This is a genomic window from Streptomyces sp. NPDC000594 (genome assembly GCF_040299965.1).
GTDB lineage: Bacteria > Actinomycetota > Actinomycetes > Streptomycetales > Streptomycetaceae > Streptomyces.
Window position 1 is genome coordinate 220,289 of the sequence record NZ_JBEPCY010000008.1, and the last position, 57,671, is coordinate 277,959.

General features: G+C 72.0%; 50 protein-coding genes and 1 riboswitch (1 of these 51 cut by a window edge). Of the genes, 19 read left to right on the forward strand and 31 right to left on the reverse strand.

All coding sequences use genetic code 11. From position 1 onward, the window contains the following. Positions 1-148: 148 nt before the first annotated feature. The 5 genes from ABT354_RS15055 to ABT354_RS15075 form a co-directional block, all read right to left on the reverse strand. A complete protein-coding gene (locus ABT354_RS15055) occupies positions 149-1,090 on the reverse strand; it encodes an ROK family glucokinase (RefSeq protein WP_351493533.1) in 942 nt (313 codons plus the stop codon). Positions 1,091-1,181: 91 nt separating this feature from the next. Further along, positions 1,182-1,682: a DUF5304 domain-containing protein gene (locus ABT354_RS15060; RefSeq protein WP_351493535.1), complete on the reverse strand. Its 501-nt coding sequence runs from the start codon at positions 1,680-1,682 to the stop codon at positions 1,182-1,184. Between the two features lie 61 nt (positions 1,683-1,743). Beyond that, entirely contained in the window at positions 1,744-2,967 is a 1,224-nt protein-coding gene (locus ABT354_RS15065) for an ArsA family ATPase (RefSeq protein WP_351493537.1), read from the reverse strand. Then, positions 2,967-3,419, reverse strand: a complete 453-nt coding sequence (locus tag ABT354_RS15070; protein ID WP_351493540.1) for an SRPBCC family protein — start codon at positions 3,417-3,419, stop codon at positions 2,967-2,969. Before ABT354_RS15070 ends, ABT354_RS15065 begins: the two co-directional genes overlap by 1 nt. A gap of 119 nt (positions 3,420-3,538) precedes the next feature. Then, positions 3,539-4,315, reverse strand: coding sequence for a metallophosphoesterase family protein (locus ABT354_RS15075; RefSeq protein ID WP_351493542.1), 777 nt, complete (start codon positions 4,313-4,315; stop codon positions 3,539-3,541). Positions 4,316-4,742: 427 nt separating this feature from the next. Between ABT354_RS15075 and ABT354_RS15080 the strand changes: the two genes are divergently transcribed. Further along, complete coding sequence (locus ABT354_RS15080) at positions 4,743-6,539, forward strand: AMP-dependent synthetase/ligase (RefSeq protein ID WP_351493544.1); 1,797 nt, start codon at positions 4,743-4,745, stop codon at positions 6,537-6,539. Between the two features lie 94 nt (positions 6,540-6,633). On the opposite strand, the gene ABT354_RS15085 is transcribed toward ABT354_RS15080, so the two are convergent. Together ABT354_RS15085 and ABT354_RS15090 are read right to left on the reverse strand one after the other, a co-directional pair. Then, a complete protein-coding gene (locus tag ABT354_RS15085) occupies positions 6,634-8,253 on the reverse strand; it encodes a GMC oxidoreductase (protein WP_351493546.1) in 1,620 nt (539 codons plus the stop codon). Between the two features lie 141 nt (positions 8,254-8,394). After that, on the reverse strand, positions 8,395-9,537 hold the full coding sequence (locus ABT354_RS15090; RefSeq protein ID WP_351493549.1) for a glycosyltransferase family 4 protein: 1,143 nt from the start codon (positions 9,535-9,537) through the stop codon (positions 8,395-8,397). A gap of 265 nt (positions 9,538-9,802) precedes the next feature. Here ABT354_RS15090 and ABT354_RS15095 point away from each other — a divergent pair, with 265 nt between their 5' ends. Beyond that, a complete protein-coding gene (locus tag ABT354_RS15095; protein ID WP_351493551.1) occupies positions 9,803-11,065 on the forward strand; it encodes a glycosyltransferase 87 family protein in 1,263 nt (420 codons plus the stop codon). Here the strand turns inward: ABT354_RS15095 and ABT354_RS15100 are convergent. The 5 genes from ABT354_RS15100 to ABT354_RS15120 form a co-directional block, all read right to left on the reverse strand. Next, entirely contained in the window at positions 11,038-12,279 is a 1,242-nt protein-coding gene (locus ABT354_RS15100; RefSeq protein ID WP_351493554.1) for a hypothetical protein, read from the reverse strand. The genes ABT354_RS15095 and ABT354_RS15100 overlap by 28 nt on opposite strands. Before the next feature lie 161 nt (positions 12,280-12,440). Continuing rightward, positions 12,441-13,466: a C40 family peptidase gene (locus ABT354_RS15105; RefSeq protein ID WP_351493556.1), complete on the reverse strand. Its 1,026-nt coding sequence runs from the start codon at positions 13,464-13,466 to the stop codon at positions 12,441-12,443. Between the two features lie 287 nt (positions 13,467-13,753). After that, positions 13,754-14,797 (reverse strand): C40 family peptidase, encoded by a 1,044-nt coding sequence (locus tag ABT354_RS15110; protein ID WP_351493558.1) that lies wholly within the window; start codon positions 14,795-14,797, stop codon positions 13,754-13,756. Between the two features lie 464 nt (positions 14,798-15,261). Beyond that, a complete protein-coding gene (locus tag ABT354_RS15115) occupies positions 15,262-16,623 on the reverse strand; it encodes an NYN domain-containing protein (RefSeq protein ID WP_351493560.1) in 1,362 nt (453 codons plus the stop codon). A 34-nt stretch (positions 16,624-16,657) separates the two neighbouring features. Then, positions 16,658-16,900 carry a hypothetical protein gene (locus tag ABT354_RS15120; protein WP_351493562.1) on the reverse strand — a complete coding sequence of 81 codons (243 nt, stop codon included), beginning with the start codon at positions 16,898-16,900 and terminating at the stop codon, positions 16,658-16,660. Between the two features lie 253 nt (positions 16,901-17,153). Between ABT354_RS15120 and ABT354_RS15125 the strand changes: the two genes are divergently transcribed. The 7 genes from ABT354_RS15125 to ABT354_RS15155 all read left to right on the forward strand — a co-directional run bounded on the left by ABT354_RS15125 (position 17,154) and on the right by ABT354_RS15155 (position 23,820). Beyond that, a complete protein-coding gene (locus ABT354_RS15125) occupies positions 17,154-17,918 on the forward strand; it encodes a rhomboid family intramembrane serine protease (protein WP_502983416.1) in 765 nt (254 codons plus the stop codon). A gap of 37 nt (positions 17,919-17,955) precedes the next feature. After that, complete coding sequence (locus tag ABT354_RS15130; RefSeq protein WP_351493564.1) at positions 17,956-18,237, forward strand: Lrp/AsnC family transcriptional regulator; 282 nt, start codon at positions 17,956-17,958, stop codon at positions 18,235-18,237. Positions 18,238-18,414: 177 nt separating this feature from the next. Beyond that, positions 18,415-18,798, forward strand: coding sequence for a hypothetical protein (locus tag ABT354_RS15135; RefSeq protein WP_351493566.1), 384 nt, complete (start codon positions 18,415-18,417; stop codon positions 18,796-18,798). Then, complete coding sequence (locus tag ABT354_RS15140) at positions 18,785-20,227, forward strand: sensor histidine kinase (protein ID WP_351493688.1); 1,443 nt, start codon at positions 18,785-18,787, stop codon at positions 20,225-20,227. Before ABT354_RS15135 ends, ABT354_RS15140 begins: the two co-directional genes overlap by 14 nt. Beyond that, positions 20,224-20,886, forward strand: a complete 663-nt coding sequence (locus ABT354_RS15145; RefSeq protein WP_351493568.1) for a response regulator transcription factor — start codon at positions 20,224-20,226, stop codon at positions 20,884-20,886. Before ABT354_RS15140 ends, ABT354_RS15145 begins: the two co-directional genes overlap by 4 nt. A 214-nt stretch (positions 20,887-21,100) precedes the next feature. Further along, positions 21,101-22,513 (forward strand): SLC13 family permease, encoded by a 1,413-nt coding sequence (locus ABT354_RS15150; RefSeq protein WP_351493571.1) that lies wholly within the window; start codon positions 21,101-21,103, stop codon positions 22,511-22,513. A gap of 95 nt (positions 22,514-22,608) precedes the next feature. After that, positions 22,609-23,820: a glycerate kinase family protein gene (locus ABT354_RS15155; RefSeq protein ID WP_351493573.1), complete on the forward strand. Its 1,212-nt coding sequence runs from the start codon at positions 22,609-22,611 to the stop codon at positions 23,818-23,820. Here ABT354_RS15155 and ABT354_RS15160 read toward each other — a convergent pair. The 6 genes from ABT354_RS15160 to ctaE all read right to left on the reverse strand — a co-directional run bounded on the left by ABT354_RS15160 (position 23,775) and on the right by ctaE (position 31,585). Then, a complete protein-coding gene (locus ABT354_RS15160; RefSeq protein ID WP_351493575.1) occupies positions 23,775-25,160 on the reverse strand; it encodes an aminotransferase class V-fold PLP-dependent enzyme in 1,386 nt (461 codons plus the stop codon). The genes ABT354_RS15155 and ABT354_RS15160 overlap by 46 nt on opposite strands. Positions 25,161-25,388: 228 nt before the next feature. Further along, positions 25,389-25,506: riboswitch (SAM riboswitch) on the reverse strand. A 657-nt stretch (positions 25,507-26,163) separates the two neighbouring features. Further along, positions 26,164-27,228 carry an anthranilate phosphoribosyltransferase gene (gene trpD, locus ABT354_RS15165; RefSeq protein WP_351493577.1) on the reverse strand — a complete coding sequence of 355 codons (1,065 nt, stop codon included), beginning with the start codon at positions 27,226-27,228 and terminating at the stop codon, positions 26,164-26,166. Between the two features lie 135 nt (positions 27,229-27,363). After that, entirely contained in the window at positions 27,364-29,007 is a 1,644-nt protein-coding gene (gene qcrB / locus ABT354_RS15170) for a cytochrome bc1 complex cytochrome b subunit (RefSeq protein WP_351493580.1), read from the reverse strand. Further along, on the reverse strand, positions 29,004-30,080 hold the full coding sequence (gene qcrA, locus ABT354_RS15175) for a cytochrome bc1 complex Rieske iron-sulfur subunit (protein ID WP_351493582.1): 1,077 nt from the start codon (positions 30,078-30,080) through the stop codon (positions 29,004-29,006). Before qcrA ends, qcrB begins: the two co-directional genes overlap by 4 nt. Further along, positions 30,077-30,889 (reverse strand): cytochrome bc1 complex diheme cytochrome c subunit, encoded by an 813-nt coding sequence (qcrC, locus tag ABT354_RS15180; protein ID WP_351493584.1) that lies wholly within the window; start codon positions 30,887-30,889, stop codon positions 30,077-30,079. The genes qcrA and qcrC overlap by 4 nt, the downstream gene beginning before the upstream one ends. Positions 30,890-30,967: 78 nt before the next feature. After that, complete coding sequence (gene ctaE, locus ABT354_RS15185; RefSeq protein ID WP_351493586.1) at positions 30,968-31,585, reverse strand: aa3-type cytochrome oxidase subunit III; 618 nt, start codon at positions 31,583-31,585, stop codon at positions 30,968-30,970. Positions 31,586-31,777: 192 nt separating this feature from the next. Here ctaE and ABT354_RS15190 point away from each other — a divergent pair, with 192 nt between their 5' ends. Further along, positions 31,778-32,179 carry a DNA-binding transcriptional response regulator gene (locus tag ABT354_RS15190; RefSeq protein ID WP_351493588.1) on the forward strand — a complete coding sequence of 134 codons (402 nt, stop codon included), beginning with the start codon at positions 31,778-31,780 and terminating at the stop codon, positions 32,177-32,179. Positions 32,180-32,304: 125 nt separating this feature from the next. Here ABT354_RS15190 and ABT354_RS15195 read toward each other — a convergent pair whose 3' ends face one another. From ABT354_RS15195 to ctaC, 4 genes are all read right to left on the reverse strand, one after another. Beyond that, positions 32,305-33,558 (reverse strand): L,D-transpeptidase, encoded by a 1,254-nt coding sequence (locus tag ABT354_RS15195; protein WP_351493590.1) that lies wholly within the window; start codon positions 33,556-33,558, stop codon positions 32,305-32,307. A gap of 166 nt (positions 33,559-33,724) precedes the next feature. Then, the gene (locus ABT354_RS15200) at positions 33,725-34,123 is read right to left on the reverse strand and encodes a cytochrome c oxidase subunit 4 (protein ID WP_351493592.1); all 399 of its coding nucleotides are present in this window, start codon (positions 34,121-34,123) and stop codon (positions 33,725-33,727) included. Beyond that, positions 34,120-35,859 carry an aa3-type cytochrome oxidase subunit I gene (ctaD, locus tag ABT354_RS15205; RefSeq protein ID WP_351493594.1) on the reverse strand — a complete coding sequence of 580 codons (1,740 nt, stop codon included), beginning with the start codon at positions 35,857-35,859 and terminating at the stop codon, positions 34,120-34,122. The genes ABT354_RS15200 and ctaD overlap by 4 nt, the downstream gene beginning before the upstream one ends. Beyond that, positions 35,856-36,821 (reverse strand): aa3-type cytochrome oxidase subunit II, encoded by a 966-nt coding sequence (gene ctaC, locus ABT354_RS15210; RefSeq protein WP_351493596.1) that lies wholly within the window; start codon positions 36,819-36,821, stop codon positions 35,856-35,858. Before ctaC ends, ctaD begins: the two co-directional genes overlap by 4 nt. Positions 36,822-37,153: 332 nt before the next feature. Here ctaC and ABT354_RS15215 point away from each other — a divergent pair, with 332 nt between their 5' ends. After that, positions 37,154-38,557 (forward strand): cysteine desulfurase/sulfurtransferase TusA family protein, encoded by a 1,404-nt coding sequence (locus ABT354_RS15215; protein ID WP_351493598.1) that lies wholly within the window; start codon positions 37,154-37,156, stop codon positions 38,555-38,557. 156 nt (positions 38,558-38,713) lie between these two features. Here the strand turns inward: ABT354_RS15215 and ABT354_RS15220 are convergent, their stop codons facing one another. Further along, complete coding sequence (locus tag ABT354_RS15220; protein WP_351493600.1) at positions 38,714-39,688, reverse strand: carbohydrate kinase family protein; 975 nt, start codon at positions 39,686-39,688, stop codon at positions 38,714-38,716. Positions 39,689-39,819: 131 nt separating this feature from the next. Here ABT354_RS15220 and ABT354_RS15225 point away from each other — a divergent pair, with 131 nt between their 5' ends. Both ABT354_RS15225 and ABT354_RS15230 read left to right on the forward strand, forming a co-directional pair. After that, positions 39,820-40,074, forward strand: coding sequence for a hypothetical protein (locus ABT354_RS15225; RefSeq protein WP_351493602.1), 255 nt, complete (start codon positions 39,820-39,822; stop codon positions 40,072-40,074). Between the two features lie 90 nt (positions 40,075-40,164). Next, positions 40,165-41,856, forward strand: coding sequence for a hypothetical protein (locus ABT354_RS15230; protein ID WP_351493605.1), 1,692 nt, complete (start codon positions 40,165-40,167; stop codon positions 41,854-41,856). 91 nt (positions 41,857-41,947) lie between these two features. Here ABT354_RS15230 and ABT354_RS15235 read toward each other — a convergent pair whose 3' ends face one another. Beyond that, positions 41,948-42,304 carry an iron-sulfur cluster assembly accessory protein gene (locus ABT354_RS15235; protein ID WP_351493607.1) on the reverse strand — a complete coding sequence of 119 codons (357 nt, stop codon included), beginning with the start codon at positions 42,302-42,304 and terminating at the stop codon, positions 41,948-41,950. Between the two features lie 266 nt (positions 42,305-42,570). On the opposite strand from ABT354_RS15235, the gene nadA reads away from it, so the two are divergent. After that, positions 42,571-43,764, forward strand: a complete 1,194-nt coding sequence (gene nadA / locus ABT354_RS15240) for a quinolinate synthase NadA (protein ID WP_351493608.1) — start codon at positions 42,571-42,573, stop codon at positions 43,762-43,764. A 117-nt stretch (positions 43,765-43,881) separates the two neighbouring features. Continuing rightward, positions 43,882-45,099, forward strand: a complete 1,218-nt coding sequence (locus ABT354_RS15245; protein WP_351493610.1) for a multidrug effflux MFS transporter — start codon at positions 43,882-43,884, stop codon at positions 45,097-45,099. A 7-nt stretch (positions 45,100-45,106) separates the two neighbouring features. Here ABT354_RS15245 and ABT354_RS15250 read toward each other — a convergent pair whose 3' ends face one another. The 7 genes from ABT354_RS15250 to ABT354_RS15280 all read right to left on the reverse strand — a co-directional run bounded on the left by ABT354_RS15250 (position 45,107) and on the right by ABT354_RS15280 (position 53,820). Next, entirely contained in the window at positions 45,107-46,054 is a 948-nt protein-coding gene (locus ABT354_RS15250) for a terpene synthase family protein (RefSeq protein WP_351493612.1), read from the reverse strand. A gap of 471 nt (positions 46,055-46,525) precedes the next feature. Continuing rightward, complete coding sequence (locus ABT354_RS15255; RefSeq protein WP_351493614.1) at positions 46,526-47,206, reverse strand: alpha/beta fold hydrolase; 681 nt, start codon at positions 47,204-47,206, stop codon at positions 46,526-46,528. A 63-nt stretch (positions 47,207-47,269) separates the two neighbouring features. Then, complete coding sequence (locus ABT354_RS15260) at positions 47,270-50,425, reverse strand: efflux RND transporter permease subunit (protein ID WP_351493616.1); 3,156 nt, start codon at positions 50,423-50,425, stop codon at positions 47,270-47,272. 162 nt (positions 50,426-50,587) lie between these two features. After that, a complete protein-coding gene (locus tag ABT354_RS15265) occupies positions 50,588-51,274 on the reverse strand; it encodes a response regulator (RefSeq protein ID WP_351493618.1) in 687 nt (228 codons plus the stop codon). Next, entirely contained in the window at positions 51,271-52,560 is a 1,290-nt protein-coding gene (locus tag ABT354_RS15270; RefSeq protein WP_351493620.1) for a sensor histidine kinase, read from the reverse strand. The genes ABT354_RS15265 and ABT354_RS15270 overlap by 4 nt, the downstream gene beginning before the upstream one ends. 130 nt (positions 52,561-52,690) lie before the next feature. Continuing rightward, entirely contained in the window at positions 52,691-52,978 is a 288-nt protein-coding gene (gene pspAA / locus ABT354_RS15275) for a PspA-associated protein PspAA (RefSeq protein WP_351493622.1), read from the reverse strand. Positions 52,979-53,022: 44 nt separating this feature from the next. After that, positions 53,023-53,820, reverse strand: a complete 798-nt coding sequence (locus ABT354_RS15280) for a PspA/IM30 family protein (protein WP_351493625.1) — start codon at positions 53,818-53,820, stop codon at positions 53,023-53,025. Positions 53,821-54,185: 365 nt separating this feature from the next. On the opposite strand from ABT354_RS15280, the gene ABT354_RS15285 reads away from it, so the two are divergent. From ABT354_RS15285 to ABT354_RS15300, 4 genes are all read left to right on the forward strand, one after another. Beyond that, entirely contained in the window at positions 54,186-54,782 is a 597-nt protein-coding gene (locus tag ABT354_RS15285) for a DUF3043 domain-containing protein (RefSeq protein WP_351493627.1), read from the forward strand. Between the two features lie 83 nt (positions 54,783-54,865). Then, complete coding sequence (locus tag ABT354_RS15290) at positions 54,866-55,576, forward strand: class I SAM-dependent methyltransferase (RefSeq protein ID WP_351493690.1); 711 nt, start codon at positions 54,866-54,868, stop codon at positions 55,574-55,576. Positions 55,577-55,674: 98 nt separating this feature from the next. Beyond that, the gene (locus ABT354_RS15295) at positions 55,675-57,510 is read left to right on the forward strand and encodes an ABC transporter ATP-binding protein (RefSeq protein WP_502983417.1); all 1,836 of its coding nucleotides are present in this window, start codon (positions 55,675-55,677) and stop codon (positions 57,508-57,510) included. Between the two features lie 112 nt (positions 57,511-57,622). After that, on the forward strand, positions 57,623-57,671 hold the beginning of the coding sequence (locus ABT354_RS15300; protein ID WP_351493629.1) for a S1C family serine protease. The gene runs 1,022 nt beyond the window's last position; only the first 49 of its 1,071 coding nucleotides appear in the window; the start codon lies at positions 57,623-57,625; its stop codon lies off the right edge, out of view.

Here is a 57,671-nt window from a genome sequence, read left to right on the forward strand (position 1 = left end):
GCCCCTCCGGCGTTTGAGGAGCAGAGGTTCGGGGACTGGTCCCCGACCCTGGCCCGAGGCCGCCCGGAACCGAGCCCCGAGTCACCTCGGCCGGATGTCGGGGCCAGCCCCGAACCCCGCGCCTCAAACGCCGGCGAGGCTGATCCGGTCAGCTCTCGCGGGCGAGGTCCGCCGCGCCCACCAGGCCCGCGCGGTTGCCGAGGCGGGCGGCGAGGACCTGCGCGTGCGGGCGCCACTGCGCGCCGATCAGCCAGCGGCGGAAGGACTTCCGGATGGGGTCGAGGACCAGCTCGCCCTCGTCGGAGACGCCCCCGCCGACGATGAACGCGGAGGGGTCGAAGAGCGAGGCCAGATCCGCCAGCCCCGCCCCCGCCCAGCGGGCCAGCTCGCGGAAGGAGTCGATGGCCACCGGATCGCCCTGCCGCGCCGCCGCGCTGACATGGCGGCCCTCGATGCCCTCGGGCGTCCCGTCCCCCAGCTCCAGCAGGAGCCGCGCGTTCTCGGGTGTCGCGGCGGCCCGCTGGCGGGCGTAGCGGACCAGGGCGCGCCCGGAGGCGTACTGCTCCCAGCAGCCCTGGCTGCCGCAGCCGCAGAGCAGCCCGTCCGGCACCACCCGGATATGGCCGAACTCCGCGGCGACGCCGAAGCGCCCGCGCCGCAGCTTGTTGCCGATGATGATGCCGCCGCCGAGCCCGGTGCCCAGCGTGATGCAGATGACGTCTTCGTGCCCCTGCCCCGCGCCGAAGCGGTACTCGCCCCAGGCCGCCGCGTTGGCGTCGTTCTCCACCACGACGGGCAGGCCGACCCGCTGCTCGACCTTGTCCTTGAGGGGTTCGTGGCGCCAGTCGATGTTGGGGGCGAAGATCACGGTGGCGCGCTTGTCGTCGACATAGCCCGCCGCGCCGATGCCGACGGCGTCGATCCGGTGGCCCTCGCCCGCTCCGTCGACGGCGGCGCAGATCGCGTCGACGATGCCGTCGGGGGTGGCCGGCGTGGCCACCGTGTGGGTTTCGAGGATGGTGCCCTCCTCGTCGACCACGCCCGCCGCGATCTTGGTACCGCCGATGTCAACGCCGATGGTGAGTCCCATGTGCCCCTCGGTTCCGGTCGTGCCCCGCCGAGGGCCACCGTACCCGAGGGGCACGGCGGGGACCGGCCGTCGTCGAGGGGTCCGACCGGGGTCAGTCCAGGTCGATGCGTTCGCCGGGGCCCGGGTCGCCGTCGTCGGGGCGCTTTCCGGGCCGGTCGGAGGGGTCGCCGGAGGGGTCGGCGGAGGCTTCGGGGGCTTCCGGGGCGCTGTCGCCGGCGGCCCGCTCCGGCCCCTGGGTCCAGCGGCTCTCCTGGCCCGCGACGGCGGAACGATAGGCGGCGAGCAGCTCCCCGCCCGCGGCGGCGAGGTGGTCGAAGACCTGGGGGTTGCGCTCGATGACGGGTTCCACGGCGGATTTGGCCTGCTTCACCAGCTGCTGGACGGCGGTCTGCGCGGCCATCCCGGGCAGGGAGCTCTGGAACTCGGTGACCTTGTCGGCGACCGCGCCGACCAGCTTGCGCAGCTCCTCGGCGGCCGAGCCGGCCGGCGGGCCGTGCCGCTCGCGGTGGCGGGCCCGCTCCTCGGCGAGGTCCTCGGCGCACGCCTCGGCCCAGGGGTCGTCGTCTGCTGCGGGACGCGTGGCGTCGCTCATGGCGTACTCCTGCACTGAAGGGCTCTCGTACGTCGACGGTACCCGAACGGGCGCGGGCCGTTCAGCGCTCCGGGGTGCCGGCCCCGGGGGTGTGCGGCCAGAGACCGGGGTCGGGGGTGAAGCGGACGGTCAGCGTCCCGTCGGTGAGGGCCGCCCCGGAGACGGTGCAGCGGCGCAGCACGGAGGGCAGCGGAACGATCCTGCGGAACCGTCCGGTACGCAGCAGCAGTTCATCGCCCCGGCGTACCAGGCCGAGGTCCTTCTTCTCCGCGCCGGGCAGCCGGAAGGACCACACCAGGGTGCCGTCCTCGGCACGGCGGTCCTCGACCGGGCCGGGCCCCGGCGGCACCCCGGCGGGCCCCTCGGCGGACTCCGCGACCGGAGGTACGGGAGTGCTCAGCGCGGTGGCGAGCAGCCCCAGGTCATCGGCGTCCCGGGGGTCGCGGCCCAGATGCGGAAGCTCCCGTACCGCCGTATCGGGCGCCCACTCCCCGTACCACTCCTGCACGGTCTTCTCCTGCTGCGCGGCGAGGCCGGCGAGCCAGGTGTCGGCGGAGTGGCGGGGCAGGATCCGGTTGGCGACGAGGGTGTCGGCGCGCAGCCCGTGGAGGGCGAGCCCGGTGCGGGCGGTGCGCAGGGCGTCGGCCGTGGTGGGGCCGGGTTCGGCGACGATCCGCAGCACGGTGTCCGGGGATTCGATCACCCGCTGGACGGCGGCGAGGTCGCGGTCCCAGCGGGTGGCGGTCTCGTACAGCCACTGGGCGGGCATGGGGACCCCGGCGAGCTGGGCGAGGACGGGCCGCAGCGCGCGGGCGGCCTGGCGCTCGGGCGGCAGCATCCGGCGGAGATAGCGGCGGAGCCGTTCGGGGAGGGCCAGCAGATCGAGGGTGTCGCCGAGGGGCGGCAGATCGAGGACGGCCAGCTCCCGGTCGCCCCGCGCGGCCTCGGTGACCGCCCGGAGGAGGGCGAGGTGTCCGGCGCCGGGGAGGTCGGTCAGCTCCTCGTCGGCGAGGGGCACGGCGCCGAGCAGGTCGAGCAGGGCCCCGGCGCGCTCCTGGAGGGCGAGGAACTCGGTCCGGAAGGCGGTCCCGGGGTCGACGCGAGCCGCCAGGAGGCCCTCGGCGACCGGTGTCGGGGTACCGGTGAGGGGGGTGCCGAGGAGGGTGTCCCGGTCGGCGGTGAGCAGCAGCACCCGCCGGCCTTCGCGCGCCGCGGCGAGTGCGGTCGCCGCGGCGACGGTGGTACGGCCCGCGCCGCCGAGGCCGGTGACGAGGACCGTACGCATCAGGCGGCGGGTCCGCTCTCGACGCGCTTCTTCAGTCCGTCGAGGGCCCGGTCGATGATGACCTTCTCGGCCTTGCGCTTGATCATGCCGAGCATGGGGATCCGTACGTCGACGGTCAGCCGGTAGGTGACCTCGGTGCGGTTGCCGCCGCCGCCGACGGCGCTGAGGGTGTACGAGCCGTCGAGGGTGCGCAGCATCTGGGACTTGACCAGGGTCCAGCTGACCTCGGTGGGGCCGTGCCAGGTGTAGGCGAGGGTGTGGTCGTCCTTGATGGCCCCGGCGTCGAGCACCAGCCGGACCTGTTCGGCGCGGCCCTGGACGTCGTGGGAGAGGACCTCGGCCTGCTTGACCTCGCCGGTCCACTCGGGGTAGCGGCCGAAGTCGGCGATCACTGCCATGACCTCGGCCGGTGCCGCTTCGATGGTGATGCTTGAGCTGGTGTGTTCCGCCATCGCTGCGGCTCCTCGAACAGTGCGGTACGGACTGCGGGGTGCGGACCGGTCGGGTGTGTGGTGTGCAGGCTATCGCGACCGGGCGGGGGCTCCGTTCCAGGGTCGCGCCCGCCGGGGGTTCACCACTGGAGGGTCCAGGGACGGCCGGTGGAGGCGAAGTGGCCGACATTGACGCATTCGGTCGACCCGACGCGCATCCGGGGGACGAGCGGCTGGTGCACATGGCCGAAGAGGGCGTAGCGGGGGCGGGTGCGGCGGATGGCCTCCAGGAGGGCCCGGCTGCCGCGCTCGAACCGGCGGGCGACGGTGTCGTAGAGGAGTTCGGGCACGTCCGGGGGGATGTGCGAGCAGAGGACATCGACCTCGCCGAGGGCCTCGACCTTGGCCGCGTACTCCTCGTCGGAGATCTCGTACGGGGTACGGGAGGGGGAGCGCAGCCCGCCGCCGACGAAGCCGAAGACCCGGCCGCCGATCACGGCGTGTTCACCGTCGAGGACGGTGGTGCCGGGACGGACGTATTCGGGCCAGAGTGCCGGAATGTCGACATTGCCGTAGGTGGCGTACGTCGGGGTGGGGAAGGCGGCGAACAGCTCGGCGTACTGCTTGCGCACGGCGGACTCGATGGCGGTGTCCCGGTCGACCTCCAGTTCGGCCCAGAGGCGGCGGGCCAGCTCGCGGGCCTCGGCGAAGCGGCGGGCGGTGCGCAGCTCGACGATCCGGTCCGCGTTCCCGGTCCCGAAGAGGTCGGGGAAGATGCCGCGCGAGTGGTCGGCGTAGTCGAGGAAGAGGACGAGGTCGCCGAGGCAGATCAGGGCGTCGGCGCCGTCCTTGGCCAGGGCGAGATCGCGCGCGTTGCCATGGACGTCGCTGACCACGTTCACTCGGGTACCTCGCATGGCGGCCACCTTATGGCCTCTCTTCGGGATCCCGGCGGGCCGCCTCCCGGATCCCGCCGGACCGCCTGCCGTACCGGCCGCAGCCCTCCCGTACCGGCGCCGGGACACGGGCACGGCACGGGTGCGGCACGGGCGCGGCACGGGTGCGGCGGGGGCGCGGCACGGGTCCGGCGCTGAAGGACGAATGGGGCCGGACCGGTCGTTCTTCCGACTGACCGGGCACGTGGACTACCCTGCGCGAAGTACTGTCATATACGTGTGACGCAGCGAACATCTGGTCGGGACCCCTACCCGGAACTCACTACCGGCGGGTAACGTCCGGGCGGTCCTGTCGTGCTCAGCGCCCAGGAGCACCTGCCCGACCGAGGACCGCAACCGGTGCATCACACAGAGCCGTGGCGCCGGCGCCCGATGAGGAGCAGCAGTCTTGCGCGAGTTCAGCCTTCCGGCCCTGTATGAGGTCCCCACGGACGGCAACCTGACGGACCTGATCCGCCGCAACGCCTCCCAGCATCCCGATGTCGCGGTCATGGGCCGGAAATCCGGGGACACCTGGACCGATGTCACCGCCACCGAGTTCCTCGCCGAGGTGGTCGCGGCGGCCAAGGGCCTGATCGCCGCCGGGGTCGAGCCCGGCGACCGGGTGGCCCTGATGTCGCGTACCCGCTACGAGTGGGTGCTGCTGGACTTCGCCATCTGGAGCGCGGGCGCCGTGACCGTCCCCGTGTACGAGACCAGCTCCCCCGAGCAGGTCTCCTGGATCCTCTCCGACTCGGGCGCGGTCGCCGCGATCGTGGAGAACGACGGCCACGCCGAGGCCGTGGAGTCGGTACGGGACCGGCTGCCCGCCCTGCGCGAGCTGTGGCGGATCGAGGCGGGCGCGGTGGACGAGCTGGTCGCCGCCGGGGCGGAGATCTCCGACGCCACGGTGACCGAGCGCAGCGCGGTGGCCAAGGCGGACGACCCGGCGACCATCGTCTACACCTCGGGCACCACCGGCCGCCCCAAGGGGTGTGTCCTCTCGCACCGCAACTTCTTCGCGGAGTGCGGCAACGCCGTGGAGCGGCTGAAGCCGCTCTTCCGCACCGGTGAGTGCTCGGTGCTGCTCTTCCTGCCCGCCGCGCATGTCTTCGGGCGGCTGGTGGAGGTGGGCTCCATCATGGCCCCGATCAAGCTGGGCTGTGTCCCGGACATCCGGAATCTCACCGATGATCTGACCGGCTTCCAGCCGACGCTGGTCCTGGGTGTGCCGAGGGTCTTCGAGAAGGTCTACAACGGCGCCCGTGCCAAGGCCCAGGCCGACGGCAAGGGGAAGATCTTCGACCGGGCGGCACAGACCGCGATCGACTACAGCCGGGCGCTGGACACCCCCCGGGGCCCCTCGCTGGGGCTGCGGCTGAAGCACACCGTCTTCGACAAGCTGGTCTACCGCAAGCTGCGCGCGGTCCTCGGCGGCCGGATCGAGCACGCCATCTCGGGCGGGGCGCCGCTGGGCGAGCGGCTGGGCCACTTCTTCCGGGGCGTCGGCTTCACCGTCCTTGAGGGGTACGGGCTCACCGAGTCCTGCGCGGCGACCGCCTTCAACCCGCCGGACCGGCAGAAGATCGGCACGGTGGGCCAGCCCCTGCCGGGGTCGGTGGTGCGGATCGCGGACGACGGCGAGGTGCTGCTCCACGGCGAGCATCTGTTCTCGGGGTACTGGAACAACCCGGAGGCCACCGCCGAGGCGCTGGCCGACGGCTGGTTCCACACCGGGGACATCGGCTCCCTGGACGAGGACGGCTATCTGACGATCACCGGCCGGAAGAAGGAGATCCTGGTCACCGCGGGCGGCAAGAATGTCGCCCCGGCGGTGATCGAGGACCGGATCCGGGCGCACGCGCTGGTCGCGGAGTGCATGGTGGTGGGCGACGGACGGCCGTTCGTGGGCGCGCTGATCACGCTGGACGAGGAGTTCCTGGGCCGCTGGGCGGCCGAGCACGGCAAGCCGGCCGGGTCGACGGCGGCGACGCTGCGGGACGACCCCCAGCTGCTTGCGGAGATCCAGCGGGCGGTGGACGACGGCAACGCCGCGGTGTCCAAGGCGGAGTCGGTACGGAAGTTCCGGGTGCTGCCGGGGCAGTTCACCGAGGAGGCCGGCCACATCACGCCGTCGCTGAAGCTCAAGCGCAATGTGGTGGCCAAGGACTACGCCGACGAGATCGAGGCGATCTACCGGGGCTGAGTCCGGCCCGTATCCCCGGACCCGCGCCCGCACCGGCGCGGGCGCCCGCGCCCGGGCTCGTACCCGTACCCCCGTACCCCCGAAAGGCGGGGCGCTACGGCCTGAGGTCCTCCTCGATGATCCGCTCCATGTTCCGTTCGGCGAGCGCGGTGATGGTCACGAAGGGGTTGACCCCGATCGAGCCCGGCACCAGGGAGCCGTCCACCACATAGAGCCCGGGGTGTCCCTTGGCCCGGCCATAGGCGTCGGTGGCCCGGCCGAGGACACAGCCGCCGAGCGGGTGGTACGTAAAGTCGTCGGCGAAGGCCCGGTTGCCACCGAAGAGATCATGGCGGTGGACGGTGGTGTTGGCACGGTTGATCCGGTCGAAGAACGACTTCGCGGCGGTGGCCGATGGCACGTTCTGGGCCCGGGACCACTGGAGCCGGGCGGAGTCGGTGGCGGCGTCATAGGTGAAGTGGCCGCGCTCCGGGTTCCGGGTGATGGCCAGATAGAGGCTGATCCAGTGTTCCAGCCCCATCGGCAGCGGGGCTATCTCCGCGAAGACCGGATGGGTCGGGTTGGCCCGGTCGTCGATCGCCATCACCGGCATCGTGGACTGGCGGGCGCCGGTGGGGTCCCAGAGGTGGTTGGCGCGGGCGGTCATCACATTGCCGTTGTTGCCCCAGCCCCGGCCGACCTCGGCGTCGAGATCGGGCAGCGTGCCGGTCTCCCGGGCCCGCAGCAGCAGTTCGGTGGTGCCGATGCTGCCCGCGCCGAGGAAGACCCGGTCGGCGGTGATCTCGTCGGTGGCGACGACCCGGCCGGACAGATCCAGCCGCTCCACGGTGAGGACATAGCCCCCGCCCGGCCGCCGGCCCAGGGCCCGGACCCGGCTGAGGGTCTGGATGGTGACCTTCCCGGTGGCCAGCGCCTCCGCCAGATAGCTCTTGTCGAGGCTGCGCTTGCCGTGGTTGTTGCCGTACATCACCTCACCGGCCAGCGCCGACCGGGGGACCTCGCCCGCCGCCTCGCGCCGCATATAGGAGAAGTCATAGACATTGGGGACGAAGACCGTGCCGAGACCCGCACGGGCGGCATGCGCCCGGGACACCCGGGAGTAGCGGTACCACGGGGTGGACTCGAACCAGTCCCGGTCGATCTCGTTGACCCCCAGCATCCGCCGGGCGCGCGGGTAGTAGGTCCCGTACATCGCCGCCGCGTCGACCTGCGGCAGCGCCGCGGCGAAGTCGTCCCGGGGCGGGGTGACCGCCATACCGCCGTTGACCAGGGAGCCGCCCCCGACGCCCCGGCCGAGATAGACGGACATGGCGCCGTAGTCGATCCGGTCCAGCACCCCGGGATACGGGTTGATGTTCCGGTTGACCACATCGAGCCAGAGGAAGGTGGAGAGCGGGGCCTCGGTGCGCTTCCGGAACCACATCGAACGGTGGTCGGGGGCGGTGGTCCGGCAGAAGACCCGGCCGTCGGGGCCCGGGGTGTTCCAGAGCCGGCCCATCTCCAGGACCAGGGTGGGGACCTGGGCCAGACCGAGCCGGAGGGCCGCGACGGAGGCGCCGTACCCCGACCCCAGGACGACGGCGGGGGCATGCTGGACGGCGGCGGGCTCCCGCGCCTGGGCGGAGGAGAGGCCGATACGGGTGAAGCCGAGAGTGGCGGCGGTGCTCAGCGCCGCTGCTCCCAGCAGATGGCGGCGGGTCAGCTGTGGGCTCATGGCTTGATCATCAGCGAGATCGCCGTAAGTGCCCATAGCCGGAGGGGAATTGGTTGAACTTCCGTCAGTAATTGTCTTTACGCAGCTCAGCCGCGTGTACACTCCCCCGCCCGGCCCGCCGCCGGCACCCGGCGGCCGGGCTCAGAGCAGCTCGCGCAGCCGCTCCGCCAGCAGATCCCAGCGCCAGCGCTCCTCCACCCAGCGGCGTCCGCGCTCACCCATCCGCCGGCGCAGCTCGGGGTCCTGGAGCAGGGCCGTGATCCGGTCGGCGGCCTCCTGGGGCGAGCCGCCCCGCACCACCCAGCCGGTCTCGCCGTCGAGCACCGCGTCGGGGGCGCCGCCGGAGTCGCCCGCCACCACCGGCAGTCCGGTGGCCGACGCCTCCAGATAGACGATGCCGAGCCCCTCGACATCCAGCCCGCCGCGCCGGGTGCGGCAGGGCATGGCGAAGACATCGCCCGCGCCGTAGTGGGCGGGCAGCTCCGACCAGGGAACCGCGCCGGTGAAGCGGACGGAGTCGGCGACCCCCGTGGTCCGGGCCAGCTCCCGCAGCTCCTTCTCGTACGGGCCACCGCCGACGATCAGCAGGACCGCGTCGGGCACCTTCGCCAGGATCGCGGGCACCGCCCTGATCAGGGTGTCCTGCCCCTTGCGGGGGACGAGCCGGGAGACACAGACGACGACCGGGCGGTCGCTGAGCCCGAGCCGGGAACGCACCAGATCCCCGCCGGAGCCGGGGTGGAAGGTCTTCTCGTCGACGCCGGGCGGCAGCTGGACCATCCGGGCGGCGGCCTCGGGGGTGAGGGCGGCGGCGATCCGGGAGCGGGTGTACTCACCGAGATAGGTGATCGTGTCGGTGCCCTCGCCGATCCGGCGCAGCAGCTGCCGGGCGGCGGGCAGCTGGGCCCAGCCCGCCTCATGGCCGTGCGAGGTGGCGACCAGCCGCCGGGCACCGGCACGGCGCAGCGCGGGGCCCATCAGCCCGAGGGGGGCGGCGGCGCCGAACCAGACCGACGTACAGCCGTGCTCGCGCAGCAGTCCGGCGGCGCGGCGGGTCACCCGGGGGGTGGGCAGCAGCATGGTCGTACGGTCCCGGACGACGGTGAAGGGCTGCTCCGCGTCGAAGGCGGCGGTGGCCTCGCGGCCCTCCGGGCTCCGCTTCCAGGTGGAGGCGTAGACGACGAGCTGCTCCGGGTCCAGCCGGAGCGCCATGTTGTGCAGGAACGCCTGGATGCCGCCGGGGCGGGGCGGGAAGTCATTGGTGACGATCAGGGTCTTGTGCATCGCCTGCCGACAGTACCGAAGTCAGGAGGGTGGTGAGGGGAGGGGGCGGGCCGTTCCTTAGGGGAGGAGGCGGGGCCGTTCCTGAGGTGCGGGGGCGGGCCGTTCGTGAGGGTGCGGGGGCGGGGGCCGAACGGACCCGTCCGTTCGCGGGGCCCGTTCCCCGCCCGCATCATGGGTCCCGGGCGTCCCGCGCCCCGGGGTCTCCCCGGGCCTGGGCGGGTGTCCCCCTCTCCCCGCATCCCCGGCCGGATGGGACTGATGGGCCATGAAGGGCGTGGGCGGCCCCGCCGGACTCCCGGTGTGGGTCCTCGGCAGGACCGCGCTGCTGCTGTGGGTCTGCGGGGTGGCCGGTTTCCCCGGGCCCGATGTCACCGTCGACGTCTCGGTGATCTACCGGGGGTGGTACGAGACCCTGCGCGCGGGCTCGTTCCCGGCCGGCGATGTGACCTGGCAGTACCCGCCGGGGGCGGCGCTGGCGGTGCTCGCCCCGGGGCTGCTGCCGTTCCTGGGGTACGCGCCCGCCTTCTACCTCCTGACCCTGCTCTGTGACGCGGCGGTACTGCTGCTCCTGGGGCGCGCGGCGCGGCTCCCCGGGGGTTCGGTACGGGGGGTGTGGGTGTGGATCGCCGGGGTGCCGCTGCTGGGGCCCACGGCGTACGCCCGGTACGACCTGATGGTCACGGCGGTCGCGGTCGCCGCGCTGGTCCTGGGCGCCGGACGGCCCCGGGTGCTCGGGGCGCTGGCGGGTCTGGGGGCGCTGCTCAAGGTGTGGCCGCTGCTGCTGCTCAGCGGGGTGGGGCGGGGCCGGGCGAGCCGGGCGGCGCTGGTGGCGGCGGGGGTCACCGCGTCGGCGGTGGCGCTGCCCCTGCTGCTGGCGCTGCCGGGGGCGGCGGGCTTCTGGACCGCGCAGCGGGACCGGGGCACGGAGGTGGAGTCGCTGGGCGGTCTGGTCCTTCATCTGGCCCGGTGGTTCGGGTGGGCGGGGGAGGTCAGGCTGCACTACGGCTCGGTGGAGTTCCTGGGGCCCGGGGTGGCCCTGGTCTCGGCGGGGGCGCTGGTCCTGGCGGGGGCGGCCCTGGGCTGGCTGCTGCTCTGGCGCCACCGGGATGCCAGGACCGGGGCGGCGGTGGTGCCGGATGCCGCGTTCACGGCGGTGCTGCTCTTCACCGTCACCAGCCGGGTGATCAGTCCGCAGTATCTGGTGTGGCTGGTGGGTCTCGCGGCGGTCTGTCTCTGCGCGCGGGCGAGTGCGATGGCGCGCCCGGCGGGGCTGGTACTGCTGGCCACGGGGGTGACGGTGCTGGAGTTCCCGGTCTTCTTCGCCCGGGTCACCGCGAGTGATCCGCTGGGGGTGGGGCTGCTGGCGCTGCGGAACGGGCTGCTGGTCGCGGCGGCGGTGCTCGCCTGCCGGGCGCTCTGGCGGGGCCGGGCCGCCCGGGGCTCCCTCCCGGCCGGGACCGGGGACCAGGCCGGGGCCGGGGACCAGGGCGGGGCCGGGGGTCAGGGGGTGAGCCGGCCGGTCAGATAGGTGCGCCAGGCCGTGGTGAGGGCGGTCGGGGTGGTGGCGAGGACCCGGGAGAGGGCCTCGGGCAGCGGGGTGCGGCCGGCGGTGCGGTACAGCTCGGTGAGCTTCCCGGCGCCCCACCGCTCGGCGATCAGCTCACAGGCGAGCCAGCCCCCCTCGTACGCCCGTGCCAGCGCGTCCGCGTCGCCGGTGAAGGAGAAGTCCGCGTCGCCCGGGAGCGTCGCCGGAAGGTCGCCCGCGTGGACGGCGCGCCGGAGTTCGGGGGCGATCCGGGCCGCCGTGCGCCCGCTGCCCCGGTAGGCGACCCAGTCCGCGTACCCCTCGGAGAGCCACATCGGGGTGGTCGCGGCGGTATGCGCCCGGGTGGCCACATGGGTGGCCTCATGGGTGAGCACGATCCGCTTCCCGAAGTCGCCCAGCGCCCCGTAGGCGGCCGGGTTGACGATGATCCGGTCCGCCGGGACCGGCCCCGTCGCCCCGGTCGCGCCCGTGGTCACCGCCGCGATGCCCCGGTATCCGGCGGCCGGCGCGCCCAGCAGCGCGCCCATGTCGTCCAGGGAGCCGGGGACGAGGACCACCACCTTCCGGGCCCAGGGCGACGGCCAGGTCCGGGAGACCTCGGGGACGGAGCGGTCGGCGGTGGCGGCGATGGCCCGCAGCCGCTCCCCGGTCTGCCCGACCCCGAGGACCAGGCTGTGCGTGCCCCGTACCACCCGGACATCGCCCTGCTGCCAGAGCTGCTCGGCGGCGCCCTCGGCCGGACGGTCCCCGATGATCCGCCAGCCGCCGGGGCGGAGCGTCAGCTCCAGCCGCCGGTCCACGGTCACGGGTCCGGCGTCATGGCCGTCGAGCCGGTAGCGGAGTTCGGCGTCGGCGACGGCACCGGTGCGGCCCCGCCGCTCCACCGTGCCCAGGTGGTACTCCCAGGAGCCGAGCGGGATCCGGGCGAGCCGGCGGAACTCGCGCCGCTCCCGCTCCCGCAGCTCCCGGGCGCCGGGGTCGAGCGCCGCCAGATAGGCGGGCTCGTCGCCGTCGAGGACCGCCGCCGCCCGGGTGTCGAGCAGCCGCCCCACCTCGGCGGCGGTGGTGGCCCCGGTGGAGCCGGAGCGGTCCCCCGTACAGCCGGAGAGCAGCGCCGGGGCGAGCAGCGCCGCGGCGGCGAGGAGCCCCGCCGCCGTCCGTCCCCTGGTGCGCGCCGTGCGCCGCCGTACCGCCACACGCCGATCGTACGGAACGGGGCGCTCCAGGGGCGCCGCTCGGCGAGGGTCCCCCCGTACGGGCGCGACGCCCCCGCCGTGCGGGGTTCAGCCCTGATACCCGTGTACGGGACACCTGACCCCGCCGTTCACCCGGGGGCACCCGGGGCGCCCGGGTGGGATCAGACCCGGGTCACCGAGGTGATGGGCATCATGCCCACCGGGTCGTAGCGGACCGCCGCGCCGGGGTAGGGGGCGTGCACCACCCGGCCGTTGCCCGCGTACAGACCGATATGGCTGGCGTCGGCGCGATAGGTGACGAGATCGCCGGGGCGGGCCTGGGAGAGCGGGATCCGGCGGCCCGCGAACCGCTGCGCCTGCGAGGTGCGCGGCAGGGAGACCCCGGCCTGCGCGTACGACCACTGGACCAGCCCGGAGCAGTCGAAGCCGACCGGTCCGCTGGCGCCCCAGATGTACGGGCGGCCGATGGCGCCGCGGGCGGCGGCCAGCGCCACCCCGGCGCGGGCGGAGGCGGGCACCGAGGTGCCGGACAGCTCCGGCAGCGGGGCGCGGCTGTCCCGGGAGGCCCGGTCGACGGCCTCCCGGTCCTGGGGGGAGAGCGAGTTGAGCAGGGTGCGGGCGGCGGCGAGGCGCTGCTCGACGGTCCGCTTGTGGCGGGCGAGTTCACGCCGTCCGCGTTCCAGCTCGGCGAGGTCCCGGACCGCCTCGGCCCGGGTCTGGCTCACCTCGCGCTGGGTGCGCTGGAAGTCCTGGAGGACGGTGTGCTGGCGCTCCCCGACCCGTTCCAGCATCTCCGCCCCGGCGAGATAGCTCTCGGGGTCGGCGGAGAACAGCAGGTCGAGGGTGGGGTCCATGCTCCCGGAGCGGTACTGGGCCATGGCGAGCGAGCCCAGCCCCTGCCGCATGCGGTTGATGCGCTCCTGGCCCCGGGCGACCCGGTCGCGGGCCCGGCCGACCTCGGTGCGCAGCCGGGTGAGCCGCTCCCCCGCCGCGTTGTAGCGCTCGGTGGCCTGCTCGGCCTCGGTGAAGAGCCGGTCCACGGCGGCCCGCGCTTCCCTCGGGGAGTCGCCGGGGTCCGCCCCCGCGGGGGCGGAGCCCAGGGCCACCGCGGCCGTCGCCGCGGCGGCGGAGAGTGCGGCGGCCCGCTGGGCGGGACCGGGTGAGGAAGGCCGTCGATGGGACGCCACGGAGAGCGCTCCCTTCCGCGGGAGGTTGGGGCGGGGCTGGTGCGCGGCAGACAGTAGCCGGGCGACCACGCGGCGGCCAACGACCCCGGGAGGCACGCACAACCGCGCCCCACCGGTGAGACCACAGGTCACCGGCAGGGCGCGGCGTCAGCGTGCGGGGCGGGAATTCGCCCGTTCGGAGGGTGGGCCGGAGCCCTGTCCCGGACCGGTGGCGGACCCCGGACGGAGGGGCCCCGGACCGATCGCGGGAGTCGGACCGGTCGCGGAGATCGGACCGGTCGCGGGGGTCAGACCCGTACCCCGAACTGGTACGGCATGTTGTTGATCGACTCGTACCGCACCACGGCTCCGGTGCGCGGGGAGTGCAGGATCTGACCGTTGCCCGCGTAGAAGCCGACATGGTGCAGGTCGGAGTAGAAGAAGACCAGGTCACCGACTTGGAGATCGGACTGCGAGGTGATCCGGGTGCCGATGGTGGCCTGGGCCTGGGAGGTGCGGGGTATGGCGACATCGGCCTGGGCGAAGGCCCAGGAGGTGAAGCCGGAGCAGTCGAAGGAGCTGGGGCCGGAGGCGCCGTAGACATACGGCGATCCGATCTTGCTCTGGGCCGCCGCGTAGGCGGAGGAGACCCGGCCGGAGACCGGCTTGGACTCCTTCTTGCCGGGCGGGGTGAGGGTGGCGCGGGCCTCGGCGCGGTCGGCGCGCTTCTGCTCGGCCTGCTTGAGGTCGGCGCGCTCCTGGGCGCTGAGCGAGTTGAGCAGCTTCTGCGCCTCGCCGAGCTTCGCCTGGACCTCGCGCTTCTTGGAGCCCAGCTCCTTACGGGTGTCGGCGAGGTCGCCCAGCTTCTCCTGGGCCTCCTTGCGCTGCTGGGCGAGGGCGCGCTGCTTGCTCTGGATGTCGCTGACCGCCTCGGCCTGCTGGGCACCGAGCTGGTCCAGCGCGGACGCCTGGTCGAGATAGTCGTCCGGCGACGAGGAGAGGAGGAGCTGGAGGGCGGGGTCCATGCCGCCGGAGCGGTACTGGGCGCTGGCCACCGAACCGAGCGCGTCCCGCAGCTCGTTCAGATCGTCCTGGCCCCGGGCGACCCGGTCCTGGATCGCGTCGACCTGCTTCTGGAGCTTGCCCTGCTGCTCCTTGGCGCCGTTGAACTTCTCGGTGGCGCGCTCGGCCTCTTCGTAGAGCTTGTCGACCTTGGCCTTGACCTCGCTCTTGCTGGGCTTGGGGTCGGCCTGGGCGGTCTGGGAGGTGAGGGCGACGGCCGCGGCGGCGGTCGCGGTGAGCACGGTGACCCGGGCCCGGCCGGGCTGCTTGGGACGGCGGTGGGATGCCACGAAGGACGGCTCCTTCTTCCTCTGAGCCGCCTACCGGGCAGGGGTGGTGTCCCCGGCTCCGCACATCCGGTTCCCAGTCCTCCGCGACATGGCCGTCATGTACAGACTCGGCGGTCCTTCGCCGTCACCCCGGATGGATGATCGACCGGGCGAAGGTTCGACGCCTGACCTTAGTGACGTTCTTGTGATCACTTCAAATCCCGTCACGAAAAAAACGAAAAAACTCGACCGACACGCCCTTCCCGCCCTCATCTCCGGCACCTCCGGGGGGATATGACGCTCCCTTTTCGCTCCCTTTCCGTCCGATTCACGAACCGATCGACCGGATTCCGGCATCAGGGGTACGAGTTGACATACCGCCACGACATCGGATGTCCTGAGCCGTCCACGACGACAGATCGAACCGGCGGAACCGGAAGAGACCGGAACCGGGAAGGGCCGACCGGAAGAGGCCGGGAGAGCCGTCAGACCCTGGAGAGCCGTTTCAGCAGCATGACCGAGGCGACCGGCCGCGCACCGGCCCGTGCCACACCGTCCGCCACCTCACGGTCGGTGGAGACCACCACCACCGGACGCCCCGGCGGCTCCGCCCGTACCAGCTGACGGATCAGCTCGTCCGCCGTCACCCCGGGCTTGGAGAAGAGGACCCGCACCCCGCGCGGCGGCGCCAGCAGCACCGGCGCCGCCAGCTCCGCCCCGTCGAAGACACAGGTGATCTCCGCACCGCTCTGCGCGGCGAGCACCGAGAGCCCGCCCAGCAGCCGGAGCCGCTGCTTCTCCAGCGGCATGGTGGGATAGCCGGTCTTGGTGACGTTGTAGCCGTCCACCACCAGATGGGCCTGGGGCAGCGCCAGCAACTGGTCCAGCAGGGCCGGATCCGTCTCCGACAGCGCACGGGCCGCGATGTCCTTGGGGGACATCCGCCCCGGCGCGACCGCGTCGACGGTGTCGGCCGGATGTATGGAGACCGGGGGCAGGGCCAGCTCCCGGCGGAGCCCCTGCGCCGCCTCCAGCACGGTGTCGAGGAGCAGCCGCAGCCGCATGTCCTCCACCGAACGCCCCTCACGGGCCGCGCGGCGCCCCGCCTCCACCGCCGCCTCGGCCTCGGCCAGCCGTGCCTTGAGCCGGCGGTTCTCGCTCTCCGCCGCCGACAGCTGGGCCGCGCTCTCCGCGCGGGCCGCCTCGGTCTCCGTCTCGACCCGCCGCACCGCCGCCTCGCCGCGCTTGATGTCGCTCTGCGCCCCGCGCATCCTGCGGCGCAGCGACTCCGTCTCCCTGCGCCCCGCGTCCAGCTCGGCGCGGAGCCGCTCGGTCTCGGCGCGGGCGGTCTCGCGCACCTCCGCCAGCTCGGCGCGGAGCCGCTCCAGCTCGCGCCGCCCGGCCTCGTCGGCGCGCTCGGCGTCCGCGCGCTGGGCCTCCTCGCCCGCCGCCGCGACCAGCTTGACCCACCCGGTGGGGCGGAGGACATAGGCGGTGGCCGCCACATCCAGCGGATCGACGGCGGCGGGCGGGGACCCGGCGGTCAGCGCGGCGCACAGCTCCGGCTGGGCCAGGGCGAGCCGCTCGGCGATCCGCTGCCGGAAGACGGGGTCGCTCTCCAGCGCCGTGGCCATCGCGTTCCCCGCGAAACGGGCCCGCCGGGAGGGGGTGAAGCGGGCATACTGCCGCAGCTGGGCGGGAAGCTCGGCGACGGTGAGCCCGCCGAAGGCATCCGCGACCAGGGCCACGACCCGGCGCCGCACACCGTCCGGCAACGGCCGGTCGAGCGCCTCAGCGGCGTCTCCGGCCGCGCCGGCCGGTTCCCCGCCACTTCCGGGCTGCTCCACGATCCGTCACCCCACTACCCTTCGGGCGGCTCCCTCAGGAGCCCGTGCCCGGCCTGTCCACCAGTTCGATCTTGTCCTGGGCGTTGCACCAGCGGCAGCGCACCGACTCGATGGTCTCACTGACCACCTCGCGCTCCTCGACCTTGGGTTCCCCGGCGAGGTCCAGATGGACGTACTCGACGACCTTGGAGGAGCGGGTGACATCGAAACGGGTGAGATTCCCGCAGAGTGTGCAGCGCCAGCGGGTCTCGGCCGTCGGTGTGGGGACCGTCGTCATCAGTGCCGTCCTCTTCCGTCGTCCCTCTCGTGCGCCTCGCGGGAGACGGACGACTCATACGTCATGGGCCGTACGCGCCCCCGCGCCGGAGCCATGCCCTGTCTCTCCGTGCGCGGCCGGTCGCGCGGGGTGCGGATCCGCGGTGCGCCGTCGAACTGCGGGTGTACTCCCTGTAACTCTATGGCCTCGGGGGTCCTGGGGGACACGGCGAGGCACTCTGTACCGTTCTCCGCCACTGCGCCATGATCTGTCCATGATCGAGTGGCGGGCGCTGGCCCGGGGAGCGATCCATGGCGCGGTGCGCGGGCCCGCCATGACCTCCGCGACGATCGCCGTCTGCTGCGCTCTCTTCCTGGTCAGCCCGGTCTCGGGGCTGAACCCGCCGCACGGGCGACGGGACGGAGAGGCGCTGCTGGCGGCGCAGAGCGCGTACTTCGAACGGTGGGGTGTGATCCCGGCCGAACTGATGAGCGGCGATCCCGGCACCCTGCTCACCCCGTTCACCGCGCTCTTCATCCATGGGAACTGGCTGCATCTGCTCGGGAACATGCTCTTTCTCTACGTCTTCGGCGCGATGGCCGAGGAGCGCATGGGCCGAGTGGAGTTCGTCCTCTTCTACGCGGTGACGGGCTATCTGGCGCTGGCGGCCTACGCGGCGGCCAACGCGGGGTCCGCACAGACTCTGGTGGGGGCGTCGGGGGCGATCTCCGGGGTGCTGGGGGCCTTTCTCTTTCTCTTCCCCCGGGCACGGGTCACCAGTCTCTTCCCGTTCCTCTTCTTCCTGCCGCTGCGCTTCCCCGCCTGGATGGTGCTGGTCTTCTGGTTCGTCCTCCAGTGGCTGGCCGCGTCGGGGGCGGGCACCGGCGGCTCCGGAGTGGCCTATCTGGCACACCTGGTGGGCTTCGCGGCGGGCTTTCTCTACGCCTGGGGACGTTTCGGGCACCGCCCGGGGCTCCGCCCGGCGGGCCGGGGCGAGGAGGGCGGCCCGGCGGGAGGCGGGGGGCAGGCCCTAGAGTGAAGGTCCCAGCAGCGGCCACCGAGGGAGAACAGCAGCCGTGATCACCGCGATCGTGCTCATCAAGACCAGCGTGGACCGCATCCCCGAGATCGCGGAGGCCATCGCGGCACTGGACAGCGTCAGCGAGGTCTTCTCGGTCACCGGCACCTATGACCTGATCGCCATGGTCCGGGTCCCCCGCCACGACGACCTGGCCGATGTGATCCCCGGCCGGATCAGCAGGATCGACGGGGTCGAGGCCACCGACACCCATGTCGCCTTCCGCACCTACTCGCAGCACGACCTGGAGGCGGCCTTCGCGATCGGCCTGGACTCCTAGCTCCCCCGGGCCTCCTGGGTTCCCCGGATCGCCCTGGATCCCCCCGGGTTCCGCCGGATCCCGCCGGATCCCGCAGGGTTCCCCGGCACCGCCTCACCGTCCGTATCGCCGCCAGATGAAGAATTCCTCATCCTGGCCTCATCCGGTACCCGCCCTCACCTCGGCACGATCGAACACATGGTCTTCTCTCATCGCATAGCGGCCCTGGCCGCGGTCGTCGCGATTCCCCTGGGGATCGCGGTGACGAGCTACGCCCTCACCGACAGCCCCGACGACCGCAAGGTCCCGCCGAAGGTGGAACTCCCCACCGCCGGGACCTCCGCCGACCCGTCCGTGCCGCCGCCCTCACCCGCCACCGCGGACCCGTCGCAGCCGACCCCCTCCTCGCCGCAGGACGAGACCGTCCAGGCCCCGTCGCCCAAGGACACCCCCAAGCAGCCACCGGTGGACGAGACCGTGGAACCGCCGCCGGTGAAGGAGAACCCCCCGGGTGACGACGACAACGACGACGACGGTCCGGGCGGCGACGACGGGGGCGACGACGCAGGTGACGACGGCTGACCCGGTACGCCGCCGGGTATCGGCACGGCTGCGCATCCTGCTCTGGCTGCTGCTGGTGATGGCGGTGGCGCTGGGCGCTGTCGCCACGGCCACCCGCTCCGTACTCCTCCGCGATGTGGACCATCGGATCAACGGCCTCCTGGTCCAGGAGGCGACCGAGTTCGAGAACTTTGTCGAACAGGGCATCGACCCGCGCAACGGCGCCCGCTTCACCGACCCCCGGGAGCTGCTGCGGCTCTTCCTCGTACGGCAGTACGCCGACCCCGACGAGGAGCTGCTCGGCCTGGTCGAGAACCCCGGCACCCACCCCTCCAACATGGTGCAGCAGCGGGAGGCCCTGAAGTTTGAACCGCTGGCCGAGGACCGCACCGCGCTGATCGAGGTCTTCGAGTCGCCGCAGGCCACCGGCACCGTGCACCGGCCCCAGGGCGACATCCGCTGGGCCAAGGTGGAGGTCGGGGCCGGCACCGGCCACCCCGACACCGCCTTCGTCGTCGCCATCCACCCCGCCGCCGAGCAGGAGAAGGCCGAGTCCATCTTCACCATGCTGCTCGCCATCTCCGGGGTGGCCCTGCTGATGACCACCGGCATCGGCTGGGCGGTCGCCGGACGGATCCTCCAGCCGGTCCGGCTGGTCCGCACCACCGCGGCGCAGCTCACCGAGCAGGATCTGACCCGGCGCATCCCGGTCCAGGGCCGGGACGACATAGCCGCGCTCGCCGAGACCTTCAACGCCATGCTGGACCGGCTGGAACGGGCCTTCGCCGCCCAGCGGGAGTTCGCCGACGACGCCGGGCACGAACTGCGCACCCCCATCACCATCGTCCGCGGCCATCTGGAGCTGATGGGCGACGATCCGGCCGAACGGGAGGAGACCGTACGGATCGTCATGGAGGAGCTGGACCGGATGAGCCGGATCGTGGAGGACCTGCTCCTCCTCGCCAAGGCCGTACGGCCCGACTTCGTCACCCCCGAACCGGTGCAGCTCGGCGAACTCACCGCCGATGTCTTCGTCAAGGCACGGGCGCTGGGCGACCGGAGCTGGCAGCTGGCCGAGGCGGTCGACGCGGAGATCCGGCTGGACCCCCAGCGGATCACCCAGGCCATGGTGCAGCTCGCCCAGAACGCGGTCCAGCACACCCTGCCGGGACAGCGGGTCGCCATCGGCTCCCGCAGCCGGGAGGACGGCATCGAGCTGTATGTCGCCGACAGCGGCCCCGGGGTGACGGCCCAGGACGCCGAAGTGATCTTCGAACGGTTCCGGCGCGGCACCGCCGCCCGCGGCACCCGCGCCACCGGGGCGGGGCTCGGCCTCGCCATCGTGAAGGCGATAGCGGTCGGCCACGGCGGCCAGGTCGAACTGCGCACCACCGAGGGCCAAGGCGCCACCTTCGTCCTCGTACTCCCCAGAGAAGAGGCGACCCTGTGAACCGGATACTCATCGTGGAGGACGAGGAACGCATCGCCTCCTTCGTGGAGAAGGGGCTGCGCGCCAACGGCTTCACGACCACCGTCGTCGCGGACGGCGACGACGCCTACGACTACGCCGTCACCGGCGGCTTCGATCTGATCGTGCTGGACATCGGGCTGCCCCGGCGGGACGGCTTCACGGTGCTGCGGCAGCTGCGGGAGGCACGGGTCTCCGTCCCCGTGATCATCCTCACCGCGCGGGACTCCGTACGGGACACCGTCGCGGGTCTGGAGGGCGGCGCCGACGACTGGATGACCAAGCCGTTCCGCTTCGAGGAACTGCTGGCCCGGGTGCGGCTGCGGCTGCGCACCGCGGCCCGGGCGCCCGAGGTCACCGTGTTGCGCAATGGCGAGCTGTCGCTGGACCTGCGCACCCGGCGGGCACGTTCGGGCGAGCGGACGGTCGATCTGACCGCCCGTGAGTTCGTCCTCCTGGAGCTGTTCCTGCGCCACCCGGGGCAGGTGCTCTCCCGGGAGCAGATCCTCTCCCATGTGTGGGGATACGACTTCGACCCCGGCTCCAACATCGTGGATGTGTATGTCCGCGCGCTCCGCAAGAAGCTGGGCGCGGGACGGGTGGAGACGGTACGGGGCATGGGGTACCGGCTGCCCGACTGAGGGAGCGGGGAGAGGACCGGGGCCCGGCGGCCCCCCGTGCGGGGGAGGCTGCCGGGCCCTGTGCGTTCCCACGGGTCCTGCGTGGCACCTGGGGACGCTGCGTGACAGGGGTACTGAACTGCTGTGACGAATGGGCCGGATGGGGCGCATCGGGTGAAGTTTCTTTCATGAAGGGCTCATGGAGCCCTCACCGCCCGGGTGAACCCTTTCTCATGTGACCTTGAACCTGCGACAAGCGGCCACCCTCTGTGTGGCCCTGAGCATCTGCGCGCTGCTCGTGGTCCCCACCAACTTCCCGGGGCTCAGCGGCGACGCCCGGCTGACCCTGGCCATCTTCGCCATAGCGACCTGTGCCTGGATCGGCACCCCGATAGACGACACCTATATCGCCCTGGGCGCGGGACTCGCGCTCACCGCGACCGGTGTCATCAGCAGCGACGAGCTGTTCGGGACCCTCGGCGACGACACGGTGTGGCTGCTGATCTGCGCGTTCGTCCTGGCCGCCGCGGTGGCGCGGACGGGCCTCGCCGGGCGGGCCGCCGCCTTCCTGGTGAGCGGGGCGAGCACGGTACGGCAGCTGGTCCATCTGACCACCGCCGCGCTGGTGGTCACCGCCTTCGCCGTGCCGGCCACCTCCGGCCGGGCCGCGCTCGCCATGCCCGTCTTCCTCGCCCTGGCCAAGGTCCTCGCCGACCGCAAGCGGCTGGTGGTGATGCTGGCGCTGCTCTTCCCCACCGTCATCCTGCTCTCCGCGGTCGCCACCCTGATCGGCGCGGGCGCCCATCTGATCACCGTCTCCGTGCTGTGGGAATCCGCCGGTGAGCGCATCGGCTTCACCGAGTGGCTGCTCATCGGACTGCCGCTGGCCGTGGTCTCCTCCCATCTCGCCGCCGAGCTGGTGCTCTTCACCACCACCAAGCGGGAGGACCGGGTCGGCCCGGTGCACATCACCGTCGAGGAGATCCAGGCCCACAGCGACAAGCCGGTGACCGGGCCGTGGGAGGCCGCGGAGACCCGCTGCGCCCTGCTGCTGGCCACCGTGGTGGCGCTGTGGTGCAGCGAGCCCCTGCACCGGGTGCCGCCGGCCGTGGTCGCGCTGATCGGCGCCATAGTCGCCGCCTCGCCCGCGCTGGGCACCGTACGGCTCAAGGACGCGCTCAAGACCGTCCCCTGGTCGCTGCTGCTCTTCATGGCCGCGACGATGGCGATGGGTGTGGCGCTCTCCGACTCCGGCGCCGCGGACTACCTGGTCGGCGGGATACCGCTGGACCTGCCGCCGTGGGCCTTCCTCGGCGTGGTGGTGCTGGTCTCCACCCTGGCCCATCTGGTGCTCCAGTCCCGCTCGGCGAGATCCTCGGTCCTGGTGCCGCTGGTGGTGGCGGCGGCCGTGGGAGCCGGGGTGAACCCGGTGGCCGCGGCGCTCGCCTCGACCGCCGCCGCGGGCTTCTGCCACACCCTGCCCGCCTCCGCCAAGCCGGTCACCCTCTTCGCCGAGATCCCGGGTGTGCCCACCTACACCCCGCGCGATCTGCTGCGGCTCTCCGCCTTCCTCGCCCCGCTGACCGCCGCGCTGGTGCTGCTCTTCGCGGTCGCGGTCTGGCCACTGCTGGGCATCCCGCTCCGGTGAGCCCAGGGTCCGGGGCCCCGTCCCCCTCTCCCCCTCCCCCTCCCCCTCCCCCCTTCTCTTCCCGACCGTCCCTCCGCCCGTCAGGAGTTCGTACGATGCTGAACCGATTCGCCGTCGCCCCCAGCGGTTTCAAGGAGTCCCTGTCCGCGCAGTCCGCGGCGGAGGCCATCGCCGAGGGGGTACGCCGGGTGGTGCCGGAGGCCGAGATCGATCTCATCCCGCTGGTGGACGGCGGTGAGGGCACGGCCCGCGCGCTGGCCGCCGCCTCCGGCGGGCGGCTGGTACCGCTGCGGGCCACCGGGCCCACCGGTGACACCATCGGCACCCACTTCGCGCTCCTGGGCGACCGGGAGACCGCGGTGGTGGAGATGGCCGCGGTCGCCGGGCTCTCCCTGGTCCCGCGCGATCTGCGCGACCCGGGCGCGACCACCACCCAGGGCGTGGGCGAGCTGATCCGGGCGGCGCTGGACACCGGGGTCCGGCGGATCCTCGTCGGCTGCGGCGACTCGGGCACCTCCGACGGCGGCGCGGGCGCCCTCCAGGCACTCGGGGCACGGCTGCTGGACGCGGACGGCGAGGAGCTGCCGCGCGGCGGCCGGGAGCTGACCCGCATCGACCGGATCGACCCCACCGGACTCGACCCCCGGCTGGCGGAGACGGAGATCCGGGTGGCCTGCAACCCGTACAACGTCCTCTGCGGGGAGCGCGGGGTGGCCAGGGTCTTCGGTCCGCAGAAGGGCGCGACCCCGGCCCAGGTGGAGCAGCTCGCGGCCGGTATGGAGCGCTGGGCGGCCGTCCTCACCCGCGATCTGCGGGGGGACACGGACCTGGCCCATGGCCCCGGTACGGGTGCCTCCGGCGGTCTGGGCGCGGGGCTCGCGGCGCTCGGCGGCCGGCTGCTGCCCCGCTTCGACGTCCTGCTCGACCATCTCGACCTGGACGAGCGGCTGGCCCGCGCCGATCTGGTGGTCACCGCGGAGGGCGCCCTCGACCACCAGACCCCGCGCGGCAAGGTGCCCGCCGAGGTCGCCCGGCGGGCCAAGCTCTACGACCGTCAGGTCCTCGCCCTCGCCGGAACCCTCGGGGAGGGCGCCCACCAGGTGCGCTCGGTGGGGGTGGATGCCTATGGCTCCATCATGCCCGCCCCGGTCTCGCTGACGGAGGCGCTGGGGCGGGGCGGGGAGTTCCTCGCGGACGCGACCGAGCGCGCGCTGCGGATGATCCTCATCGGGACCCGGCTGCCGGAGAGCCGGCGGGAGGCTCAGCCGGTGGTGTCCGGGACGCAGCGGCCGTCCTCGGTGCGGTAGGTCCAGCGGGCGCCCTGGGTGACCAGTTCCCGGACCGCGTTCAGGAAACGCTCGATGTGCTCGTCGGGGGTGCCCGCGCCGAAGCTGACCCGGATGGCGTTGAGGGACTTCTCCCCGGGGGCGGCGTCGGGCGCCCCGCACTCGCCCGGGTCCTGCGGGTCGCTGCCGAGCAGGGTACGGACGAGGGGGTGGGCGCAGAAGAGGCCGTCGCGGACGCCGATGCCGTACTCGGCGGAGAGCGCGGCGGCGAAGTGGGAGCTGTTCCACCCCTCCACCACGAAGGAGATCACGCCGACCCGGGGGGCGTCGTCGCCGAACAGCGACAACACCCTGACCTGGGGGACCTCGGCGAGGCCCGCACGGACCGCCGCCACCAGGGACTGCTCACGGGCGACCAGCGAGTCGAAGCCCGCCTCGGTGAGGGCCTTGCAGGCGGCGGCGATGGAGTACACGCCGATGACATTCGGCGAACCGGCCTCATGGCGGGCGGCGGTGGTGTGCCACTCCACCTCCACCCCGCCGTCGGGGCGGCGGGCGACCGTACGGGAGGCGCCACCGCCCGCGAGATAGGGGTCGGCGCTCCGGAGCCAGTCCGCGCGGCCCGCGAGCACCCCCGAGCCGAAGGGCGCGTACAGCTTGTGCCCGGAGAAGGCGACCCAGTCCACGTCCAGCTCCCGCACGGAGACGGGGTGGTGGGGGGCGAGCTGGGCGGCGTCCAGCACGATCCGGGCGCCATGGGCATGGGCGGCGGCGGCCAGCTCCTTCACCGGCCACAGCTCACCGGTCACATTGGACGCGCCCGTCACGCAGACCAGCGCGGGCCCGTAGGGGTCGCGGTCGGCGAGCGCCCGCTCCAGGATGGTCACGGCCTCCTGGGGGGTACGGGGGGCGCTGAGATAGGTGACCCGGGCGTCCCGGCCGCCGGTCCCCGCCCACGGCAGCAGCGAGGCGTGGTGCTCGGTCTCGAAGACGAAGACCTGGCAGCCGGAGGGCAGCACGGAGGCCAGCAGATTCAGCGAGTCGGTGGTGGAGCGGGTGAAGACCACCTGGTCGTCATCGCGGCAGTCCAGGAACTCCGCGACGGTGGTACGGCTGTTCTCGAAGAGGTCCGTGGAGAGCTGCGAGAGGTAGCCGGCGCCCCGGTGGACACTGCCGTAGTACGGGGCGTACGCGGCCACGTCGTCCCAGACCCGCTGGAGGGCGGGGGCGCTGGCGGCGTAGTCGAGCGCCGCGTAGGTGACCTCGCCGCCGGTGACCAGCGGGACGGTGACATCGCGTCCGAGGACGGGGAGCGGGGTGTGCACGGCGGTGGCGGTGGCGGTGTTCGGGCATGCGGACATGACGGTGTCTCCCGGCGGGGCGTGGCGGAATGGCTTCGTTGACCCGTACGGGGGTGCGACGGGGCGCACACGGGGGTACGTACGGGGATCGCCTCGGGATCTCTCCCCGCGGGCGCGTCGATGGCGCGGCGGGGGCCGAGGGTGTGCGGAAGAAGGGGCGCTTCGCCCTAACGCATTCGCTTGCTCACGAGACTGCTCCCTCGGGACCAGGACCCCAGGGTTCGCAGGGGTCCGCGCTTGCCGCGGACCTCGCTGCCCACGGCCTGGTCTTCACCCGGGGCACCCCGCCACGGACGGAGGGTTGCCGGACAGCGGGCCGGGGCCGTAGTCGCTGTCGCTCATGACCTGCCGAGACCGTATGCCAGTCGATCACCCGCTGGCAACCCCGTCCCGCATCCCGGACGACCTGGCCTCCGGCCCGGCCCTCGGCCAACCTCACGGCCCCCGTGACACTCGGCCGGCCCCGGCCCCGGAGCGAAGAGGCCGGCCTCTTCATTCCGCCGCGACGGCGAGCAACCACACACCACCGGCCCGGCGGTGCCCAGCACACACCGGCCCACGGCCCCTCGGGCCCCCGTCGGGGCCAGCCCCGAACCCCGCTCCTCAAACTCCCCCAGACTCCGTCCGGGAGGTGCCCCCGGAGGGGCTGGATTTACCGAGCCCTCGTCCGCGACCTGCCCCCAGGGGCTGAATTTTGAGGTCTCCGCCCGGGAGATGGCCCCACCGGGGCCGGATTTACTGCCCCCTCCCGGAGCGAAGAGGCCGGCTTCTTCATCCCGCCGCGACGGCGAGCAACCACACACCACCGGCCCGGCGGTGCCCAGCACACACCGGCCCATGGGCCACCTCGGGCTCCGGTCGGGGCCAGCCCCGAACCCCGCTCCTCAATCTCCCCCAGACTCCGTCCGGGAGGTGCCCCCAGAGAGGCTGAATTTTGAGGCCCCGGCGAGGTCGGGGCCGGCAAGCCCGTCACCAGGCTCGGGACACAGAACCGGACCGGAGGTCACGCGTGGGAGGCGGTGATCCAGCGGGTGAGGGCGGAGTTCGCCGCGCCCGAGTCGAGGGAGTCGGCGGCGCGGGCGATGCCCGCGGCGATCTGGTCGGTCAGCGGGGCGTCGGTCGGCTCCAGCGCCACCAGCGCGGCGGCCGAGTTCAGCAGGACCGCGTCCCGTACCGGACCCGTCTCCCCCGCCAGCAGCCGGCGGGCCACCTCGGCGTTGTAGGAGGCGTCCGCGCCGCGCAGGGACTCCACCGGGACCAGGGGGATGCCGACCTCGCGCGGGTCGAAGGTCTCCTCGCGGACCGAGCCGTCGCGGACGACCCAGACCCGGGAGGTCGCCGTCGTGGTCAGCTCGTCCAGCCCGTCGTCGCCCCGGAAGACCAGCGCCGAGGAGCCGCGCTCGGCGAGGACCCCCGCGAGGATGGGGGCCATCCGGGCGTCGGCGACCCCGGTGGCCTGCGCCCGTACCCGCGCCGGGTTGGTCAGCGGGCCCAGGAAGTTGAAGGTGGTCCGGATGCCCAGCTCCTTGCGCGCCGCGGCCACATGCCGCAGCGCCGGGTGGAACTTCACCGCGAAGCAGAAGGTGATCCCCGCCTCCTGGGCGACCTCCGCGACACGCTGGGGCGTCAGCTCCAGATTGACGCCCAGCTTCTCCAGCACATCGGAGGCGCCGGAGGCGCTGGACGCCGCCCGGTTGCCGTGCTTGACGACCTTCGCCCCGGTGCCGGCGACCACGATCGCGGACATGGTGGAGATATTGACGGTCTTGGCGCCGTCGCCCCCCGTACCCACGATGTCGACACTGGGCCCCGCCACCTCGATCAGATGGGCGTGCGCGTACATGGTGCGCACCAGGCCGGAGATCTCCGCCACCGTCTCGCCCTTGGCCCGCAGCGCCACCGCGAACCCGGCGATCTGGGCGTCGGTGGCCTCACCGCTGAGGATGCGGTCCATCGCCCACGCGGTGGCGTCCGCGCTCTGGTCGTGGTTGTCGAGCAGCGAGTTCAGCACGCGGGGCCAGGAGAGGTCCGCCACGCTGTCGCCGCCAACCGGGGTCACAACGTTCATGGTCCGCTCCAGGGTCCATCAGCGAATGAAAAAGTGCCCTCCCACCCTATTCCAGCCGGGAGAACGGCGAAGAGCCCCGTCCAGGCAGTGGACGGGGCTCCCGCTGTGGCGATCGTGAACGATCAGATCAGGTGATCAGTGGTGGCCGTGGCCACTCGCGATCTCCTTGTACTCCTCGGCCGTCGGCTTGGGAATCTGGTTCCCCTCGCCGTAGAAGCCCTGGCTCAGCTTGGCCTGGGTCTTCTTGGTCAGCGAGACCTTGCGGCGGACGCCGTTCCCGTCGACCTCCGGGCCGGTCTCCAGCGGCGCGTACTGCTCGTGCGAGGTCAGCGTGTACAGCTCGCCCTGGGTCAGCGGCTCGTGCACCTCGATGAACTCACCGTGCGGCAGGCGCTTGATGATGCCGGACTCGCGTCCGTGCAGCACCTTGTCCTTGTCCCGGCGCTGGAGGCCGAGGCAGATCCGCTTGGTGAGGATGAACGCGAGGACCGGTCCGGCGAAGAAGAAGATCCGGACGAACCAGGTGATCGCGTTGATCGACAGGTTGAAGTGGGTGGCGACGATGTCGTTGCCACCACCGATCAGCATGATGAAGTACGCGACCAGCCAGGCCACACCGAAGGCGGTACGGGTCGGGGCGTTGCGCGGGCGGTCCAGGATGTGGTGCTCGCGCTTGTCGCCGGTGACCCAGGACTCCAGGAACGGCCAGACCGCGATGGCACCGAGCATCAGCGGGAAGATCACCAGCGGGATGAACACACCCAGGGCGAGTGTGTGACCCCAGAAGTTGATCTCCCAGCCGGGCATCACCCGGATCAGACCCTCGGCGAAGCCCATGTACCAGTCGGGCTGGGCGCCGGTGGAGACCTGATCGACCCGGTAGGGGCCGATGGCCCAGATCGGGTTGAGCGTGGCGACGGCGGCGACCACCGCGATGATGCCGAAGACCAGGAAGAAGAAGCCACCCGCCTTGGCCATGTAGACCGGCATCAGCGGCATGCCGACGACGTTCTTCTCGGTACGGCCGGGGCCCGCGTACTGCGTGTGCTTGTGGTAGATGACCAGGATCAGATGGCCCACCAGCAGCGCCAGCATGATGCCGGGCAGCAGCAGGATGTGGATCGAGTAGAACCGTCCCACGAAGTCGTGGCCGGGGAACTCGCCGCCGAACAGGAACATCGAGATGTACGTACCGACGATCGGCACGGACAGGATCGCGCCCTGCATGAAGCGGACACCGGTGCCGGAGATCAGGTCGTCCGGGAGCGAGTAACCGGTGAAGCCGGTGAACATGCCCAGGATCAGCAGCAGGAAGCCGAAGAGCCAGTTGACCTCGCGCGGCTTGCGGAACGCGCCGGTGAAGAAGACGCGCATCATGTGGACCATCATCGCGGCGACGAAGATCAGCGCGGCCCAGTGGTGGATCTGGCGGATGAGCAGACCACCGCGGACGTCGAAGCTGATCTCCATCGTCGAGGCGAACGCCTCCGACACACGGACGCCCTGGAGCGGGACATAGCTGCCGTGGTAGGTGATCTCCGTCATCGACGGGTTGAAGAACAGCGTCAGATACACACCCGTGAGGATGATGATGATGAAGCTGTAGAGGCAGATCTCACCCAGCATGAAGGACCAGTGGTCCGGGAAGATCTTCCGCATGTTGGCCTTGGCCAGGGAGTAGATCCCCAGCCGGCCGTCCGCCCAGTCGGCGACCCGCTCACCGGCGGGTGCTTTGCGCTCCTCGCGCTTGGGCTCGTTGGTCTTCGTGGTGGTACTCATCCGCGCTCCCAGAAGGACGCACCGACCGGCTCGGCGAAGTCGCCGAGGGCTTCGAGGTTGCCCTGGTCGTTCACACCGATCCGCAGCTGCGGCAGGGGGTGACCGGCCGGGCCGAAGATGACGCGGGCCCCGTCGGAAAGGTCGAAGGTGGACTGATGACACGGGCAGAGCACGTGGTGGGTCTGCTGCTCGTAGAGGCTGATCGGGCAGCCGACGTGGGTGCAGACCTTGGAGAAGGCGACGATACCCTCGTGCGACCACTCCAGCTCGCGCTTGTCCTTGATGTCGTCCGGCTGAATGCGGACGAGCATCAGGGCGGCCTTGCCGATCTCGATCTGGAAGTTGTGGTCGTCCTCCTTGAGCCCCTCGGGCATCGCGAAGACGAGGGAGCCCACCGTGATGTCCTCGGGACGCAGCGGCTCATGCGTGTTCATGTTGATGAGCTGCTTGCCCTTGGCCCAGAGCGTCTTCCGCAGCTTCTTCTCCGGCAGCGGACCGAGGTCGCGCAGCAGGACCACACCGGTCAGCGGCACCAGGGCCAGCGCACCGAACATGGTGTTGCGGATCAGCTTGCGGCGGCCCATGCCGGACTCGGCGGCACCCTGCCGGAAGTCGGCCATGACCTGCGCCTTGACCTCGGGCGATGCCTCGATCGGGTGACGCTCGTCGGCGATCTCCTCATCGGACATCAGGGTACGGGCCCAGTGGACCGCGCCCGCGCCGATGAAGAAGAGGGCCAGGCCGAGGGTCCAGCCGAGCGAGAAGTTCAGCGCGCTCACCCGGCCGAAGGGCCAGATGTAGACGAGCTTGTCGACCGGGAAGATCACGAAGCAGGCGATGAAGGCCACGGTGGACAGCATCGACAGCGTGAACAGCAGGGCCACCGCGCGCTCGGACCGCTTGGCGGCGCGCTCGTCGATGTCCTGGATGCGCGGCTTGTGGGCCGGCAGTCCCGGGTCGTGGAACGGATCGTCGTCCACACGCTGGGCCACGGCGGTGCCGCCGTGCCCGACCGCGCCGTGCGCGGCTGCCTCTGCGGGCAGGTTCTCTTCTGGAATGTCTTGGCTACTCATGACTTCTTGGCCTTAGCGGTGTGGGCCGCGACCCAGACGGCGGCGGCGATCAGCGCACCGAGCCCGAAGACCCAGGCGAACAGGCCCTCGGAGACCGGCCCGAGGCCGCCCAGGGTGAGACCACCCGGGCTGGAAGCGACCTTCGGGTCGTTCATGGCCTCGACGTACGCGATGATGTCCCGCTTCTCCTGCTCGGGCATGACGCCGTCGGGGAAGGAGGGCATGTTCTGCGGGCCGGTCTGCATGGCCTCGTAGAGGTGCTTGGCGCTGACGCCCTCCAGCGTGGGGGCGTACTTGCCGTTGGTCAGCGCGCCTCCCTTGCCGGTCATGTTGTGGCACTGGGCGCAGTTGGTACGGAAGAGCTCGCCGCCATTGCCCACATCGGCGCCGGTGGGGCTGTACTGCTTCTCGGTGGGGGTGATCGGACCGGCGCCCAGCGAGGCGACGTACGCCGCGAGCTGGTCGATCTCCGCCTGGGTGTAGATGTTCTTCTTCTTCGGCACCTGGGCGCCGGGCTGCTGGGCCGGCATACGGCCGGTACCGACCTGGAAGTCGACTGCGGCCGACCCGACACCCACCAGGGGGGGACCGTCGGTGGTGCCCTCACCGTCGGTTCCATGGCAGCTCGCGCAGCCAACGGTGTAGAGCTTCTTGCCTTCCTCGATGGCGAGGGACTGGGAGGTTTGCTCGGCCTGTGCCGTGTCCGCGGGCGCGAACGCGGCGTACAGCCCCCCGGTGGCCGCCAGCGCGAGGAGTAGGACGACGACCGCCGCCAACGGATGGCGTCGTCGTGCGGAGAGCTTTTTCACGGATTACCCCGGTGTCAGGATTTTCTGCGTCGATGCTTGCTGGACTGTGTCTGCTCGGGCCTCGGGGACCCGCACCCGTTACTTGATCAGGTAGATGGTGGCGAAGAGGCCGATCCAGACGACATCGACGAAGTGCCAGTAGTAGGACACGACGATGGCGGCGGTTGCCTGCTCATGGGTGAATCTCCGGGCCGCGTAGGTCCGGCCCAGGACCAGCAGGAAGGCGATGAGACCGCCCGTCACATGCAGTCCGTGGAAGCCGGTGGTCAGGTAGAACACCGAGCCGTAGGGGTCCGACGAGAGGGAGATCCCGTGCTGGACCAGCTCGGTGTACTCGTAGACCTGACCGCCGACGAAGACCGCTCCCATGATGAACGTCACGATGAACCAGGTGCGGAGCTTCTTCACGTCACCGCGCTCGGCGGCGAAAACGCCGAGCTGACAGGTGAGCGAGGAGAGCACCAGGATCGTGGTGTTCGTCATCGAGAACGGGAAGTTCAGAAGGTCGGCCTTCGAGGCCCAGAACTCGGCACCCGTAACCGAGCGCAGAGTGAAGTACATCGCGAAGAGGGCCGCGAAGAACATCAGCTCGGAACTCAACCAGATGATGGTTCCGACGCTGACGAGGTTCGGCCGATTGACCGACGGGTGCGCGTGCCCGGTTTCTACTGTCGTTGCTGTCGCCACGACCGACATTATGTCGGTCGCTTATCCCGCCCTCACTCCGGGGGGTGCCGTTCGGTGTGTCCATGGGCGCCGGGCTGCCCGAACGGCCCATCGGGCGAGTGTCCGAACGGCTGTTTACCGGCAGGGGGAGCGAGTACCATCCGGCCCATCGGTACCTGATCCCCCAGGGGGTCCCCGGGGGTCCTATGACGCGGAGGAACCATGCAGCCGACCGCCACCGTGCTGGTCTACAGCGATGACGCCAACACCCGCGAGCAGGTACGACTGGCGGCGGGGCGCAGGCCGGCCGCCGATGTCCCCCCGGTCGCGTTCATCGAGTGCGCCACCCTGCCCGCGGTGCTGAAGGCGCTGGACGAGGGCGGGATCGATGTGTGCGTGCTGGACGGCGAGACCACGCCGGCGGGCGGCATGGGGGTCTGCCGGCAGATCAAGGACGAGATCTTCCGGTGTCCGCCGGTGCTGCTGCTGATCGGCCGCCCCCAGGACGCCTGGCTGGCCACCTGGAGCCGCGCCGAGGCCGCTGTGACGCTCCCGGTGGACCCGGTGGAGTTCGCGGACGCGCTGGCCTCCCTGCTGCGCCAGCGGCAGGCCATAGGGGCCTGAGCGGCCCCCAGGGGCCCTCGGCGCACCCGGACCGGGGTTCTGCCGGTCCGGGCGGGCTCGGGGCCCGGAGACGGGGACGTGGCCGTACGGGGCCCCGGGTACGCGAGGGCCCGGCCCCGCGGGGGTCAGATGCGGGGACGCAGCCGTGCGGCGTCGGCGGGGTCGCTGCCGTCCCGGACGCCGGAGACCAGGGCGCTGCCCTCGCGCCACTCGTCCCAGTCCAGGTTCCAGTCGCCGTAGCCGTTCCCGAACGGGTCCATCTCGTCGCCCACGCTGTTGACGACCTGGACGATGTCGCCCTCCTTGAAGGTCTCGTAGAACCACGCGGCGTTGGAGGTGGACATGCCCGTGCAGCCATGGCTGACATTGGCGATACCGTGGGAGCCCAGGGACCAGGGCGCGGCATGGACGTACTCGCCGCTCCAGGTGACCCGGGTGGCGTAGTAGACCGGCAGGTCGTACGCCTCGGAGCCGCCGATGCCGACGCTGGAGCCGCGCATCCGGACGAAGTACTCCTTGCCGAGCACCACCTTGATGCCGTTACGGGTGGAGAAGCCGGGCTTGCCGGTGGTGATGGGGATGTTGGTGAGTTCCTCGCCGTTCTGGAAGACCGTCATGTAGTGCGACGAGGCGTCGGTGATGGCCTCCATGCGGTCCCCGATAGTGATCTTCACCCCTTTTGAGGTACCGCCGTAGAGCTGGTTGGAGATCTTGACGCCCTTCATGTTGTTCACGATCCGGACCTTGGCCCCGGCGGGCCAGTACTCCTTGGGCCGGTAGTGCAGGGCGTCGTCGTTCAGCCAGTGCCAGGCGCCCTCCACCGACGGGGTGGACTCCACCTTCAGGGCACGCTCGACCACGGCCCGTCCGGCGCGGTCGGGCACCGGGTGGCTCAATTCGGCCACCAGGGGCTGGCCCACGCCGAAGGTGCCCTCCTCCGGGAGGAACGCGATCTTGAGGAGTCGCTTCGCCGGTGAGGTGGCGAAGGTGTGCACCCGGGTGCCCGGGGCGCCGTCCTTGCTCTCGGTGGTGACCTTGGCGGAGTAGCGGGCGCCCGCCGAGAGGGCCCCGGTGGAGCGCCAGCGGCTGCCGTCGGCCGCGAGTTCCCCGGCGAGGTGGTGTCCCGCGTGGTCGACCACGGTCACATCGGTGATCCGGGCCTTCTCGCCCCGGGCGGTGACCTCGAACGGTTTGTCGGGGTTGGCCTTGGCACCGCCCCGGGGGGTGTTGAAGGCGATGTGTTCCGCGGCGTCGAAGGGCTTGCCCGCCAGCGGGTGGGGTCCTTCGTCCTTCGCCCCGCACGCGGTGATGACCGCGCCCAGCGCGAGCAGCAGCACGGTACAGCGGAGCACGGCGCCGAGGTGCGGCTTCTGGTTCATGGACCCCACCGTAGGGAGGGGGTCCGTACCTCGCTCGCCGAGCGCGTACGAACGGTGGACCCGGGCGCGCAAACGGCGGACCCGGGCCCCCTCGAATCGAGGGGGCCCGGGTCCGGACTCCGTGGGGGTGCGCCGGCGCCATCAGCACGCCGGTGCTACCGCGGGGTCACTGGTTCTGGTTCTCACCGCGGTAGTACTCGAACACCCAGCCGAAGATACCGATGAGGATGATCGGGGCGGAGAAGTACATCAGCCACCAGCCGACGGCCACGGCGAGGAACGCGAGCGCGCTGCCGAAGGCCAGCGAGAGCGGCTGCCAGCTGTGCGGGGCGAAGAACCCCAGCTCACCGGCCTCGTCAGCGACATCGGCCTCGGTGTTGTCCTGCGCCATGTCGTCCACGCGCCGGGCCGTGAAGGCCAGGTAGTAGCCGACCATGACACAGAGGCCGAAGGCCATGAAGAGCGCGGTGGTACCGGCCGGCTCCTTCGACCAGACACCGTAGAGGATGGCCACGGCGAGGACGAAGACGCTCAGCCACAGGAACATCTTTCCCTGGATCTTCACTTCGCGGCCTCCTTCCCAGCGGTCAGGGCCTTGTCGACCTCACCACGGTTTTCGAGCTGGTCGACAACCGCGATCTCCGGGTGGTGGAGGTCGAAGGCCGGGGATTCGGAACGGATACGCGGCAGCGTGAGGAAGTTGTGCCGCGGCGGCGGGCAGGACGTCGCCCATTCGAGCGAACGGCCATAGCCCCACGGGTCGTCCACCTCGATCTTCTTTCCGTACTTCGCCGTCTTCCAGACGTTGTAGAAGAACGGGAGGACCGAGGCGCCCAGAACGAACGAGGCGATGGTGGAGATGGTGTTCAGCGCGGTGAATCCATCGGCGGCGAGATAGTCCGCGTAACGACGCGGCATTCCCTCCGCGCCCAGCCAGTGCTGGACGAGGAATGTGCCGTGGAATCCGAAGAACAGCGTCCAGAAGGTGATCTTGCCCAGACGCTCGTCCAGCATCTTGCCCGTGAACTTCGGCCACCAGAAATGGAAACCGGCGAACATCGCGAAGACCACGGTGCCGAAGACGACGTAGTGGAAGTGCGCGACGACGAAGTACGAGTCCGAGACATGGAAGTCCAGCGGCGGCGAGGCCAGGATGACACCGGTCAGACCACCGAAGGTGAAGGTGATCAGGAAGCCGATGGTCCAGAGCATCGGTGTCTCGAAGGACAGCGACCCCTTCCACATGGTGCCGATCCAGTTGAAGAACTTCACACCGGTCGGTACCGCGATCAGGAAGGTCATGAAGGAGAAGAACGGCAGCAGCACACCACCGGTGACATACATGTGGTGGGCCCACACGGTCACCGAGAGACCGGCGATGGCGATGGTCGCGCCCACCAGACCCATGTAGCCGAACATCGGCTTGCGGCTGAAGACCGGAATGATCTCCGAGACGATGCCGAAGAACGGCAGGGCGATGATGTACACCTCTGGATGGCCGAAGAACCAGAAGAGGTGCTGCCAGAGCAGGGCACCGCCATTGGCCGAGTCAAAGATGTGCGCACCGAACTTCCGATCCGCCTCCAGCGCGAAGAGCGCGGCGGCGAGCACCGGGAAGGCGAGCAGGACCAGCACACCGGTCAGCAGCACGTTCCAGGTGAAGATCGGCATACGGAACATCGTCATGCCCGGGGCGCGCATGCAGATGATCGTGGTGATGAAGTTGACCGAGCCGAGGATCGTGCCGAAGCCGGAGAGGGCCAGACCCATGATCCACATATCGGCGCCGACACCCGGCGAGCGGACCGCGTCCGACAGCGGGGAGTAGGCGAACCAGCCGAAGTCGGCCGCGCCCTGCGGGGTCAGGAAGCCCGCCACCGCGATGAGCGAGCCGAAGAGGTAGAGCCAGTAGGCGAACATGTTCAGCCGCGGGAACGCCACATCGGGCGCACCGATCTGCAGCGGCATGATCCAGTTCGCGAATCCGGCGAACAGCGGCGTCGCGAACATCAGCAGCATGATCGTGCCATGCATCGTGAACGCCTGGTTGAACTGCTCGTTCGACATGATCTGCGTGCCCGGACGGGCCAGCTCGGCGCGCATGAAGAGCGCCATCAGACCGCCGACACAGAAGAAGACGAACGAGGTGACCAGGTAGAGCGTACCGATGGTCTTGTGGTCGGTGGTGGTCAGCCACTTCACCACCACATTGCCCGGCTGCTTGCGCCGTACCGGCAGCTCGTTCTCGTATGAGTCGTCAGCTGCTGCGGCGGCACCCTGGGATTCGTTGAGGATGCTCACAGTTGCTTCTTCTCCGCGTCCTTGGCCGGGTCCGTCTGGGCGATGCCGGCGGGGATGTAACCGGTCTGCCCCTTCTCGGCCAGCTTCTTCAGATGCTCCTGGTAACGCTCCGGCGAGACGACCTTCACATTGAAGAGCATCCGGGAGTGGTCGACACCGCAGAGCTCGGCGCACTTGCCCATGAAGGTGCCCTCCTTGGTGGGAGTCACCTCGAAGGCGTTGGTGTGACCGGGGATCACGTCCTGCTTGAAGAGGAAGGGAACCACCCAGAAGGAGTGGATCACGTCACGGGAGGTCAGGATGAAGCGGACCTTCTCGCCCTTCGGCAGCACCAGGGTCGGGCCCGGGTTGCCGTTCTGCGGATTCCGGGTGCCGGGGATACCGGCGTCGTACACTCCACCCGCGTTCTCCGGCAGGGCCTTGAGGTACTTGTTCGGAATCGCGTTGAGGTTCTTGTCCTTCTTGGCGTCACCGGTGACGCCAGGGACGTCCTCGATGTAGTTGAAGCCCCAGCTCCACTGGTAGCCGACCACATTGATGGTGTGGGTGGGCTTCTTGGAGAGGGAGAGCAGCCGGGACTCGTCACGCGCGGTGAAGTAGAAGAACACCGAGACGATGATGAGCGGGACCACGGTGTACAGGGCCTCGATGGGCAGGTTGTACCGGGTCTGCGGGGGGACCTCCACCTTGGAGCGGGTACGCCGGTGGAAGAAGACACTCCACAGGATCAGACCCCACACCAGCACACCCGTGACGAGCGCTGCCGCCCACGAGCCCTGCCAGAGGGACAGAATGATCGGCGCTTCTTCCGTCACCGGCGTTGGCATACCGAGGCGGGGGAAGTCCTTGTAGGTGTATTCGCAGCCGGTGGCGGTCACCAGGATCAGGCCCGCAGTCAGCACCTGCGGCAGCTTCCGCCGCATCGGGCGCCGCGACGAGCGGTCGGAGCCGTTGGGACTCACGTAGCGCCTTCCCGAGAGTCTCGGCCCGCGCGACGGGCTGCGGCCGTCTCGCTGGTCGGTCGCCGGCCCTGACGCGGGCAGGGGGTTTGGATGTTTATGCGGACCAAACCCTACTGGACGCTATTTGGGGTCGCGCGGGGAGGGTGCCCAACGCGCCGTCCGACACCCCGAAGGGGTGGAATTCCGCTGGACAGAGCCGTGTTTTCGGGGGAATCGCCCGGCTGTGCGAGGTGGTGCCAGCGCCTCTGGAGCGGGGCCGGGCGGGGCCGGGCGGGCCGGTGGGGAAGGCGCCGTCTGACGCTGTCTCGGATGCCGGGGGTTACTTTGGCGGCGTGTCCTACTTCGATGCCGCATCCGCCGCCCCCCTGCATCCCGTGGCCCGGGAGGCCCTCCTCGCCGCCCTGGAGGAGGGGTGGGCCGACCCCGCCCGGCTCTATCGCGAGGGCCGGCGGGCCCGGCTGCTGCTGGACTCCGCCCGGGAGGCGGCGGCGGACGCGGTGGGCTGCCGCCCCGACGAGCTGGTCTTCACCTCCTCCGGGACCCGCGCCGTCCATCAGGGGGTACGGGGGGCGCGCGCCGGGCGGCGGCGGACCGGGCGCCGGGTGGTGGTCTCGGCGGTGGAGCACTCCTCCGTCCTGCACGCGGCGGGCGGTGGCGGGGTCGGGGCCGACTGGGACGCCGACGACGCGTCGGATGTCGCCGAGGTCCCGGTGGACCGGATGGGCCGGGTGGATCCGGCGGTCTTCCTCGCGGCGCTGACCGGGGACACCGCGCTGGCCGCGCTCCAGTCGGCCAATCATGAGGTGGGTACGGTGCAGCCGGTGGCCGAGGTCGCCGAGGGGTGCCGGGCGGCCGGGGTGCCGCTGCTGGTGGACGCCGCCCAGTCGCTGGGGTGGGGGCGGGTGCCCGGGGAGTGGTCGCTGCTGACGGCGAGCGCCCACAAGTGGGGCGGGCCCGCCGGGACGGGGCTGCTGGTGGTGCGGAAGGGCACCCGTTTCGCCCCGCAGGACCCGGCGGACGAGCGGGAGTCGGGCCGCTCCCCCGGCTTTGAGAACCTTCCGGCGATCGTGGCGGCGGCGGCCTCGCTGCGGGCGGTGCGCGCGGAGGCGGCCGGGGAGGCGGAGCGGCTGGGCGCCCTGGTGGAGCGGATCCGCAGCCGGGTGCCCGAGCTGGTCCCGGACACCGAGGTGGTGGGTGACCCGGTCCACCGGCTGCCGCATCTCGTCACCTTCTCCTGTCTCTATGTCGACGGGGAGGCGCTGCTGCACGGTCTGGACCGGGAGGGGTTCTCGGTCTCGTCGGGCTCCTCCTGCACCTCGGGCACGCTGACGCCGAGCCATGTGCTGCACGCCATGGGGGTGCTGAGCGAGGGCAATGTGCGGGTGTCGCTCGCCCGGGGGACCACTGAGGGGGACGTGGAGCGGTTCCTCTCCGTGCTGCCCGGGGTGGTCTCCTCGGTACGGGAGCGGCTGGGCGCGCCGTCGGCCCCGTCCCCGGCGGCCCCGACCGCCGGGGAGCTGGTGGTGGACGCGCTGGGGAAGCGGTGTCCGATCCCGGTGATCGAGCTGGCCAAGGTGATCGGGCGGGTGCCGGTCGGCGGGACGGTGACGGTGCTCTCGGACGACGCGGCGGCCCGGCTGGACATCCCGGCGTGGTGCGGGATGCGGAACCAGGGGTATCTGGGCGAGGAGAAGCGGGAGCGGGGCAGCGCCTACCGGGTGCGGCGTCTGGGGTGACAGGCGTACGGGGGTACGGGGGTGTGCCCCGGGTACGCGTAAGGACCCGCACCCAGGGGGTGCGGGTCCTTACCCGCGCTCAGGGCGCGGCGCCCCGGGCTCGGTGCTCAGGGCTCAGGGCTCGGCGCTCGGTGCTCGGTGCTCGGTGCTCGGTGCTCAGACGAGGAAGCGCTGGACCTCGTCGCCCGCGTCCTGCCCGTACGCCTTGATGAAGCGCTCCATGAAGGGGGCCCGGCGCAGGGTGTACTCCTGGGTGCCCAGCGTCTCGATGACCAGGGTGGCCAGCATGCAGCCGACCTGGGCGGCACGCTCCAGGCCGACGCCCCAGGCGAGGGCGGAGAGGAAGCCCGCGCGGAAGGCGTCGCCGACACCGGTGGGGTCGACCTTGGCCTCCTCCTCCGGGCAGCCGATCTCGATGGGGGCCTCGCCGACCCGCTCGATCCGGGCGCCGCGGGCGCCGAGGGTGGTGACCCGGTGGCCGACCCGGGAGAGGATCTCCTCCTCGCTCCAGCCGGTCTTGGACTCGATGAGCCCCTTCTCGTACTCGTTGGAGAAGAGATAGGTGGCGCCGTCGAGCAGGATCCGGATCTCCTCGCCGCTCATCCGGGCGATCTGCTGGGAGAAGTCGGCGGCGAAGGGGATGCTCCGGGAGCGGCACTCCTCCGTGTGGCGGAGCATCGCCTCCGGGTCGTCGGCGCCGATGAGGACCAGGTCGAGCCCGCCGACACGGTCGGCGACCGACTGGAGTTCGATCAGCCGGGCCTCGCTCATGGCGCCGGTGTAGAAGGAGCCGATCTGGTTGTGATCGGTGTCGGTGGTGCACACGAAGCGCGCGGTGTGCAGCACCTCGGAGATCCTGACGGAACCGGTGTCCACGCCGTGGCGGTCGAGCCAGGCGCGGTATTCCTCGAAGTCGGACCCGGCGGCCCCGACGAGGACCGGGCGGGCGCCGAGCTGGCCCATACCGAAACAGATATTGGCGGCGACCCCACCGCGGCGGACATCGAGCGTGTCCACCAGGAAGGACAGCGACACGGTGTGCAGCTGGTCGGCGACCAGCTGGTCCGCGAAGCGGCCGGGGAAGGTCATGAGGTGGTCGGTTGCGATGGAGCCGGTGACTGCGATGCGCACGGCGGTGACTGCTCCTGGGGAGGCGGGAAAGGACACCTCACGCTACCGGTTCCGGCGGATTGAGGCAGGTATATGAAACTACCTGATAGTAGGTCTTTTTTACCGTACTCCTCTGTGCGTACGGTGCGAGCATGGACAGTCGCGGCTCTTCCCTCCCGCCCCATCGGCACCTTCCGCGAACGCCCGGGGGTGCGGTCCCGCCCGCGCCGGGAGGGTCCGCCGACTCCCTGGCGGGGCTGCGGCGCGACTGCGCCCGGATGGCCCCGCACTGGGTGGTGCCCGCCGGGCCCCTCGCCCCCCGGGTGCCGCCGTCCCGGATCCGCGGGGTGACGGTACCGGCCGCCTCCGCCCGGCTGCTCGGCGCCCTGCCCGAGTACGGGGGCTGAAGCCGGGACCCCGTCGCGGAACCGTCCGGGCCGCCGTTCCGTCCCATCGATGCCCACGCGTCGCGGGGGCGGGAGGGAAGGAGCGTTGCGGTGAGCAGCAGCAGCGAAAGGGATCGGGACGGGCGCCGGCCGGACGGCCGTCGGCGTGCGCCGCTCATCGCCTCGGTGGTGGCGGTGGTCCTGGTCGCGAGTGGCGCCGGGACCTATATCGCGGCGGCCGACCGGGGCGGCGGGGAGCGGGACCGCTCCCATGACACGGCGGCGGAGTCGGTGGGGATGCGGCAGGGCTCCACGCCCGGTCCGCTGCTGTCGACCCCGCTGCCCCCGACCGGCGGGGTGGCCCCGGGTGAGCCCGCCCCTTCGGGCGGCACGGTCTACCGCGCGGTCGGTGAACTGCCCGAGGGGCCGGGGCACGCCGCTCCGTACCGCCCGTCGGGCCGGGTATCGGCGGACGGGGTGACCCGGCTGGCGCGGGCGCTCGGGATGGCGGGTGTCACGGCCCGGTCGGCCGGACCGGAGTGGGTGGCCGGCGGCGGCGGGGACGGTGCCCAGCCGGTGCTGCGGGTGGCGAAGGGGTCCACGGGAAGCTGGTCGTACCAGCCCTTCGGCGGCATGTCCGGCTCGGACTCCTGCGCCCGGGGCGAGGAGAAGTGCTCCCTCCCGGCCCAGCCGGGCCCGGGCTCCGCCCCCGACGGCGCCCCGGACGGCGGCGCGCCGGGTGAGCGGGCGGCGAAGGAGGCGGCCCGCCCGGTGCTGAAGGCGCTCGGTCAGCCGGGCGCGGCGCTCACCGCCACCGAGGTGGTCGGGGCGACCCGGGTGGTACGGGCGGAGCCGGTGGTCGGCGGGCTGCCCACCCATGGCTGGACGACGGAGCTGCGGATCGGTCCCGGCGGGACGGTCCTGGGCGGCACCGGGCACCTGGCCCCGCTGACCCGGGGCGAGGGGACGGAGGTGGTCCCGGCGGCCGAGGCGCTGAAGCGGCTGAACGCCCTCTCGCGGGTGATCGCGCCCTCCCTCTGCGGTGTCGATCTGCCGCTCCCCCTCGGCACGGTGGCCCGTACGGCGGGGAAGGCGGCGGGGAAGGCGTCACGGACGACGGCCGGCGCGGCCCTCCCGGCGGCGCCCGCGAAGATCCCGTGCGGGGTCTGCGCCACGGCGGTTCCGCTGGACGGCGGGCCCGGCCAGGAGACCGTCTGCACCAAGGGGAAGCCCCCGGCCGCGCCCCGGCCGGTGCCGGTGGTCTCGGCGGTGTTCGGGCTCTCGCTCCAGTACCCCGAGGGCGCGGCGGCCCTGGTGCCCGCCTGGCTCTTCCGGGCGGAGCCCGCCGCCGCGGGTGCCCTGCCGTACACGGTCGTCCAGCCCGCCGCTGCGGGGTGGAAGGCACCGCTGCCCTCCGCTCCGGACCCGGGCGGGCCGCCGAGCGATCTGCCCGCGCCGGACGGGCCGGGAGCCAAGGGGCCCGACGAGCCGGGAGCCAAGGGACCGGATCGGCCCGGCCCCGAGGAGCCGGGCGGCGCCGGACCGGGGCAGCTCCCCTCGTACACCGCCGACGGACCGAAGCTGACGGTGACCTTCTGGGGCGGGGTCTGCGGCACCCACCGGCTGAGTGTGCGGGAGGACACCGACCGGGTGGCGGTACGGATGACCGAGACCCCGCCGGAGAGCGGCGAGGTCTGTATCGGCCTGGCGAAGGAGATCCGGAAGTCGGTGACGCTGAAGCGCCCGCTCGGCGACCGGACGGTGGTGGACGCGGCCGGCGGAAAGGCGCTCACCCGGTCCTGATCCCGTGATCCCCGCCGGGATACGGCGAAGGCGGCGGTTCCCCCGAGGGGAGCCGCCGCCTTCGCCGTCCGCCGCCCCGGGCGGCGTGGACTCAGTTGAAGGAGTCGCCGCAGGCGCAGGAGCCCGAGGCGTTCGGGTTGTCGATGGTGAAGCCCTGCTTCTCGATGGTGTCCACGAAGTCGATGGAGGCACCGCCCAGGTAGGGGGCGCTCATCCGGTCGGTGACGACCTTGACCCCGCCGAAGTCCTTGACGACATCCCCGTCGAGCGAGCGCTCGTCGAAGAAGAGCTGGTAGCGCAGGCCCGAGCAGCCACCGGGCTGGACGGCGACGCGCAGCGCCAGGTCCTCCCGGCCCTCCTGGTCCAGCAGGGCCTTGACCTTGGCCGCGGCGGCGTCGGAGAGGAGGATGCCGTCGTTCGCGGTGGTGGTCTCGTCCGATACGGACATCTGCTTCATCACTCCCGGGATGGGTCTCCCCACCAGAGGCAGGGGAAGGTACGGAGACTGCTTGCCGACCAGTGCAACCGGTGTGGCCGCGGTTTCATTCCGGGCCGTGGCGTTCGTTCCCCTTCATGCTCGCACACCGTCCCCGGGGGCGGAGACGGGCGGGCGGGGGTGCGTCACATCGACGCTATGGCCATCGTCAAAGTGACGTGAAGCCGTTATCATAGATAACGTCAAATAGACGAAAAGGCTTTGCTGAAAGAGAAAGGGTGCGTGTGGTGACCACCGCCCAGCCCCGTACGGAGTCGCTTGACGTCCAGCCGACCCCGCTCGCCCTGCTGCTGCTCGGCCGTGAGGCCGACCCGAGGAGCGAGCGCGGAGTGGAGTGCCCCGGCGATCTGCCGTCTCCCTCCGACCCGGACCTGGTCGACCGCGCCCGCGCGGCGAAGGAGCGGCTGGGGGAGAAGGTCTTCATCCTCGGCCACCACTACCAGCGGGACGAGGTCATCCAGTTCGCCGATGTCACCGGCGACTCCTTCAAGCTGGCGCGGGACGCCGCCGCCCGCCCCGAGGCCGAGTACATCGTCTTCTGCGGTGTGCACTTCATGGCCGAGTCCGCGGACATCCTGACCACCGACGACCAGAAGGTCGTCCTGCCGGACCTCGCGGCGGGCTGCTCCATGGCCGACATGGCCACGGCCGAGCAGGTCGCGGAGTGCTGGGACGTCCTGACCGAGGCGGGCATAGCCGAGCGGGTCGTCCCCGTCTCGTACATGAACTCCTCCGCCGACATCAAGGCCTTCACCGGCAAGCACGGCGGCACCATCTGTACCTCCTCCAACGCCAAGCGGGCGCTGGACTGGGCCTTCGAGCAGGGCGAGCAGGTCCTCTTCCTCCCCGACCAGCACCTCGGCCGCAACACCGCCGTCCGTGACCTGGGGATGTCCCTGGACGACTGTGTGGTCTACAACCCGCACCGGCCGGGCGGCGGGCTCACCAAGGAGCAGCTGCGCGCGGCGAAGATGATCCTCTGGCGCGGCCACTGCTCCGTGCACGGCCGCTTCTCGCTGGACTCGGTGCGGGACGTCCGCGAGCGCATCCCCGGCGTCCAGGTGCTGGTGCACCCCGAGTGCAAGCACGAGGTCGTCGCCGCGGCCGACCAGGTGGGCTCCACCGAGTACATCATCAAGGCACTGGACGCGGCCCCCGCCGGATCCGCGTGGGCCATCGGCACCGAGCTGAACCTGGTCCGCCGGCTGGCCGCCGCCCACCCGGACAAGGAGATCGTCTTCCTCGACCGCACGGTCTGCTTCTGCTCCACGATGAACCGGATCGACCTGCCCCATCTGGTGTGGACCCTGGAGTCGCTGGCCGACGGCACCCTGGTCAACCGCATCCAGGTGGACCGGGAGACGGAGAGCTTCGCCAAGCTGGCGCTGGAGCGGATGCTCGCGCTGCCGTAGCGGGACCCGGGGCGGGACCCGCTACGGGGAGACCCGGGGCGGGAGCACCGCAGGGTGTCCGAAGTGAAGCCGAGGGGCGTCCCCGCTGTGGGGGCGCCCCCTCCAGGTGGGGATGTTGTGCCCGTTTTGACCGGTGCGCTCGCACTGCTCTGTGTGGTCGGTCCACTCTCGACCGACATGTATCTGCCCGCTTTCCCCGGGATGGCCCGGGAGCTGGGCACCGACGCGTCCGGGATCCAGCTGACCCTGACCGCCTTCCTGATCGGGATGACCCTGGGCCATCTGGTCTTCGGCCCGCTCTCCGACCGCTATGGCCGGCGGGGCCCTCTGCTGGCCGGTGCGGCGGTCTGCGCCCTCGCCACCGCCGGGTGCGCCCTCGCCCCCTCGCTGGAGTGGCTGGTGGCCGCGCGCTTCCTGGCCGGCTTCAGCGGCGCCGCCGGGGTGGTCATCAGCCGGGCGGTGGTCTCCGATGTCGCCGAGGGCGCGGCGGCGGCCCGGATGCTGGCGCTGCTGATGACCCTGAGCACCATCGCCCCGATCGTGGCACCGCTCGCGGGCGGCGCCATCATCGAACTCTCCGGCTGGCGTGCCGTCTTCTGGGTGCTGACGGCGGTCGCGGCGCTGGTCGCGGCGGCGGTGGTGGCCGGGATCCCGGAGAGCCTGCCCGAGGAACGCCGGATCACGGGCGGGTTCGGCGCCTTCGCCCGCTCGGTGCGCACCGTGGTCGCGGACCGCGCGTACACCGGCTGGACCCTGGCGTTCACCTTCGGCTTCGGCGCGCTCTTCTGCTACATCGCCGGCTCCCCGTTCCTGCTCCAGAATGTGCTCGGGCTGGGGGTGGGCATGTCGTCGGTCGCCTTCAGCGGCGGGGCGCTGATGGCGGGGGTCACCGGCGCGCTGAGCGCCCGGATCGTGACCCGTACCGGGCCGGAACGGCTGCTGCGGCTGGGCCTGTACGCGATGCTCGCCGGCTGCACGGCCCTGCTGCTGGCCACGGTGGCGGGGGTGCTGACGGTGGCGGTGTGTCTGCCGCTGCTCGCCGTGGTGACCGGCGGGATCGGGCTGGCCTTCGCCAACGCGGCGGCGCTCGCCATCGGCCGGGTGCCGCACGCGGCGGGCACTGGTTCGGCGCTGCTGGGCACGGCGCAGAGCGCGCTCGGCGCGGTGGTCGCCCCGCTGGTGGGGCTGGGCGGGGCGGACACCGCGCTGCCGCTCTTCGCCGGGATGACCCTGTGCACCGTCCTGGCCGTCGGATCCGCCCGCTGGGCGCTGCGCGCGGCCGGGACCGGCACCGGGAGCGCGGGAAGCCGGGCGCCCGTCGCACCGGCCCCCTGAGGGTGGTTCAGCCCTGGTACCGGGTGCTCTCGAAGGAGAAGGCGGTGTTCCCGCTCACCCAGTGCAGGATGGTCTTCGCGTAGCGCAGCGTGTCGGGGTGCGGTTCCCCGGCCGCCAGGGCGCGGCACTCGGCGCGGATCCCCTCGATCGCCCGGTCGTGCATGCCGACGAGGACGGTGACGGCCTCGGCCACCGGGATGTCGTGGTGCCGGGCGAGCACGGTGACGAGGTTGTTCACCGCACGGGTGTCCGCCAGCTCCTTGGCGTACGAGTAGAGGTCGTTGTCCCAGCCCACGACGTGGGCGATCAGACGGCGCAGCCGTACGAGGGAGGGGTCGAGCCAGTCGGCGGCGGGCACCTCGTAGCCGCCCGCGAGGTCCAGCAGGTTCAGCACGGTGTGCACGGCGGAGCCGCTCTCCCGCAGGGCGAGGTAGTCGCCGAGTCCGGGTATCTCGCCGGTGGCCCGGTGGGACGCCTCCCACACCAGGGCGGCGAGGTAGTCGCGGACGGCGGCGCACCAGCGGTCGAGCTGGGCCGGGGTGCCGCTCTCCGCCACCCGCAGCCGTACGTCCCCCAGCGCCGTCGCGCACCGGCCGGCGTCCGGGACGGTCTGGTGGGGGTCGTCCAGGAGCCGGGTGAGCCGGCCGCACATCCGGGCCATGTCGGTGGTGCGGGCGCCGAAGTCGCCCTCGTCGCAGTAGCCGTCGTCCACCCCGTAGAGCACCAGGGACCAGTCGGCGCAGAGCCGCAGGCCCGCCCGGGTGGCCCCGGGGGCGGTGTAGCCGGTCAGCCAGCCGATGCGCTGCCGGTCGAGCCGTTCGGTGTGTTCGGGGCCCAGCAGCCCCGTCGCCTCGGACCAGGCGAGGGTCTCGCGGTGCACGGCGGCGGTCTCCGGGTGCAGCAGGACCGGGAACGGCTGGTCGAGGCGGGGGATCTCCGGCAGGGTCTGCCGCATCGTTTCTCCTCCACGGGGGTCCGGCGCCGGGGTCCGGCGCTCGGGGGCTGGAGCCGGGGTCCGGCGCTCGGGTCCGGCGCTCGGGGTCTGGCGGAGACCTGGCCCGAGGGGAGCGGAGACAAACGCGAGGGGCGTGCGCCGGAGTGCGCCCTGGCCGAACCCGGTCTGTCCTCCCGGGTGCGCCGCACTTCCGGAGGGGGCGCGTACGGTCGGCGGCCCGCGCAGCTCGCCCGGTCCGCGAGAAGAGCCGGCCGCCCGGCCCCGGTCGCGTCGCCGGACGGACTCCCGCGGTGGTGTGCTGTTCGGCGGATGGCCGGAGATGTCCCCCGGGGCCTCACATCCGACCCGCTGGTCGACGCCTGTCCGCACGATCGCGCCCGCCACTCCCGTACACCTGGGAAAGAGGGCGCCGGCCACCCCCGTACACCCGGACAGGACCGCGCCCGCCACCCCCGTACATCCGCACGGGAGTCAGCCCAGGCGCTCGGCGAGTTCGGCCGGGCGGCTCAGGGCGAGCAGATGGCCGCCCGGCAGCGCCTCGACCGGAAGGCCCAGCCGGTCCCGGGCGACCCGGCGCTGGAAGGTCAGGGGAAAGAAGCGGTCGTCCCGCCCCTGGAGCACCCGGGTGGGCACATCAGGCCAGGCGAGCAGCGGCCAGGGGTCCAGGAAGAGGGCGTCCGACGGACCGCCGCCGGGGGGCTCGGCGAGGGCCTGCTCGGCGATCTCCTCCGGCACATCGTGGAAGAAGTCGCTCCGCGGATCGAAGGGGGCCTCCGGGTCCCGGCCCTGCTCGGCCGCGAAGGCCCGCCGGGCGGCGGGCTGACCGGTGTTCTCCCACCACTCCCCCGCCGTCTCGCCGGGCTCCGGCACCATCGCGTTCAGCAGGACGATCCCGTCCACCGGCAGCCGCTCGGCGACCAGCGGCGCGTGGAACCCGGCGAGCGACTGGGCGACCAGGACCAGACCGCCGGGGTACGGGGGCGGTCCGACGGCGGCGACGACCGTCTCGGCATGGGTGCCAAGGCCCGCCGCCGGGTCGTCCGGCAGGTCCATGGTGACGGCCCGGTGGCCCCGGGCGGTCAGCTCGGGGACCACCCGGTGCCAGTACCGGGCACGGCCGTCCGCCCCGGGAATCAGCGCGAAAGTCGTCATGGACCCATCGTGGCGGACCGCCCCGCGCCCGGGGCCCGAAACGCCGGGCCCCGGGCGGGGTCGTCAGGCTCCGGCGGGTGCGCCACCACCCTCGGCCGGGGTCGCGCCGCCGGCCGGGGGCTCCCCCGCCGCGGCGCGGGCGCGCCGGGCCGCCTTCCGCTCCGCCCGCCGCTCCTTGCGGAGTTCGACGATCGCGTAGAGCGTCGGCACCAGCAGCAGGGTGAGCAGGGTGGAGGAGATCAGTCCGCCGATCACCACGACGGCGAGCGGCTGGGCGATGAAGCCGCCCTCGCCGGTGACCCCGAGGGCCATCGGCAGCAGGGCGAACACGGTCGCCAGCGCGGTCATCAGGATGGGCCGCAGCCGGTGCCGGCCGCCCTCGACCACGGCCTCGACCACACCATGGCCCTGGGCGCGGTACTGGTTGATCAGGTCGATCAGCACGATCGCGTTGGTGACCACGATCCCGATGAGCATCAGCATCCCGATGAGCGCGGGAACGCCGAGGGGGGTGTCGGTGACCAGGAGTCCGCCGATCGCGCCGGTGGCCGCGAAGGGGATGGAGACCAGCAGGATCAGCGGCTGCACCAGCGAGCGGAAGGTCGCCACCAGCAGCATGAAGACGATGGCGATGGCCGCCAGCATCGCGAGGCCCAGGGAGGCGAAGGCCTCCTCCTGGTCCTCGGACACCCCGCCGATGGACGCCTCGGCACCCGCCGGGAGATCGAGGGAGGAGATCCGGGACTGGAGCTTGGCGCTGACCGCTCCGGTGTTGTCACCGGTCGGCTTGGCGGTGATGGTCGCGGCGCGGGAGCCGTCGATCCGGGTACGGGAGACCGGCCCGGGGGCCAGTTCCACGGTGGCGATCCGGTTCAGCTCGCCGGGCCCGATACGGAGCTTGCGCAGCTCGGCGAGGGTGGTGGCGGGCCGTTCCGAGGTGATGACCACATCCCGCTCGGTGGTGTCGAGGATCGCCTTCCCGGCGGGGGTGCCCCGTACCGCCTGGGTGACCGCCATACCGAGCGTGGCCTGGGTGAACCCGGCGGCGGCTGCGGAGGGCTTGGCCCGGACCGAGATCCTGGGGACGCTCTGGGCGAGGTCGTTCTGGACATCGGTGACGTCGTCCAGGCCGGCGACCTCCTTCTGCACCAGCTCGGACGCCTTCGCGAGGGTGCCCGGGTCGGCCGCCTTCACCACGACCCGCAGATCCTGGTTGCCGAAGCCGTCGCCCGCGGCGATGGTGGTGTCGCCGATGCCGTCCAGCCGGTCGAGTTCGCGCTCGATCCGGTCACGGACCCCGTCGAGGTCGCCGGAGTCCTCCAGGGTCATCTGATAGGTGGCCTGGTTGGCGCCGGTGCCCCCGCCGAAGGCGGCCAGGAAGCCGGAGGAGCCCACGGTGACCTGGTAGTTCTCGATCTCCTTGATACCGGCGAGGACCTTCTCGACCTTCTTCGCGGCCTCGTCGGCGCCATCCAGCGCGGTCCCCGCGGGCAGCGCCTGCCGGATGGAGATCACCTTCTGCTCACCGGGGTCGAAGAAGTTGGTCTTCAGCAGCCCGCCCAGCCCGAGGGTGCCCAGCAGGACGGCACAGGCGATCAGCACACTGGTCACCCGGCGCCGGGTGGCGAAGCGCAGCACCACGATGTAGGAGCGCTGGAGTTTGCTGCCCTCCTCCTTCTCCTCGGCGATCCGACGGGCCTCCTCGGGGTCCTTGTCCCGGACGTCCTTGGGGGCGCGCAGGAACCAGTAGGAGAGGACCGGCACCACCGTCAGGGAGACCAGCAGCGAGGCGAGGAGCGCGGCGGTGACGGTGAGCGAGAAGGAGCCGAACAGCTCGCCGACGACCCCGCCGACCATGCCGATCGGGAGGAAGACGGCGACGGTGGTGAGGGTGGAGACGGTGACCGCCCCGGCGACCTCCCGGACGGCGGTGACGATGGCGCTCTCGCGCTCCTCCCCGTACCCGAGATGGCGCTTGATGTTCTCCAGGACCACGATCGAGTCGTCCACGACCCGGCCGATGGCGATGGTCAGGGCGCCCAGGGTGAGCATGTTGAGGGAGAGGTCACGGGTCCACAGCACGATCAGCGCGAGGACGACCGAGAGCGGGATGGAGACGGCGGTGACCAGGGTGGAGCGGAGCGAGGCCAGGAAGACCAGGATCACCAGCACGGCGAAGAGCAGCCCGAGGGCGCCCTCGGTGGTGAGTCCGGAGATGGCCTGGGAGACGGCGGGGCCCTGGTCGGAGACGACGGTGAGCCGGGCGCCGGGCCCCAGATCGCGGCGGAGGTCGGGGAGTTCGTCCGCGACGGCGCGGGAGATGGTGACCGCGCTGCCGTCGTCGCCCATGGTGGCGTAGATGGCGAGGCTGGGCTTTCCGCCGGTCCGGGTGATGGAGACGGGGGTGGACGGCTCCTGTCGTACGGTGGCGAGGTCGCCGACCTTGACCGTCGAGGCCTTGCCGGACCCCGCCCGGTCGGTGGGGATCCGCAGCTCCTCGATCTGCTTCAGCTCCCGCCAGCCGCCGCCGACCTGGACGGTACGGCTCTGACGGTCCTCGCTGAACGAGCCGGCGGGCACGGTGGCGCCGCCGTCGCGGAGCGCCTGGGCGAGGGCGGCGGTGGTCACTCCGGCGCGGGCGAGGGCCTTCTCGTCGGGGGTGACGGAGACCTGGAGCTCCTGGACGCCGTCGAGAGTGACCTGGCCGATGCCGTCGATGTCCTCCAGGACGGGCACGACGACCCGCTCCAGCCGGTCCGCGAGGGTCTGCGGGTCCTCGTCCGAGGAAGCGGCCAGCACAACGGTGGGCATGTCGTCGGTGGACCCGGCGACGACCTGGGGATCGACCGTGTCCGGGAGTTGCGCCCGGGCCCGGTTGACCGCCTGCTGGACATCGGCGACCAGCTGCTTGCTGTCGCTCGCGCCGTAGTCGAACCCGGCCATGATCAGGGCGTTGCCCTCGCTCGCGGTCGAGGTGACGCTCTTGAGCCCGTCGACGGCCTCGATGGCGCTTTCGAGCGGTTCGATCACCTGGTTCTCGACGACCTCGGGGGATGCTCCCTCATAGGGGGCGAGGACGGAGACCATGGGCAGCTCGATGGAGGGCAGCAGCTGCTGCTTGAGCTGGGGTATGGCGATCGCGCCGAAGACGATCGCCACGATCGACATCAGCCCGACGAGTGCGCGTTGCGACAGGCTGAACTTCGACAGCCAGGACATGGGTTCTCTCTTCTGTGACGTACGAGGCGGGGCAAGAGTGCTGTGCCCCGCCCATACGATCAGCTCACCGAGAGGTGTACCTCAGTCACAGGTCGCGTTTCCTTACGCTGCCCATACCGCGTCTGGAGTAGGTGCTGACGCGCCATCCGGAAGGGAGTTGGCTCATTCCGTACGGGGGCGGACCAGCCCCGACTCATAGGCGGTGACGACCAGTTGGGCGCGGTCCCGGGCGCCGAGCTTGGCCATCGCCCGGTTCACATGGGTCTTGACGGTGAGCGGACTGACATCGAGCCGGTCGGCGATCTCGTCGTTGGACAGACCGCCGCCGACCAGGACCAGGACCTCGCGCTCCCGCCCGGTCAGGGCGTTGAGGCGTTCGCTGTACGCGGCGGGGGTCCGGTCCTCGCCGAAGTCGCCGCCCTGGGCGAGGAAGCGGGCGATCAGCCCCTTGGTGGCGGCCGGCGAGAGCAGGGCCTCGCCCGCGGCGGCGATCCGGATGGCGTTCAGCAGATCCTCCGGCTCGGCGCCCTTGCCGAGGAAACCGGAGGCCCCGGCGCGCAGCGACTCGACCACGTACTCGTCCACCTCGAAGGTGGTCAGCATGACCACACGGACCTTGGCGAGGTCGGGGTCGGCGCTGATGGCGCGGGTGGCGGCGAGTCCGTCGGTGCCGGGCATCCGGATGTCCATGAGGACGACATCGGCGTGTGCGGAGCGGGCGAGGGCGACCGCCTCGGCGCCGTCGGCGGCCTCCCCGACCACCTCCATGTCGGGTTCGGAGTCCACCAGGATCCGGAACGCGCTGCGCAGCAGTGTCTGGTCGTCGGCGAGCAGCACCCTGATCGTCATCTGTCCTCCCCGTTCCCGGCCTTGAGGGGAAGTATCGCCTGGACGCGGAAGCCGCCTCCGTATCGGGGTCCGGCGCTGAGCCGTCCGCCGAGGGCGCTGACCCGTTCCCGCATGCCGATGAGGCCATGGCCGCCCTCCCGGTCCCCGGCGTCGGCGGCCGTGGCTGCGGTGGCGGCGGCTGCCGTGGCGGCGGCGGAGCGTGTGGTCTGACCGGGGACGGTGGGAGCGGGGGCGCCGGTGTCGAGGACGGTGACCTCCAGGGTCAGCCCCACCCGGACCACGCTGACCTCGGCGCGGGCACGGTCCCCGGCGTGTTTGCGCACATTGGTCAGGGCCTCCTGGATGATCCGGTACGCGGCGAGGTCGACGGCGGCGGGCGGGGCGACCCCCTCGTCGGCGCGGGCCACCTCCACGGGGAGTCCGGCCTGCCGGAAGGTGGTCACCAGCTCGTCCAGGACGCCGAGGCCGGGGGCGGGTTCGGTGGGGGCCGCCGGATCGCCGGACTGGCGGAGCAGGCCCACGGTGGCGCGCAGCTCGTTGAGGGCGGAGCGGCTGGCCTCACGGACATGGGAGAGCGCCTCCTTGGCCTGGTCGGGGCGCTTGTCCATGACATGGGCGGCGACCCCGGCCTGCACATTGACGAGGGCGATGTGGTGGGCGACGACATCGTGGAGGTCGCGGGCGATCCTGAGCCGTTCCTCGGCGACCCGGCGGCGGGCCTCCTCCTCACGGGTGCGCTCGGCCCGCTCGGCGCGTTCCCGGATGGCGTCCACGAAGGCCCGCCGGCTGCGGACGGCGTCACCGGCCGCCGCCGCCATCCCGGTCCAGGCGAAGATCCCGATGTTCTCCTGGGTGTACCAGGGGGTGGAGCCGAAGAACATGGCGGTGCCGGTGAGCCCGGCCATGGTGAGCAGGCCGACCCGCCAGGTGGTGGGGCGGTCGGTGCGGGAGGCGACGGTGTAGAGCGCGATCACGGCGCTCATCGCGACCGGTGCGGAGGGGTCGCCGAAGCTCAGCTCGATGACGGAGAGCACGCTGGTGAGCACGAGGACGCCGAAGGGGTGGCGGCGGCGGTAGAGCAGGGCGCAGGAGACCAGGGCCATGAGCACCACACTGCGGGCGGCGGGGGTGCGGGCGCCGAACTCGGGGCCGTGTACGCCGTTGACGGCGAAGGAGCCGATGACCATGGCGGCCAGCGAGAGCGCGGCGAGTGCCCCGTCGAGTGCGAGGGGGTGCTCGCGGACCCAGCACCGGGTGCGGTCGAGCCCGCTGGCGAAGGACGTCACGTCGGAGAACGTTACGGCGTGTCGCGGGGGTGTGTCCCCGCCGGTGGCCCTGCGCCGGGAGGCCGGGCGGCCGCCCGCCGGTGGCCCTGCCGTTGCCCCTACCCCGGGGCCTCGCCCCCGGGTGGGCCGGTCACCCCGGGAGCCCCGGGATCAGGCCCTCGTCGCCCAGCATCGACCTGACCTCCGCCAGGGTCGCGTCGGGGCCGGGGAGGATCAGCTCGGACGGCTCCAGCGTGTCGTCCGGCAGTGGCTCCCCGACCTCCCGCACCCGGGCGAGCAGCGCGGCGAGCGTGCGCCGGAAACCCGGCTCGTCGCCCCGCTCCATCTCGTCCAGCAGTTCGTCGTCGAGCCTGTTCAATTCGGCGAAGTGGCTGTCCGCCAGCTTCACCTGCCCCTCCCCCATGATCCGAACGATCATGACGAGTCCCTGTCGCTCGGGTGCCGGCCGGGGCCGGCACCGGGTCAGTGCTTGCCGAAGTCGGGCCGGCCGGTCTGCTGCCGCGAGGCGTCCTGCCCCGCGCCGCCGCCCTCGATGGCCTGCTGTCCGGCGGTGGTGCCGCCCGCCAGCTCGGCCTTCATCCGCTGAAGCTCCAGCTCGACATCGGTCCCGCCGGAGATGCGGTCCAGCTCGGCGGCGATGTCGTCCTTCGCCATCCCGCTCGGGTCGTCGAGCGCGCCGGAGGCCAGCAGCTCGTCGATGGCGCCCGCCCGCGCCTGGAGCTGCGCGGTCTTGTCCTCGGCCCGCTGGATCGCCAGGCCCACATCGCCCATCTCCTCGGAGATGCCGGAGAAGGCCTCGCCGATCCGGGTCTGTGCCTGGGCGGCGGTGTAGGTGGCCTTGATCGTCTCCTTCTTGGTGCGGAAGGCGTCGACCTTGGCCTGGAGGCGCTGGGCGGCGAGGGTGAGCTTCTCCTCCTCGCCCTGGAGGGTCTGGTGCTGGGTCTCCAGATCGCTGACCTGCTGCTGGAGCGCGGCGCGCCGGGAGAGCGCCTCCCGGGCCAGATCCTCCCGGCCGAGCGCCAGCGCCTTGCGGCCCTGGTCCTCCAGCTTGGACGACTGTCCCCGGAGCTGATTGAGCTGGAGCTCCAGACGCTTGCGGGAGGTCGCCACGTCGGCGACGCCCCTGCGGACCTTCTGGAGCAGCTCCAGCTGCTTCTGATACGAGTAATCGAGGGTCTCGCGCGGGTCCTCGGCCCGGTCCAGGGCCTTATTGGCCTTCGCGCGGAAGATCATCCCCATACGCTTCATGACACCGCTCATGGGCTTCGCGCGCCCCCTTCTGACGGACTCCAGCTCCAGCACTGCAACAGAACCCACAGTACGGGCCCTGCATCCATTGACGCACTGTTCGGACCCTGATGCGCTCCTCCCCAAGGACGACTGCTCACCGCCGTTGATCCGGCGCAAGGAGTAGACGGGTCTCGGGGTCGCACCGGGTGACCGGTGTGTGTCGTCCCTTCTTCCGGGCCCCGGGCCCGGTCCGGACGCGGGTCCGTCCGGCCTCCACCCGGCTCTTCCGTCCGGCCCTTCCGTCCGGTCGCTCTGTCCGGAATGACGCAGGGTGTTGCGGGATCGTTCCCGTCCGGCGTTGGGTCCATGCCTGCCACCCCGTACCCTTGGGCTTTGTGTTCCGTAGCCGTGCCAAGTCAGAGAAGGCCGCCCCCACCGCGAAGGTGACGGCGGACGCTGCCCAGTCCCGCGACCCCGAGGCCCCCAAGGGCCGCCCCACCCCCAAGCGCAGCGAGGCCCAGAGCCAGCGCCGCCGGGCCGCGACACAGCCACTCGACCGCAAGGAGGCGATCCGGCGCCAGCGGGACGCCCGGCGGGCCGATCTGGCCCGCCAGCGCGAGGCGCTGGCCAGCGGTGACGAGCGCTATCTGCCCGCGCGGGACCGGGGACCGGTACGCCGGTTCGCCCGGGACTTCGTGGACTCCCGCTTCTGCATCGCGGAATTCTTCCTTCCGCTGGCGGTCCTCATCCTCATCATGAGCATGATCCAGACCGCCCAGCTGCAGAACATCGCGCTGCTGGTCTGGCTCGGTGTGATCGTCATGATCGTCGTGGACTCGATCGGTCTGGGCCTGCGGCTGCGCAAGCAGCTCCGTGAGCGCTTCCCGGACGAGCCCAAGCGCGGCGCCATCGCCTACGCCCTGATGCGTACGCTCCAGATGCGCCGGCTCCGTCTGCCGAAGCCGCAGGTCAAGCGCGGAGAGCGACCCTGAGTACGGAGGCCCTGGGCCTCGCCGACCCGTCCCAGGGCGGCTCCGGCGCCCCGGGCGGGCTTCAGGAGACCGTCCGGGCCGAGCTGGTCGCCCGCCAGCTCGACGAGCAGATCGCGGCCCGCTACCCGGTGGGCCAGCGGCTGCGGGTCCTCGATGTCGGCATGGGCCGGGGCGCGCAGGCGCTGCGGCTGGCCCGGGCCGGACACGAGATCACCGGCATGGAGTCCGACCCCGCGATGCTGCGGCGGGTCCAGGAGGCCCTGGTCACCGAGCCCGCCGGGATCCGGGAGCGGTTCCGGCTGATCCAGGGCGAGTGCCGGGAGACCGGCGTCCACTTCACCCCGGGCAGCTTCGATGTGGTGCTCTGCCACGGGGTGCTGCGATCGACCGAACAACCCGACGACCTGCTCGCGGGCCTCGCCCGCATGCTCGCCCCCGGCGGACTCCTCTCCCTGCTGATACGGAACGCGGACGCGCTGGCCATGGCGCCCGGACTCACCGGGGACTGGCTCGGAGCGCTGGCCACGCTGGACGCCGACACGGTCACCGACCGCTCCGGCGGGCCCGTCCGGGCCGACCGGCTGGACTCCCTCACCGGCACCCTGGCGGGGATCGCGGCCCCGCTGCACGCCTGGTACGGCGTCCAGGTCTTCACCCCCTGGGGGCCCGACAGCCGGCTCCCGGCCGCCGCCGAGCTGGAGCAGCTGCTGTCGGCCGAGGACCGGGCCGGGCGCACCGACCCGTACCGGGGCATCGCGGCCCTGCTGCACCTCTGCGGGGCGCGCGCCTCCTGACCGGACCGGGCCCATCGCGTGAAGGGTCCGGCACCGGTATCGCGTGAAAGGTCCGGCACCGTGTCAGGCGAACGGGTGACTTTCGCGTCCGTACCCGCGTGACCACCGCCGAAACCACCCCCACGACCGCCGCCGGGGCCACCGGCACCGGCGGCCCCGCACCGGAACAGCCCATCGCCCGGCTCCCCGCACGGGAGACCTGGCGCGCGCTCCACGCCCACTTCCGCCCCCATCGGGCACGGGTGGCGCTCGGCGCCTTCCTCGCCCTGATCGGCACGGTCACCGCGCTGCTCCAGCCACTGGCCGCCAAGCAGCTGGTGGAACGTCTCGGCGAGGACGAGTCGATCACCGGAGTACTGGTCGGCCTGACCGCGCTGGTGGTCCTGGGCACCGCCATCGAGGCGCTGGGCGGCTACATCATGGCCCGCTCCGCCGAGTCCGTGGTGCTCGCCGCGCGCCGCTCCCTCATCGGACGGCTGCTGCGGCTGCGGCTGCCCGAGATGGAACGGTCCCAGCCGGGCGATCTGATGTCCCGGATCACCTCGGACACCACCCTGCTGCGGGCGGTGACCACCCAGGCGATCGTCTCCGCCGCCACCGGTCTGGTGGGCTTCACCGCCACCATGGTGATGCTGGCCCTGATGGATCTGGTCCTGCTCGGGGTGACCCTCGGGGTCCTGGTGGTGGTCGGCGGCGCGGTCGCGGTGATCATGCCGCAGATCTCCCGGGCCACCCAGCGCGCCCAGACGGCGGTGGCGGAGATATCCACCCGGCTGGAACGGGCCTTCGGCGCCTTCCGTACGGTCAAGGCCTCCGGCGCGGAGGAGCGCGAGACCGAGATCGTGGCCAGGGCCGCGGAGGAGGCCTGGCGGCAGGGGGTGCGCGCCGCCAAGTGGGAGTCGGTGGCCTGGTCCTCGGTGGGACTCGCGGTCCAGGTGTCGTTCCTGGCGGTCCTGGGCATCGGCGGCGCCCGGGTGGCCTCGGGCGCGATCTCCATCGGCACCCTGGTCGCCTTCCTGCTCTTCCTCTTCTATCTGATGGATCCGGTCAACAAGCTGGTCGAGGCCGCCACCCAGTACCAGGAGGGCTCCGCGGCCATCGCCCGGATCGTGGAGGCGGAGCGGCTGGAGATCGAGGAGGACGGCCCCGCCGCGGCCACCGCCGGAAGGACCCCGGAGCCGGCCGCCGGGGGCGCGTCGGTGGTCTTCGAGAACGTCACCTTCCGCTATACCGATGAACTGCCCCTGGTCCACCACGGGGTCTCCTTCGAGGTACCGGGCGCGGGGATGACCGCGTTCGTGGGTCCCTCCGGGGCCGGCAAGACCACCGTCTTCGGGCTGATCGAACGGTTCTACGAGGCGACCGGCGGCCGGATCCTGGTCGACGGCCGCGATGTGCGCGACTGGCCGGTCGCCGAGCTGCGGGCCTCCATCGGCTATGTCGAGCAGGACGCCCCCGTACTCGCGGGCACCCTCCGGGAGAACCTGGTCTTCGCCGCGCCCGACGCCGACGAGAAGCAGATCCACGAGGTCCTGGTCCGGGCCCGGCTGGACGCCCTGGTGGACCGGCTCCCCGACGGGCTCGACACCGTGGTCGGCCACCGGGGCTCCAAGCTCTCCGGCGGGGAGCGCCAGCGGGTCGCCATCGCCCGGGCACTGCTGCGCCGTCCCCGGCTGCTGCTGATGGACGAGGCCACCTCGCAGCTGGACGCGGTCAATGAACTCGCCCTGCGCGATGTCGTCGCCGAGGTCTCCCGCGAGGTGACGGTGCTGGTGGTGGCGCACCGGCTGTCGACGGTGACCCTGGCCGACCGGATCGTGGTGATGGACGCCGGACGGGTACGCGCGGTGGGCACCCACGCCGAACTGGTGGCGGGCGACCCGCTCTACGGGGAGCTGGCGGCGACCCAGTTCCTGGCGGCGGGGTCATCCTAGGGAGCCCCTTCCGGCGTACGGTGTCCCGGGCCTCGGCGCCATCTGACCCCGCGGCCACCTGTTCGGGCGCGTACGACATGCCGCCCCGGCGGCCCCCGGCGAGACTCCCACCATGGAGATATCGCCTCGCCGTCTGCTGCCCACGATCGCCGTCCTCTGCG

Bases quoted from the DNA above. Each gene is read 5' to 3' on its own strand.
- ABT354_RS15055 (WP_351493533.1), bottom strand. From the start codon at position 1,090: ATGGGACTCACCATCGGCGTTGACATCGGCGGTACCAAGATCGCGGCG.
- ABT354_RS15060 (WP_351493535.1), bottom strand. From the start codon at position 1,682: ATGAGCGACGCCACGCGTCCCGCAGCAGACGACGACCCCTGGGCCGAG.
- ABT354_RS15065 (WP_351493537.1), bottom strand. From the start codon at position 2,967: ATGCGTACGGTCCTCGTCACCGGCCTCGGCGGCGCGGGCCGTACCACC.
- ABT354_RS15070 (WP_351493540.1), bottom strand. From the start codon at position 3,419: ATGGCGGAACACACCAGCTCAAGCATCACCATCGAAGCGGCACCGGCC.
- ABT354_RS15075 (WP_351493542.1), bottom strand. From the start codon at position 4,315: ATGCGAGGTACCCGAGTGAACGTGGTCAGCGACGTCCATGGCAACGCG.
- ABT354_RS15085 (WP_351493546.1), bottom strand. From the start codon at position 8,253: ATGAGCCCACAGCTGACCCGCCGCCATCTGCTGGGAGCAGCGGCGCTG.
- ABT354_RS15090 (WP_351493549.1), bottom strand. From the start codon at position 9,537: ATGCACAAGACCCTGATCGTCACCAATGACTTCCCGCCCCGCCCCGGC.
- ABT354_RS15095 (WP_351493551.1), top strand. From the start codon at position 9,803: ATGAAGGGCGTGGGCGGCCCCGCCGGACTCCCGGTGTGGGTCCTCGGC.
- ABT354_RS15120 (WP_351493562.1), bottom strand. From the start codon at position 16,900: ATGACGACGGTCCCCACACCGACGGCCGAGACCCGCTGGCGCTGCACA.
- ABT354_RS15125 (WP_502983416.1), top strand. From the start codon at position 17,154: ATGATCGAGTGGCGGGCGCTGGCCCGGGGAGCGATCCATGGCGCGGTG.
- ABT354_RS15135 (WP_351493566.1), top strand. From the start codon at position 18,415: ATGGTCTTCTCTCATCGCATAGCGGCCCTGGCCGCGGTCGTCGCGATT.
- ABT354_RS15155 (WP_351493573.1), top strand. From the start codon at position 22,609: ATGCTGAACCGATTCGCCGTCGCCCCCAGCGGTTTCAAGGAGTCCCTG.
- ABT354_RS15160 (WP_351493575.1), bottom strand. From the start codon at position 25,160: ATGTCCGCATGCCCGAACACCGCCACCGCCACCGCCGTGCACACCCCG.
- trpD (WP_351493577.1), bottom strand. From the start codon at position 27,228: ATGAACGTTGTGACCCCGGTTGGCGGCGACAGCGTGGCGGACCTCTCC.
- qcrB (WP_351493580.1), bottom strand. From the start codon at position 29,007: ATGAGTACCACCACGAAGACCAACGAGCCCAAGCGCGAGGAGCGCAAA.
- qcrA (WP_351493582.1), bottom strand. From the start codon at position 30,080: ATGAGTAGCCAAGACATTCCAGAAGAGAACCTGCCCGCAGAGGCAGCC.
- ctaE (WP_351493586.1), bottom strand. From the start codon at position 31,585: ATGTCGGTCGTGGCGACAGCAACGACAGTAGAAACCGGGCACGCGCAC.
- ABT354_RS15190 (WP_351493588.1), top strand. From the start codon at position 31,778: ATGCAGCCGACCGCCACCGTGCTGGTCTACAGCGATGACGCCAACACC.
- ABT354_RS15195 (WP_351493590.1), bottom strand. From the start codon at position 33,558: ATGAACCAGAAGCCGCACCTCGGCGCCGTGCTCCGCTGTACCGTGCTG.
- ABT354_RS15225 (WP_351493602.1), top strand. From the start codon at position 39,820: ATGGACAGTCGCGGCTCTTCCCTCCCGCCCCATCGGCACCTTCCGCGA.
- ABT354_RS15235 (WP_351493607.1), bottom strand. From the start codon at position 42,304: ATGTCCGTATCGGACGAGACCACCACCGCGAACGACGGCATCCTCCTC.
- ABT354_RS15250 (WP_351493612.1), bottom strand. From the start codon at position 46,054: ATGCGGCAGACCCTGCCGGAGATCCCCCGCCTCGACCAGCCGTTCCCG.
- ABT354_RS15255 (WP_351493614.1), bottom strand. From the start codon at position 47,206: ATGACGACTTTCGCGCTGATTCCCGGGGCGGACGGCCGTGCCCGGTAC.
- ABT354_RS15260 (WP_351493616.1), bottom strand. From the start codon at position 50,425: ATGTCCTGGCTGTCGAAGTTCAGCCTGTCGCAACGCGCACTCGTCGGG.
- ABT354_RS15265 (WP_351493618.1), bottom strand. From the start codon at position 51,274: ATGACGATCAGGGTGCTGCTCGCCGACGACCAGACACTGCTGCGCAGC.
- pspAA (WP_351493622.1), bottom strand. From the start codon at position 52,978: ATGATCGTTCGGATCATGGGGGAGGGGCAGGTGAAGCTGGCGGACAGC.
- ABT354_RS15280 (WP_351493625.1), bottom strand. From the start codon at position 53,820: ATGAGCGGTGTCATGAAGCGTATGGGGATGATCTTCCGCGCGAAGGCC.